47 protein-coding genes and 1 pseudogene (2 of these 48 cut by a window edge) are annotated in these 57,671 nt (G+C 72.6%); 34 read left to right on the plus strand and 14 right to left on the minus strand.

The features are described 5' to 3' along the window. From AMK11_RS32925 to AMK11_RS32940, 4 genes are all read left to right on the plus strand, one after another. Positions 1 to 2,143, plus strand: partial view of a bifunctional acetate--CoA ligase family protein/GNAT family N-acetyltransferase gene (locus tag AMK11_RS32925; RefSeq protein WP_073731781.1) — the 3' portion only. 1,040 nt of this gene lie to the left of the window's left edge; only the last 2,143 of its 3,183 coding nucleotides appear in the window; its start codon lies beyond the left edge, outside the window; its stop codon occupies positions 2,141 to 2,143. A gap of 62 nt (positions 2,144 to 2,205) precedes the next feature. Continuing rightward, positions 2,206 to 2,799, plus strand: coding sequence for a DUF5998 family protein (locus AMK11_RS32930; RefSeq protein ID WP_019325839.1), 594 nt, complete (start codon positions 2,206 to 2,208; stop codon positions 2,797 to 2,799). Then, positions 2,799 to 3,992, plus strand: coding sequence for an alkaline phosphatase family protein (locus AMK11_RS32935; RefSeq protein WP_073731782.1), 1,194 nt, complete (start codon positions 2,799 to 2,801; stop codon positions 3,990 to 3,992). Before AMK11_RS32930 ends, AMK11_RS32935 begins: the two co-directional genes overlap by 1 nt. Positions 3,993 to 4,050: 58 nt before the next feature. After that, the gene (locus tag AMK11_RS32940; protein ID WP_073731783.1) at positions 4,051 to 4,701 is read left to right on the plus strand and encodes a thymidine kinase; all 651 of its coding nucleotides are present in this window, start codon (positions 4,051 to 4,053) and stop codon (positions 4,699 to 4,701) included. Between the two features lie 42 nt (positions 4,702 to 4,743). Here the strand turns inward: AMK11_RS32940 and AMK11_RS32945 are convergent, their stop codons facing one another. Then, the gene (locus AMK11_RS32945) at positions 4,744 to 5,619 is read right to left on the minus strand and encodes a PhzF family phenazine biosynthesis protein (RefSeq protein ID WP_073731784.1); all 876 of its coding nucleotides are present in this window, start codon (positions 5,617 to 5,619) and stop codon (positions 4,744 to 4,746) included. 28 nt (positions 5,620 to 5,647) lie between these two features. After that, complete coding sequence (locus tag AMK11_RS32950) at positions 5,648 to 6,484, minus strand: VOC family protein (RefSeq protein WP_073731867.1); 837 nt, start codon at positions 6,482 to 6,484, stop codon at positions 5,648 to 5,650. Positions 6,485 to 6,724: 240 nt separating this feature from the next. Here AMK11_RS32950 and AMK11_RS32955 point away from each other — a divergent pair, with 240 nt between their 5' ends. Further along, positions 6,725 to 7,576 (plus strand): sulfurtransferase, encoded by an 852-nt coding sequence (locus tag AMK11_RS32955; protein WP_073731785.1) that lies wholly within the window; start codon positions 6,725 to 6,727, stop codon positions 7,574 to 7,576. A 305-nt stretch (positions 7,577 to 7,881) separates the two neighbouring features. Here the strand turns inward: AMK11_RS32955 and sepH are convergent, their stop codons facing one another. Further along, positions 7,882 to 8,943 carry a septation protein SepH gene (gene sepH / locus AMK11_RS32960; protein WP_073731786.1) on the minus strand — a complete coding sequence of 354 codons (1,062 nt, stop codon included), beginning with the start codon at positions 8,941 to 8,943 and terminating at the stop codon, positions 7,882 to 7,884. A 471-nt stretch (positions 8,944 to 9,414) separates the two neighbouring features. Between sepH and AMK11_RS32965 the strand changes: the two genes are divergently transcribed. Then, positions 9,415 to 10,263 carry a hypothetical protein gene (locus AMK11_RS32965; protein WP_073731787.1) on the plus strand — a complete coding sequence of 283 codons (849 nt, stop codon included), beginning with the start codon at positions 9,415 to 9,417 and terminating at the stop codon, positions 10,261 to 10,263. Here AMK11_RS32965 and AMK11_RS32970 read toward each other — a convergent pair. Both AMK11_RS32970 and AMK11_RS32975 read right to left on the minus strand, forming a co-directional pair. After that, positions 10,187 to 11,524, minus strand: a complete 1,338-nt coding sequence (locus tag AMK11_RS32970) for a D-arabinono-1,4-lactone oxidase (RefSeq protein WP_073731788.1) — start codon at positions 11,522 to 11,524, stop codon at positions 10,187 to 10,189. The genes AMK11_RS32965 and AMK11_RS32970 overlap by 77 nt on opposite strands. Further along, positions 11,466 to 12,722: an MFS transporter gene (locus AMK11_RS32975; RefSeq protein WP_073731789.1), complete on the minus strand. Its 1,257-nt coding sequence runs from the start codon at positions 12,720 to 12,722 to the stop codon at positions 11,466 to 11,468. Before AMK11_RS32975 ends, AMK11_RS32970 begins: the two co-directional genes overlap by 59 nt. A gap of 207 nt (positions 12,723 to 12,929) precedes the next feature. Between AMK11_RS32975 and AMK11_RS32980 the strand changes: the two genes are divergently transcribed. Together AMK11_RS32980 and AMK11_RS32985 are read left to right on the plus strand one after the other, a co-directional pair. Then, a complete protein-coding gene (locus AMK11_RS32980; RefSeq protein ID WP_073731790.1) occupies positions 12,930 to 14,051 on the plus strand; it encodes a ferrochelatase in 1,122 nt (373 codons plus the stop codon). A 274-nt stretch (positions 14,052 to 14,325) separates the two neighbouring features. Beyond that, a complete protein-coding gene (locus tag AMK11_RS32985; RefSeq protein ID WP_073731791.1) occupies positions 14,326 to 15,144 on the plus strand; it encodes an inositol monophosphatase family protein in 819 nt (272 codons plus the stop codon). Between the two features lie 84 nt (positions 15,145 to 15,228). Here AMK11_RS32985 and AMK11_RS38260 read toward each other — a convergent pair whose 3' ends face one another. Further along, complete coding sequence (locus AMK11_RS38260; RefSeq protein ID WP_019325850.1) at positions 15,229 to 15,402, minus strand: hypothetical protein; 174 nt, start codon at positions 15,400 to 15,402, stop codon at positions 15,229 to 15,231. A gap of 415 nt (positions 15,403 to 15,817) precedes the next feature. Here AMK11_RS38260 and AMK11_RS32990 point away from each other — a divergent pair, with 415 nt between their 5' ends. The 4 genes from AMK11_RS32990 (at position 15,818) to AMK11_RS33005 (ending at position 19,407) form a co-directional block, all read left to right on the plus strand. Then, positions 15,818 to 16,471, plus strand: coding sequence for a response regulator transcription factor (locus AMK11_RS32990; RefSeq protein ID WP_003993508.1), 654 nt, complete (start codon positions 15,818 to 15,820; stop codon positions 16,469 to 16,471). Positions 16,472 to 16,477: 6 nt separating this feature from the next. Then, positions 16,478 to 17,722, plus strand: a complete 1,245-nt coding sequence (locus AMK11_RS32995; protein WP_073731792.1) for a sensor histidine kinase — start codon at positions 16,478 to 16,480, stop codon at positions 17,720 to 17,722. Between the two features lie 406 nt (positions 17,723 to 18,128). Continuing rightward, complete coding sequence (locus tag AMK11_RS33000; RefSeq protein ID WP_003993510.1) at positions 18,129 to 18,425, plus strand: DUF4193 domain-containing protein; 297 nt, start codon at positions 18,129 to 18,131, stop codon at positions 18,423 to 18,425. A 13-nt stretch (positions 18,426 to 18,438) separates the two neighbouring features. After that, a complete protein-coding gene (locus AMK11_RS33005; RefSeq protein WP_073731793.1) occupies positions 18,439 to 19,407 on the plus strand; it encodes a hypothetical protein in 969 nt (322 codons plus the stop codon). 22 nt (positions 19,408 to 19,429) lie between these two features. On the opposite strand, the gene AMK11_RS33010 is transcribed toward AMK11_RS33005, so the two are convergent. Next, entirely contained in the window at positions 19,430 to 19,891 is a 462-nt protein-coding gene (locus tag AMK11_RS33010; protein WP_073731794.1) for a DUF3093 domain-containing protein, read from the minus strand. A gap of 57 nt (positions 19,892 to 19,948) precedes the next feature. Between AMK11_RS33010 and AMK11_RS33015 the strand changes: the two genes are divergently transcribed. From AMK11_RS33015 to AMK11_RS33050, 8 genes are all read left to right on the plus strand, one after another. Then, a complete protein-coding gene (locus tag AMK11_RS33015) occupies positions 19,949 to 20,533 on the plus strand; it encodes a PaaI family thioesterase (RefSeq protein ID WP_073731795.1) in 585 nt (194 codons plus the stop codon). Further along, positions 20,530 to 21,108: a dUTP diphosphatase gene (gene dut / locus AMK11_RS33020; RefSeq protein WP_073731796.1), complete on the plus strand. Its 579-nt coding sequence runs from the start codon at positions 20,530 to 20,532 to the stop codon at positions 21,106 to 21,108. Before AMK11_RS33015 ends, dut begins: the two co-directional genes overlap by 4 nt. A gap of 1 nt (position 21,109) precedes the next feature. Then, positions 21,110 to 21,862, plus strand: a complete 753-nt coding sequence (locus AMK11_RS33025) for a DUF3710 domain-containing protein (protein WP_073731797.1) — start codon at positions 21,110 to 21,112, stop codon at positions 21,860 to 21,862. Between the two features lie 151 nt (positions 21,863 to 22,013). Continuing rightward, positions 22,014 to 22,712: an ABC transporter ATP-binding protein gene (locus AMK11_RS33030; protein WP_073731798.1), complete on the plus strand. Its 699-nt coding sequence runs from the start codon at positions 22,014 to 22,016 to the stop codon at positions 22,710 to 22,712. A gap of 123 nt (positions 22,713 to 22,835) precedes the next feature. Further along, positions 22,836 to 25,382, plus strand: coding sequence for a sensor histidine kinase (locus tag AMK11_RS33035; protein ID WP_073731799.1), 2,547 nt, complete (start codon positions 22,836 to 22,838; stop codon positions 25,380 to 25,382). Next, entirely contained in the window at positions 25,379 to 26,062 is a 684-nt protein-coding gene (locus tag AMK11_RS33040; protein WP_073731800.1) for a response regulator, read from the plus strand. Before AMK11_RS33035 ends, AMK11_RS33040 begins: the two co-directional genes overlap by 4 nt. 62 nt (positions 26,063 to 26,124) lie before the next feature. After that, entirely contained in the window at positions 26,125 to 26,523 is a 399-nt protein-coding gene (locus AMK11_RS33045; protein ID WP_073731801.1) for an OB-fold nucleic acid binding domain-containing protein, read from the plus strand. A gap of 3 nt (positions 26,524 to 26,526) precedes the next feature. After that, the gene (locus AMK11_RS33050; protein WP_073731802.1) at positions 26,527 to 27,315 is read left to right on the plus strand and encodes a DUF3159 domain-containing protein; all 789 of its coding nucleotides are present in this window, start codon (positions 26,527 to 26,529) and stop codon (positions 27,313 to 27,315) included. Positions 27,316 to 27,413: 98 nt separating this feature from the next. Here AMK11_RS33050 and AMK11_RS33055 read toward each other — a convergent pair whose 3' ends face one another. From AMK11_RS33055 to AMK11_RS39040, 3 genes are all read right to left on the minus strand, one after another. Beyond that, positions 27,414 to 28,091 (minus strand): potassium channel family protein, encoded by a 678-nt coding sequence (locus AMK11_RS33055; protein ID WP_073731803.1) that lies wholly within the window; start codon positions 28,089 to 28,091, stop codon positions 27,414 to 27,416. Then, on the minus strand, positions 28,091 to 28,762 hold the full coding sequence (locus tag AMK11_RS33060; RefSeq protein WP_073731804.1) for a potassium channel family protein: 672 nt from the start codon (positions 28,760 to 28,762) through the stop codon (positions 28,091 to 28,093). Before AMK11_RS33060 ends, AMK11_RS33055 begins: the two co-directional genes overlap by 1 nt. Positions 28,763 to 29,006: 244 nt before the next feature. Next, entirely contained in the window at positions 29,007 to 29,129 is a 123-nt protein-coding gene (locus AMK11_RS39040) for a hypothetical protein (RefSeq protein WP_274535687.1), read from the minus strand. 208 nt (positions 29,130 to 29,337) lie between these two features. On the opposite strand from AMK11_RS39040, the gene AMK11_RS33065 reads away from it, so the two are divergent. The 4 genes from AMK11_RS33065 to AMK11_RS33080 all read left to right on the plus strand — a co-directional run bounded on the left by AMK11_RS33065 (position 29,338) and on the right by AMK11_RS33080 (position 33,542). Continuing rightward, the gene (locus tag AMK11_RS33065; RefSeq protein ID WP_073731805.1) at positions 29,338 to 31,401 is read left to right on the plus strand and encodes an APC family permease; all 2,064 of its coding nucleotides are present in this window, start codon (positions 29,338 to 29,340) and stop codon (positions 31,399 to 31,401) included. A gap of 78 nt (positions 31,402 to 31,479) precedes the next feature. Next, positions 31,480 to 32,808, plus strand: a complete 1,329-nt coding sequence (locus AMK11_RS33070; RefSeq protein WP_073731806.1) for a class I SAM-dependent RNA methyltransferase — start codon at positions 31,480 to 31,482, stop codon at positions 32,806 to 32,808. 150 nt (positions 32,809 to 32,958) lie between these two features. Continuing rightward, a complete protein-coding gene (locus AMK11_RS33075; protein WP_073731807.1) occupies positions 32,959 to 33,153 on the plus strand; it encodes a ribbon-helix-helix protein, CopG family in 195 nt (64 codons plus the stop codon). Next, the gene (locus AMK11_RS33080) at positions 33,150 to 33,542 is read left to right on the plus strand and encodes a type II toxin-antitoxin system death-on-curing family toxin (protein WP_073731808.1); all 393 of its coding nucleotides are present in this window, start codon (positions 33,150 to 33,152) and stop codon (positions 33,540 to 33,542) included. Before AMK11_RS33075 ends, AMK11_RS33080 begins: the two co-directional genes overlap by 4 nt. A gap of 343 nt (positions 33,543 to 33,885) precedes the next feature. Here the strand turns inward: AMK11_RS33080 and AMK11_RS39165 are convergent, their stop codons facing one another. Further along, a complete protein-coding gene (locus tag AMK11_RS39165; RefSeq protein WP_338012667.1) occupies positions 33,886 to 34,053 on the minus strand; it encodes a hypothetical protein in 168 nt (55 codons plus the stop codon). 18 nt (positions 34,054 to 34,071) lie between these two features. Beyond that, positions 34,072 to 34,254, minus strand: coding sequence for a hypothetical protein (locus AMK11_RS39170; protein WP_338012668.1), 183 nt, complete (start codon positions 34,252 to 34,254; stop codon positions 34,072 to 34,074). On the opposite strand from AMK11_RS39170, the pseudogene AMK11_RS37155 reads away from it, so the two are divergent. Further along, positions 34,231 to 34,726, plus strand: a pseudogene (locus AMK11_RS37155) (hypothetical protein); the annotation flags it as partial. The gene AMK11_RS39170 and the pseudogene AMK11_RS37155 sit on opposite strands and share 24 nt — an antisense overlap. Before the next feature lie 335 nt (positions 34,727 to 35,061). Here the strand turns inward: AMK11_RS37155 and AMK11_RS33095 are convergent. After that, positions 35,062 to 35,490, minus strand: coding sequence for a Fur family transcriptional regulator (locus tag AMK11_RS33095; RefSeq protein WP_073731810.1), 429 nt, complete (start codon positions 35,488 to 35,490; stop codon positions 35,062 to 35,064). Positions 35,491 to 35,698: 208 nt separating this feature from the next. Between AMK11_RS33095 and AMK11_RS33100 the strand changes: the two genes are divergently transcribed. From AMK11_RS33100 to AMK11_RS33120, 5 genes are all read left to right on the plus strand, one after another. Then, entirely contained in the window at positions 35,699 to 35,920 is a 222-nt protein-coding gene (locus AMK11_RS33100) for a ferredoxin (protein WP_030378516.1), read from the plus strand. Between the two features lie 124 nt (positions 35,921 to 36,044). Next, the gene (locus tag AMK11_RS33105) at positions 36,045 to 37,631 is read left to right on the plus strand and encodes an ABC transporter substrate-binding protein (RefSeq protein ID WP_073731811.1); all 1,587 of its coding nucleotides are present in this window, start codon (positions 36,045 to 36,047) and stop codon (positions 37,629 to 37,631) included. Next, positions 37,628 to 38,575: an ABC transporter permease gene (locus AMK11_RS33110; protein WP_073731812.1), complete on the plus strand. Its 948-nt coding sequence runs from the start codon at positions 37,628 to 37,630 to the stop codon at positions 38,573 to 38,575. The genes AMK11_RS33105 and AMK11_RS33110 overlap by 4 nt, the downstream gene beginning before the upstream one ends. After that, a complete protein-coding gene (locus tag AMK11_RS33115) occupies positions 38,575 to 39,435 on the plus strand; it encodes an ABC transporter permease (RefSeq protein ID WP_073731813.1) in 861 nt (286 codons plus the stop codon). Before AMK11_RS33110 ends, AMK11_RS33115 begins: the two co-directional genes overlap by 1 nt. After that, positions 39,432 to 41,009 (plus strand): ABC transporter ATP-binding protein, encoded by a 1,578-nt coding sequence (locus tag AMK11_RS33120; protein ID WP_073731814.1) that lies wholly within the window; start codon positions 39,432 to 39,434, stop codon positions 41,007 to 41,009. Before AMK11_RS33115 ends, AMK11_RS33120 begins: the two co-directional genes overlap by 4 nt. A 75-nt stretch (positions 41,010 to 41,084) precedes the next feature. Here AMK11_RS33120 and AMK11_RS33125 read toward each other — a convergent pair whose 3' ends face one another. Further along, on the minus strand, positions 41,085 to 42,749 hold the full coding sequence (locus AMK11_RS33125; protein WP_073731815.1) for a (2,3-dihydroxybenzoyl)adenylate synthase: 1,665 nt from the start codon (positions 42,747 to 42,749) through the stop codon (positions 41,085 to 41,087). Between the two features lie 178 nt (positions 42,750 to 42,927). On the opposite strand from AMK11_RS33125, the gene AMK11_RS33130 reads away from it, so the two are divergent. The 4 genes in view from AMK11_RS33130 to AMK11_RS33145 are tightly spaced (each overlapping or abutting the next) and all read left to right on the plus strand, a layout consistent with a single transcriptional unit that may run on beyond the window. Further along, a complete protein-coding gene (locus AMK11_RS33130; protein WP_241847125.1) occupies positions 42,928 to 49,665 on the plus strand; it encodes a non-ribosomal peptide synthetase in 6,738 nt (2,245 codons plus the stop codon). After that, complete coding sequence (locus tag AMK11_RS33135; protein ID WP_073731817.1) at positions 49,662 to 55,214, plus strand: non-ribosomal peptide synthetase; 5,553 nt, start codon at positions 49,662 to 49,664, stop codon at positions 55,212 to 55,214. The genes AMK11_RS33130 and AMK11_RS33135 overlap by 4 nt, the downstream gene beginning before the upstream one ends. Then, entirely contained in the window at positions 55,211 to 56,365 is a 1,155-nt protein-coding gene (locus AMK11_RS33140; protein WP_073731818.1) for a saccharopine dehydrogenase NADP-binding domain-containing protein, read from the plus strand. The genes AMK11_RS33135 and AMK11_RS33140 overlap by 4 nt, the downstream gene beginning before the upstream one ends. Beyond that, on the plus strand, positions 56,362 to 57,671 hold the 5' portion of the coding sequence (locus tag AMK11_RS33145; RefSeq protein ID WP_073731819.1) for a Gfo/Idh/MocA family oxidoreductase. The gene runs 739 nt beyond the window's last position; 1,310 of the gene's 2,049 nt are visible here — the first part of the coding sequence; the start codon lies at positions 56,362 to 56,364; its stop codon lies beyond the right edge, outside the window. Before AMK11_RS33140 ends, AMK11_RS33145 begins: the two co-directional genes overlap by 4 nt.

Consider the following 57,671-nt stretch of genomic DNA (forward strand, 5'->3'; position numbering starts at 1 on the left):
CGTGCGGCTGAACGCCTCGCTCGCCCCCGAGACGCCCCGCCCCGGCCGGATCGGCCTGTTCGCCCAGTCCGGCGCCATCGGCATCGCCCTGCTCTCCCGGCTGCACCGGCGCGGCGGCGGAGTCACCGGCGTCACCGGCGTGTCGACCTTCGTCTCCTCCGGCAACCGGGCCGACGTCTCCGGCAACGACGTCCTCCAGTACTGGTACGACGACCCGGAGACCGACGTCGCGCTGATGTACCTGGAGTCCATCGGGAACCCCCGCAAGTTCACCCGCCTCGCCCGGCGCACGGCGGCCGTCAAGCCCCTGGTCGTCGTGCAGGGGGCCAGGCACGGGGGCGTGGCACCGCAGGGACACGCCGTACGGGCGACGCGACTCCCGCACGCGACGGTCTCCGCGCTGCTCAGGCAGGCCGGCGTGATCCGCGTCGACACGATCACCGACCTCGTCGACGCGGGGCTGCTGCTCGCCCGCCAGCCGCTGCCCCCGGGGCCGAGGGTGGCCATCCTGGGGAACTCCGAGTCCCTTGGCCTGCTGACGTACGACGCGTGTCTCTCCGAAGGGCTGCGCCCGCACCCCCCGCTGGACCTGACGACGGCCGCCTCGGCGGACGACTTCCACGCGGCCCTGTCCCGGGCCCTGGCCGACGACACGTGCGACGCCGTGGTGGTGACCGCGATCCCGACGGTGGGGGAGGGATCGGCCGGGGACGCCGCGCTGGCGGCGGCCCTGCGGTCGGCGGCCGCCGCGGTGCCGGCCAAGCCGGTCCTCGTGGTCCACGTGGAACTGGGCGGCCTGGCGGAAGCCCTCTCGGCAGCGGCCAGCACCGCACCGCAGGCACTCCAGCCGACGCAACCGCAGCCGGCGCCCGCGGAGCCCGGGAGCGGCGATCCCACGGGCCCCCGGAGCGGGGGGCCCTATGAGCCCCGGGCCACCGACTCCTCGGACCCGGGCACCGCGGGGCCGGGTGAGCCTGGGGCCACCGCGCCCGGGGACCCGCAGGCCGCTGGGCCTGCGGCCACGCAGACTGCGGGACCGGGGGAGCCGAGGGCCTCCGCGCCCACGGCTCCCGGGGCGACTGGGCGCAGGGACCTGCAGCCCACCGGGCCCGCCGAGCCTCGGACCACCGCGTCCACGGACCCTCGCCCTCGCCCCCCGGCACCCACCGCCGAACCACCCCGGACCGCCGCTCCCGGCGCCCCCGCCCCGACCGGCAGGTCGCAGCCGCCCACCCCGCCCACGCCCGGCACTGTTCCGGAGGACGCCGCTCCCCGCGGCACCCGCCTCATCCCCGCCTACCCCGCCGCCGAACGTGCCGTCCGGGCCCTCGCTCATGCCGTCGCCTACGGTCAGTGGCGGCGTGACGCCGCCGACCCCGGCAAGGTGCCGGAGTACGAGGACATCGACGAGAAGGGCGCCGCCGGGCTGATCGCCGGGCACCTCGCGCGCGGGCAGGGACTTACCCTCGGCGACGCGGAGACCTGCGAGCTGCTCGCCAGGTACGGCGTCCACGTGCACCGCGCCCTGCCCGCCCCCACCCCCGAAGACGCGGTCGCCGCCGCACGCACCATCGGCTACCCCGTCGCCCTCAAGGCCACCGCCCCGCACCTGCGCCACCGCGCCGACCTGGGCGGCGTACGTCTCGACCTTGCGGACGAGGAGCAACTGCGCCGGGCGTACGCCGAGTTGACCGAGCTGTTCGGGACACCCGCGGAGCTGCGCCCGGTGGTGCAGGGCATGGCCCCGCGCGGTGTCGACACCGTCGTGCGGGCGGTCATCGACCCGGCGGCCGGCGCCGCGCTCTCCTTCGGGCTCGCCGGGGCGGCCACCCAGCTGCTCGGCGACATGGCGCACCGGCTGATCCCGGTCACCGACCGCGAGGCGAACTCGCTCATCCGCTCGATCCGCACGGCACCCCTCCTCTTCGGCTGGCGCGGCTCGGCCCCGGTGGACTCCGCCGCCCTGGAGGAGCTGCTGCTGCGGGTCTCCCGGCTGGTCGACGACCACCCGGAGGTCGTCGCGGTCACCCTGGAACCGGTCGTCGTGGCCCCGCGCGGCCTGAGCGTCCTCAGCGCCTCCGTCCGCCTCGCGCCACCTCCCGCCAGGGACGACCTCGGCCCGCGCACCCTGCCCGCCTACTGACCGCGCACCGTCCGGGACGGGTGCCGCACAGGCGTCCCGCGCAGTCAGTGGGCCCCCGTAGGATGGACGGCATGGCCAAGACCAGTACGACGACCCAGGGGCTGCGAGCGGCGATCGAGCGCAGCGGCTACTACCCGGCCCTCGTGGCCGAGGCGGTGGAGGCCGCCGTGGGCGGCGAGCCCGTGCGGTCGTACCTGGTCCACCAGGAGACGACGTTCGACCAGAACGAGGTGCGCCGGCACGTGACCGTGCTCGTGCTCACCGGCAACCGCTTCATCGTCAGCCACACCGACGAGCAGGCCGCCGACGACACCTCCCCGACGCCGTACGCCACGACGTCCACCGAGTCCGTCAAGCTCGGCCGGATCTCGTCCATCGTCGTCAGCCGCGTGGTCGCCAACCCGGAGCAGTACAAGCCGGGCACCCTGCCCCGCGAGATCGTGCTCACCATCGGCTGGGGCGCCGTCTCCCGCCTCGACCTGGAGCCCGCCGCCTGCGGCGACCCCAACTGCGAGGCCGACCACGGCTACACCGGCAGCTCGACCGCCGACGACCTGAGCCTGCGCGTCAGCGAGGCCGGGGACGGCCCGGAGACGGTGCGCCAGGCGCTCGCCTTCGCGCAGGCCCTCTCCGAGGCGACGGCGGACACCCGCTGATGGTCCAGCCCGCCGCCTGGGACACCGACCCGGAACCGCTCCCCGTCGACTCCGCCCCCGTACCCGAGTACGGCAGCGGGTCCCTCGCCGACCTGCTGCCCACCCTGGCCGCCGGTCTCGGCGTCCCCGGCACGACCGCGGGCATCGCCGAGCTGACCCCCGCCGACCGCAACTGCGTGTTCCTCATCGACGGCCTCGGCTGGGAGCAGCTGCGCGCCCACCCCGAGGACGCCCCCTTCATGAGCTCGCTCCTCGGCAGCTCACGCGGCGGCACCGGACGTCCGATCACCGCTGGCTACCCGGCGACCACCGCGACCTCCCTCGCCTCCGTCGGCACCGGCCTGCCGCCGGGCGCCCACGGCCTGCCCGGATACACGGTGCGTAATCCGGACACCGGCGAGCTGATGAACCAGCTGCGCTGGCAGCCGTGGACGGCGCCGGGCGCCTGGCAGCCGTACCCCACCGTGTTCGAACTCGCCCACCGCGCGGGAGTGCACGCCGCCCAGGTCTCCTCCCCGACCTTCGCGAACACCCCGCTGACCAAGGTCGCGCTCAGTGGCGGCGCGTTCCACGGCCGGCTGTCCGGCGAGGACCGCATGGACCTCGCCGCCGAGCAACTGGCCGGCGCCGACCGCGCCCTCGTCTACACGTACTACGCCGAGGTCGACGGCGCCGGACACCGCTTCGGCATCGACTCCGACACCTGGCGCGGCCAGCTCGCCCACGTCGACCGGCTCGTCCAGCGCCTCGCCGAGCAGCTGCCGCCGCGCAGCGCCCTGTACGTCACCGCCGACCACGGCATGATCGACGTGCCCTTCGACGAGGACCACCGCATCGACTTCGACGAGGACTGGGAGCTGAAGGCGGGCGTCGCCCTCCTCGGCGGCGAGGGCCGCGCCCGGCACGTGTACGCGGTCCCGGGTGCGCAGAGCGACGTGCTGACCTGCTGGCGCGAGGTGCTCGGCGAGCAGTTCTGGGTGGCGTCGAGGGACGAGGCGATCGAGGCGGGCTGGTTCGGTCCCCGCATCGACGACCGGGTGTACGCCCGCATCGGCGACGTGATCGCCGCCGCGCGGGACGATGTCCTGCTCATCGCCTCGGAGCGGGAGCCGAAGGAATCCTCGATGGTCGGCAATCACGGGTCGATGACCCCCGCCGAGCAACTCGTCCCGCTGCTCGAAGTACGCTCCTGACCCCCTCCCTTCCCCTTCCGCTTCACCGATCCCGATGCCGAAAGGTGCTCAACCCCTCATGCCCGAGCTGGTGTTCTTCTCCGGAACGATGGACTGCGGGAAGTCGACACTGGCTCTCCAGATCGAGCACAACCGCTCCGCGCGAGGCCTGGCCGGCATGATCTTCACCCGGGACGACCGCGCGGGCGAGGGCAAGCTCTCCTCGCGCCTCGGTCTGGTCACCGACGCGGTGGAGGTCGAGGACGGGCAGGACCTGTACGCCTATCTCGTCGACCACCTCTCCCAGGGCGGACGCGCAGACTATGTGATCGCGGACGAGGCGCAGTTCCTCGCGCCGGAGCAGATCGACCAGCTCGCGCGCGTGGTCGACGACCTCGGCGTCGACGTGTACGCCTTCGGCATCACCACCGATTTCCGCTCCAAGCTGTTCCCCGGCTCCCAGCGCCTGGTCGAACTCGCCGACCGCGTCGAGGTGCTCCAGGTCGAGGCCCTGTGCTGGTGCGGCGCCCGCGCCACGCACAACGCCCGGACGGTCGGCGGTGTCATGGTCGTCGAGGGCGCCCAGGTGGTCGTCGGCGACGTCGCCCACTCCGCCGACGAGGTCGGCTACGAGGTGCTGTGCCGCCGCCACCACCGGCGCCGGATGACGGCGGCGACGTCCCGCGCGGCGGCGCTGTCACCTGACGTGCTGCCGGTGTCCTCCGCCTGACCGCCTGACCGCCTGACCGCCTGACCGCCTGAGCGTCGGGCCTCAGCCGATCCGGGTTCCCGCGCCGCTCACCCGTACCCGCCGGTCACCCGCGCGCAGCGTGACCGTGAGCTCGCCGGGCCGGCCCAGGTCCTCGCCCTGGTGCAGGGTGAGGACGGTGTCCCCGGGTACGAGACCCAGCTCCCGGGTGTACGCGCCGAACGCGGCGGCCGCGGCGCCGGTCGCCGGGTCCTCGACGACGCCGCCGACGGGGAACGGGTCACGGACGTGGAAGACGGTGGCCGACTCACGCCACACCAGCTGGACCGTGGTCAGGTCCAGGCGGTGCATCAGGGCCTCCAGACGCGCGAAGTCGTACGCCAGATCCGCGAGGCGGGCGCGCGTCGCCGCCGCGAGCACGAGATGGCGCGCGCCGGCGAACGCGATCCGGGGCGGGAACGCCGGGTCGAGATCGGCGGCCGGCCAGCCGAGCGCCGCGAGCGCCTCCGCGAGGTCGGCGTCGGTGATCTGCTCGACATGCGGTTCGACGCTGGTGAGCGTGGCCCGGAGCGCCCCACCCTCCTCGGCGACCTCCACCGGCACGGTGCCGGCCCGCGTCGCGAACAACAGCTCCCCGGGCCCCATCCGCTCGGCCAGTGCGACGGCGGCCGCGACGGTGGCGTGCCCGCAGAACGGCACCTCCGCCTTGGGGCTGAAGTAGCGGATCCCGTACGCCCGTCCCTCCTGGCCGCCGAGCCCTTCCGGGGGCGCGGTCAGGAACGCGCTCTCCGAGTACCCGAGTTCGGCGGCGACGGCCAGCATGTCGCCGTCGTCGAGGCCGGCGGCGTCCAGGACGACACCCGCAGGGTTCCCGCCGTCGGGAGTGCCGGAGAAGGCGGTGTAGCGAAGCACCTCGGGCCGCGTCACATTCGTCGTCATGCTCGCGGCAACAGCGGGCGGACCAGGCCTATTCCGGCCGCGACCGGGCGTCCGTGCCCCGAGCCCGCCCGCCCTGCAGCACCGCGAACCGAGCTCCCTCCGGATCCGCCACCATCGCCACCCGGCCGTGGGTGGTGTCCCCGGCCGGTTCGAGGACGTGGCCGCCCAGCGCCGTGAGGTTCTCCAGAGCCTCCTCCGCGTCGGCCACCTGGAAGTACGTCACCCAGTGCGGCCCCCGGTCGCGCGGCAGGGCGCCTCCGACGCCGTGGATGCCGGCGACTGGCCGGCCGTCGAGCCGCAGGGTCACGTAGTCGCGGTCGGCGGAGTCCTCCGGGACCAGTTCGAAGCCGAACACGGTCTCGTAGAACTTGGCGACGCTCGCCGACTCGTACGTCACCAGCTCGTTCCACGCCGGTGTGCCGGGCACTCCCGTGACCGCCGTGCCGAGGTGGGCCGCCGCCTGCCAGACGCCGAAGACGGCGCCGGAGGGGTCGGAGCCGATGGCCAGGCGGCCGGCCTCGCCCGCGTCCAGCGGGCCCACGCCGACGGTGCCACCGCACAGGCGTACCGTTTCGGCCGTCCGGTCGACGTCGTCGGAGGCGAAGTAGGGCGTCCAGGCGATGGGAAGGTGCCGGTCCGAGGGCAGCCGGCCGATGCCGGCCACCTCACGCCCGTCGAGCAGCGCTCGTGCGTAGGGGCCCAGTTGCTGGGGGCCGGGCCGGAACTCCCAGCCGAACAGAGCCCCGTAGAAGTCGTGGGTCGCGGCCGGCCCGTGCACCATCAGGCTCACCCAGCAGGGTGTGCCCGGTGCGCGCCGGGCGTTCGTCTCGCCGTTCCGGCCGGCCGACCCCCGTGCGTCGCTCATCGCCACTCTCTTCTCGGCCCTGCGAGGGCCGTGCGTCCGCTTCCGCTCCGACGGACCTTCGCGCCGATGCCGGCACCGCACCCGGTGCCCGGCGCTCTCGGGCGTGCCCGCCGGGGCAGGCCGGCCGTCCCGGGTGGTACAGCTTGTGCTCGAACCCGTACGCCTCGTGATCGGTGCTGTCCGGCGGGCAGAGTAGCCCGACAGCGGCGCGGCGGCCACTCGGTACGCCAGGATGGAGCCATGAACGCCATCATCTCCGCATCCGAACTCGCCGACGAACTGGCGGGCGGGGACCCGCCCGTCCTGCTCGACGTCCGCTGGCAGCTGAGCACGGCCAAGGCCGCCGGTGCCCCGCCGTTCGACGGCCGGGCCGAGTACGCCGCCGGGCACCTTCCCGGTGCGGTCTTCGTCAACCTGGACAAGGAGCTCGCCTCCGCTGCGGGCACCGGCGGCCGGCACCCGCTGCCGGACGTGGCGGAGTTCGGTGCGGCGATGCGCCGGGCGGGCGTGTCGGCAGGCCGGCCGGTCGTCGTGTACGACGGCGGACAGGGGTGGGCGGCGGCCCGGGCCTGGTGGCTGCTGCGCTGGACGGGTCACCCGAACGTGCGGGTCCTCGACGGCGGGTTGCCGTCCTGGGAGGCGCCGTTGTCGACGGACGCCCCCGTCCCCGCGGAGGGCGACTTCACGCCGGAACCGGGCGCGGTGGGTCTGCTGGACGCCGACGGGGCGGCCGCACTGGCCCGGTCCGGCGTGCTGTTCGACGCCCGCGCGGGGGAGCGGTACCGGGGCGAGGTCGAGCCGATCGACCCGGTCGGCGGTCACATCCCGGGCGCCGTGTCGGCTCCCACGACGGACAACGTGGCGGCTGACGGCCGCTTCCTGCCGGCTGGCGAACTCCGCGCACGCTTCGCCTCCCTCGGCGCCGAGGGGGACGGTGCGGTGGGCGTGTACTGCGGCTCGGGCGTGTCGGGGGCCCACGAGGTGCTGGCGCTGGCGGTGGCGGGCATCCCTGCGGCGCTGTACGTCGGTTCGTGGTCGGAGTGGTCGGCGGACCCGGAGCGGCCGGTCGCCGTGGGACCCGATCCCCAGTAGGCATGCCGATCCGGTAGGTGTGTCCGGTGCGTCCCCCAGTGGGTGTGTGCGCCGACTCCGGCGGACATCCGGCCCCGCACCGGCGGGCGCGCCGGCCTCGTTCCTGTAGGCACGTCGGCGCCGGCTCGCTCTGGCCGGGTCGTGATCCTGGTGGAGCAGCGCTCCCGTGAGGCAGGACCCGGCAGGCACCCGGGGTCCGGTGGGCCGGGCCGGACGCCTGGCGCAGACCGTCCGACGAGTCAGGGGCGCACCCCGCGCGGGGAGCGCCCCTGACCCATTGACCGTCGCAGAGCGAAAAGTTCCGCCTACTCCTGCTTCTTCCGCCGCGTCCCGAACACGATCTCGTCCCAGCTGGGAACCGCCGCCCGGCGGCCCGGCCGTACTCCGTCGGCCTCGGCCTGGCGGTCCGTGGAGCCGGTGAGGCGGTCGCGGTGGCTGCCCACGGAGCGGGGCATGAGCACGTCGGCGTAGGCGGAACCGGCCGACGCGGCGGGGGCCGGAGGCTCTTCCACCTCGGGCTCCTCGACGGGCTCCTCAGCCGGTTCGGGCGCGCGCTCGGGCACCACCAGGTCGCCCCGGAAGCTCGGCACCGCCTCCAGCAGGCTGGTGAGCGAGTCGCGTTCGCGTTCGGCCGAGGCCGTGGTCGCGGTCTCCTCGTCCGGCTCCGACGGCGGGGGCGGGGGCAGGCTCGGCCGCTCCCGCTGCTCCCGGTCGAGCGTGCGGTCCAGCGGCCGGTCGCGCGGCAGCCGGGCGATGCGCGGGACGAACGGGAAGCTGGGCTCGGGCGCGGCGAGGTCGTCGGTCTCGCCGATCAGCGTGCGCGCCTCCGCGTCGACGGCCTGGACAAGGCGCCTGGGCGGGTCGTAGGTCCAGCTCGCCGAGTGGGGTTCGCCCGCGACCAGGTAGACCAGCAGGACTTCCCAGGTGCCGTCGTCGCGGCGCCAGGAGTCCCACTGGACGGTGTCCTTGTCGGCGCCGCGCAGCAGCAGCCGCTCCTGCACGGCCTCGCCGAGGGGCGGCCCCGAGTTCTCGCCGGGACGGCGGACGGGGGTCTTGCGGGCCCGCTCCGCCATGAAGGCGCGCTCGGCGAGCACGGGGCCCTCGAAGCGCCGTACGCGGTCGACGGGGATGCCGGCCATCTGCGCGACCTCTTCCGCGGTCGCGCCGGCACGTATACGCGCCTGGATGTCGCGGGGGCGGAGATGGCTCTCCACCTCGATCTCGATCTGGCCGAGGCGGGGACGGTCGCCGCGCACGGCGGCCCGGAGCCGCTCGTCGATCGGAAGCGTGTACTCCGTGCTGTCCGCAGCCTTCAGCACCAGCCGTGTGCCGTCATTCGAGACGGCCACGACACGCAGTTCGGGCATGGGGACCTCCCGGGTGGTGCCTGCCGACGTCACGTGCGTCGCTGCTTCCGCTCTGTCGAGTGTGGCCTGCCCGGGTGCAGCCTGCCACAACCTTGCCGAGTTGCCCGGCGTGTCGGGCACGGGCCCTGGATCGCCGTTATGGCACGGTTACCTGTTCGCAACGCTGAGTGACGAAATTCGTCACCCTGTGCAACTAGCCCCCTCCCGGCGGTCCTTCGCGGTCCCGGACCCCCTGACGGGAGACCGGACCCAGGGCTCGCAACAGTACTCCATTCGGGCCACGTGCGTGGATTGGCACGCCGCCCAACTTCTGGCAAGAGGTGACGCTTGGCCGCTCCTGGCGCGTTTTCCGTGATCTTGGCGTGGCGTACTTCACGCAATCACCAGAAACGGAACTAATGGTTTCGACCGCTCGTCCCTTTCTCGTGCAGTTGATCGATCACGTACGGGAAAGACAGGCAAGGTCCGGGGATGCGTGAAAAGCCCGATGACGCAGGTGAGACGGATACGCGAACGGAGGTGCGGTCCAGGCGAATCGACCTGAGCGTGCCCCAGGTCGCGGGCAGTGCCCTGGCCGCGGTGGTGGCCGCCAAACTCGCCTCCTCCTTCGGCGTGTACGGCACCATCCTCGGCGCCGGACTGATCAGCGTCATCGCCACCTGTGGAGGCTCGGTCCTCCAGCACTTCTTCAAGCGCACCGGCGAGCAGTTGCGGGTCAAGCGCACCGACGGCGCCCTGCGGACCGTACCGGCCCCGGCGGCGGGCGCCGGGCCGGCCATGACTCCGGGAGGGTTCACCGAGGGCACCGTCTACCGTGCGCGCACCCGCGGCTGGAAACGCCCCCTGGTCGCGGCGGCCCTCGTCTTTGGCGTCACCATGGCCGGGATCACCGCGTACGAACTCGCCTCCGGCGAGACCCTGAGCGGCGGCCGCAGCACCACCGTCGGCAGCGCCTTCTCCGGCCACGACAAGGCCGGCTCCGGCGCGGGGGAGCAGGGCGATTCCGGCGGCGGCTCCCAAGACGGACAGGAGCACGGGGACTCCGGCGGCTCCGGTGGCCCGGGAGACTCCGGATCCGGCGGCGACACACCGGCGGCAACCCCGTCCGGGACCCCGAGCGGCACCGGCGGCGACACCTCGTCGGACGGTGCCTCCGAGGAGGACGGCGGTACGGCGCCCACCCCGGACGCCACCGGGGACGACGGCTCCGGCGACGCCACGAGCCCGGCCCCCGACGCCTCGGCTACGGCCCCAGAACCCGGCGCAAGTAGTCGTTCCGGAACAGCCGGTCCGGGTCAAGACGGTCCCGCAGCGCCGTGAACTCGCCGAAGCGCGGATACACCCGGGAGAAGTACTCGGCGTCCCGGGTGTGCAGCTTGCCCCAGTGCGGCCGGCCCTCGTGGGCCGTGAAGATGCGCTCGGCCGCGGTGAAGTACGCCTGGTAGGGCGTCCCCCGGAACATGTGGACGGCGATGTACGCGCTGTCGCGGCCCGACGCGGTGGACAGCGTGATGTCGTCCGCCGGGGCCGTGCGCACCTCGACCGGGAAGCTGACCCGGAGCCGCGAACGCTCCACCATGGCCTTCAGTTCACGCAGCGTCCCGGCGACGGCCTCGCGCGGCACGGCGTACTCCATCTCCAGGAACCGCACCCGGCGCGGGGATGTGAAGACCTTGTAGGAAGTGTCCGTGTATGTCCGCGCGGAGAGCGCCTTGCTGGAGATCCGGGCGATCGCCGGGACGGTGGCGGGCGCCGCGCGGCCGACCCAGTTGGCCGCCTGGAAGACGCCGTTGGACAGGAACTCGTCCTCGAACCAGCCCTTCAGCCGGCCCACCGGCTGCTCGGGACCGGCGCTGCGGTTGTTGCGCTTGGTGTTCGTGTTTCCGGTGTGCGGGAACCAGTAGAACTCGAAGTGCTCGTTCTCGGCCCACAGTTCGTCGAACTCGGCGAGGACCCGCTCGAAGGGCATCGGCTCCTCGCGGGCCGTGAGCAGGAAGACCGGCTCGACGGCGAAGGTGATCGCGGTGACGATGCCGAGCGCCCCCAGGCCGATCCGGGCGGCGGCGAAGACGTCGGGGTTCTCCCGCTCGGAACAGGTCAGCACCGAGCCGTCCGCGGTGACCATCTCCAGGCCCCGGATCTGGGCGGCGATGGAGGCGGAGTCGCGGCCGGTGCCGTGGGTGCCGGTGCTGGTGGCCCCGGACACCGTCTGCTCCATGATGTCGCCCATGTTCGTCAGCGACAGGCCCTCCCGCGCGAGGGCCAGGTTGAGCCGCTTGAGCGGGGTGCCGGCCTCGACCGTGACGGTCATCGCCTCGCGGTCGATGCGGCGGATCCCGGTCAGCAGGTGCGGGCGTATGAGCACGCCGTCCGTCGCCGCTATGGAGGTGAAGGAGTGGCCGGTGCCGACGGCCTTGACCCGCAGCCCCTCGTCGGCCGCCCCGCGGACGGCCGCGGCCAGTTCCTCGACGGAGGCCGGAGCGACCTCCCGCGCGGGGCGCGCGGAGACGTTGCCGCCCCAGTTACGCCATGTGCCGTTCTTCCCGCTCGCCGTCCCGCGTGCCGTGCGTGTGCTGCTCAACGGTCCCTCCCCGACGCTGAGCCGGCCGCTTGAGCCGGCGGTACCCGAGGAAACCGACCGCGACCGCGACGGCGCCGGCGACCGCCGGAACCCCGTACCCGGCACGCGCCCCGGAGGCGTCGATCACCCAGCCGCCCGCGGAGGAGCCGAGCGCGACGCCGACCGCGAGGCCGGTGCTCACCCAGGTCATGCCCTCGGTGAGCTGCGTGCGTGGTACGTGCTGGTCGATGAGGGACATCGTCGTGATCATCGTGGGAGCGATGGACAGACCCGCAACGAACAGCGCCGCGGCCAGAAACAGTAGGTTTCCGACCAGTAGGAGGGGGATCATACTCACGGCCATCGCACAGACGCCCAGGAGCCAGCGGCGCTCGGGCGGTCCGGCGAAGCGCAGCAGCCCGAAGACCATGGCCGCCGTGCACGATCCCGCCGCGTACAGGGCGAGCACGACACTGGCGAGGGCCTTGTGGCCCTCCTCCTCGGCGAAGGCCACGGTGACCACGTCGATGGACCCGAAGATCGTCCCAGTCGCCACGAAGGTGGCGACCAGGACCTGGAGCCCCCGGGAGCGCAGCGCGGTGCCGCCGCCCTTCTCCTCGCGCGGGTGCGGCTCCGGCTCGGTGGCGCGCTGCGAGGTGAGCCAGAAGACGCCCGTCGCCAGGAAGCAGGCGGCCAGCAGCGGCCCGGCCTCCGGGAACCAGGCCGTGGACAGGCCGATGGAGATGATCGGCCCGAAGATGAAGCACACCTCGTCCACCACGGACTCGAACGAGTACGCGGTGTGCAGCTGCGGGGTGCCCCGGTACAGCGCCGCCCAGCGGGCGCGGACCATCGCGCCGAGACTGGGTACGCAGCCGATGCCGACGCAGGCCACGAACAGCACCCAGTCCGGCCACCCGTAGTGCGCGGCCGGCAGCAGCACGGCCGCCGCGGTCAGCGACACCAGGGTCGCCGGGCGCAGCACCCGCCGCTGGCCGTAGCGGTCGACCAGGCGGGAGACCTGCGGTCCGGCCACGGCGGCGGCGAGCGCGATGGTGGCCGACAGGGCGCCGGCCAGCCCGTACCGCCCGGTGAGCTGCGAGATCATCGTCACCACGCCGATGCCCATCATCGACAGCGGCATCCGGCCGAGGAAGCCCGCGGTCGAGAATGCCTTGGTGCCGGGAGCGGCGAACAGGGCGCGGTAGGGACTGGGCAACGCGGTCTCCGGGAACGGCTCAGTGGGGCTCGGTAAGGTCCGAACGCAGTCGATACAGATTACTCGTGTCGACGTATGGGAAACACCCCCGCGCGACCCCTGGAAAGACGCCCCAGGACGTGCGGAGCCGCGCCCGCGGACCTGGTGAGACGCCCGGCGGGACCCCACCGTTGGTCGGTTGTCAGTGGCGGGTGGCAGGATCGAGACATGCCAGACGTGCTCGACGCAAGCCCCTACGACTCCCTGCTCCTGCTCTCGTTCGGCGGCCCCGAGGGTCCCGACGACGTGGTCCCGTTCCTGGAGAACGTGACGCGAGGGCGGGGCATCCCCAAGGAACGCCTCAAGGAAGTCGGCCAGCACTACTTCCTCTTCGGCGGGGTCAGCCCCATCAACGAGCAGAACCGCGCCCTGCTGGACGCCCTCCGCAAGGACTTCGCCGAGCACGGCCTGGACCTGCCGGTCTACTGGGGCAACCGCAACTGGGCGCCGTACCTGACGGACACCCTGCGCGAGATGGTCCGCGACGGACGCCGCCGCATCCTGGTCCTCGCCACCAGCGCCTACGCCTCGTACTCGGGCTGCCGCCAGTACCGCGAGAACCTCGCGGACGCGCTCGCCGCCCTGGAGGCCGAGGGCCTGGAGCTGCCGAAGATCGACAAGCTGCGGCACTACTTCAACCACCCGGGCTTCGTCGAGCCCATGGTCGACGGGGTCGTCCGTTCCCTCGCCGAGCTGCCCGAGGAGGTGCGGGACGGCGCGCACATCGCCTTCTGCACCCACTCGATCCCCAATTCCGCCGCGGACACCTCCGGACCGGTCGAGGACCACGGTGACGGCGGGGCGTACGTACGCCAGCACCTGGACGTCGCGCAGGTGATCGCCGACGCCGTCCGCGAGCGCACCGGCGTCGACCACCCGTGGCAGCTCGTGTACCAGTCGCGGTCCGGCGCCCCGCACATCCCGTGGCTGGAGCCCGACATCTGCGACCACCTGGAGGAGCGCCAGGCGGCCGGTGTCCCCGCCGTGGTGATGGCACCCATCGGCTTCGTCTCCGACCACATGGAGGTCCTGTACGACCTCGACACGGAGGCCACGGCCAGGGCGGAAGAGCTGGGGCTGCCGGTGCGCCGCTCGGCCACCGTGGGCGACGACCCGCGGTTCGCCGCCGCGGTCCGCGACCTCGTACTGGAGCGGGCCGCCGACGAGCGAGGCCAGGAAGTCGCACCGTGCGCCCTCGGCGCGCTCGGCGCGAGCCACAACCTGTGCCCGGTCGGCTGCTGCCCCGCCCGCGCCCCCCGCCCCGCCGCCGCGGGCGCCGACAGCCCTTAGGGGCTGTCGTTCGGATCATGCCGCAGACGCGGGGTCCGGCACGCACATCCGCCGCGTTGTCGTCGGTTGCCAGGGCTCCGCCCTGGCGCCCTCCTCCGCCTTGCATCTGCACGCTCCCCCATGCTCGGCTTCTCCCCCACTCTCGACTCCGCTCGAGCGGGGGGACCCCCATGCGCGGGAGGGGCCCCCATCGCCCCCGCTCACCGGCACCGACCAGCACCGTCTCTTCCCTGCGACCTGACCCGGACGACAGTCCCTACGCGTGAGGAACCCCGTGACCGACGTGACGCCCGACCCCCTCCACGCCGAGCTGCTGAAGATCGCCCAGGAGGCCGCCCACCGCGCGGGCGAGCTCCTGCGCGACGGCCGCCCGGCCGACCTGGCGGTCGCGGCCACCAAGTCCAGCCCGATCGACGTGGTCACCGAGATGGACATCGCGGCGGAGAAGCTGATCACCGGCCTGATCGCCGACCGCCGTCCCGACGACGGCTTCCTCGGCGAGGAGGGCTCCGTCACCGAGGGCACCAGCGGCGTCCGCTGGGTCGTCGACCCGCTCGACGGCACCGTCAACTACCTCTACGGGCTGCCCACCTGGGCCGTCTCCATCGCCGCCGAGCAGAACGGCGAGCGGGTGGCCGGCGTGGTCGTCGCCCCGATGCGGGGCGAGTCGTACCACGCGGTGCTCGGCGGCGGCGCCTGGGCGACGGGAGCGTGGGACGGCGAACGCCGGCTCGCCTGCCGCGCCCCGGCCCCGCTGGACCAGGCCCTGGTCTCCACCGGTTTCAACTACGTCGCCGACGTCCGCGCCGAGCAGGCCGAGATCGCGCGGCGGCTGATCCCGCTGGTGCGCGACATCCGGCGCGGCGGTTCCGCCGCGATCGACCTGTGCGACGTGGCCGCCGGCCGCCTCGACGGCTACTACGAGCGCGGGCTGCACCCGTGGGACCTCGCGGCCGGGGACCTGATCGCCCGGGAGGCGGGCGCGGTGACCGGCGGCCGCCCCGGTGAGCGCCCGTCCGCCGACCTGACGATCGCGGCCACCCCCGAGGTCTTCGAGCCCCTCCAGCGGCTCCTGACGGACTTCGGAGCGTAGGTCTCCGTGCCCGGCAGGGCGGGTGTGACACACGACAGGGCCCCGGCGCTGGATCCCGCCGGGGCCCTGTCTTTCACGGGCTGGTCAGACGCTGGTCGTGCCGACCTCCACGCCGTGCTCGGCAGCGAGACGGCGCAGGTCGTCGAGCTCTCCCAGCTCCACCTCGACGAGGAACTCGTCCCCCTCGTCGCGGGCCCGGGACAGGTCGGACTCGGTCGTCTTTATGCGCTGCAGAAGTCCTGCGGTGAAAGCGTCCATGCTGCGCCCCCTCGTCCTGGGTCGTGGGTCGGTGGCACGGGGGTGTGCCGTTCGGAAGGGACGATCACGTCTCCGGTGGAGTGCCCAGCGCTGCCCTTCCGGGCGGCGACGGTGCCGGACACCCACGCCCGCTCTGCGGAAGCGGACCGCGGCATACCGCGCGGTGACGCGGTACAGGCAGAGCGTGATCGCGGGGTGTAAAGCCGTCCTCCCCCCACTCTCTTCCGCGGAAACCTCAACCACGCGAGAAAATCTCGCATTCCCGCTCCCGTACCGGTGTTCCTCCCGGACCTTCCCTCGTCTTACAGCCGACTTATGGCCGAAAAGGGCAGGATGGAGGCAACACACCCCGCCGGCCCCTGCCCTCGTGCGCCCCGGAGGCGCTACGCGGGTGGACACAGGAAGGACAAGCGACGTGCGCGTACTCGTCGTCGAGGACGAGCAACTGCTCGCCGATGCGGTGGCCACCGGACTGCGCCGGGAGGCCATGGCCGTCGACGTCGTGTACGACGGTGCGGCCGCCCTGGAGCGCATCGGCGTCAACGACTACGACGTGGTCGTCCTCGACCGCGACCTCCCGCTCGTGCACGGCGACGACGTGTGCCGCAAGATCGTCGAGCTGGGCATGCCCACACGCGTGCTGATGCTCACGGCCTCCGGCGACGTCAGCGACCGGGTCGAGGGCCTGGAGATCGGCGCAGACGACTACCTGCCCAAGCCCTTCGCCTTCAGCGAGCTCATCGCGCGCGTGCGTGCCCTGGGCCGCCGCACCAGCGTGCCCCTGCCGCCCGTCCTGGAACGCGCCGGCATCAAGCTCGACCCGAACCGCCGCGAGGTCTTCCGCGACGGCAAGGAGGTGCAGCTCGCGCCGAAGGAGTTCGCCGTCCTGGAGGTGCTCATGCGCAGCGAGGGCGCCGTGGTCTCCGCGGAGCAGCTGCTGGAGAAGGCCTGGGACGAGAACACCGACCCGTTCACCAACGTCGTACGAGTGACCGTCATGACCCTGCGCCGCAAGCTGGGCGAGCCGCCCGTCATCGTCACCGTGCCCGGCTCCGGCTACCGGATCTGATCGACCGTGGCGACGACACCCGCGCCCCCCGGGGCGCCTCCGAAGCCCACCTGGGACCCGCGCTCGGCCACCCCGATGCCCTGGCTGCGGCCCACCATCCGGATAAGGCTCACGCTGCTGTACGGCGGCATGTTCCTCATCGCCGGCATCCTGCTGCTGTCGATCATCTACCTGCTCGCCGCCCAGGCGGTACGCACCGGCAACCAGCCGCTCTACAAGATCGTCGACTTCCAGGACCTCCAGGTCGCCAGCAACGACTGCCCGGGCATCACGGACGGCAACCTGTCGCTGTCGCAGTTCAACGCCGCGATCAGCGACTGCATCGACCGCCAGCGCCAGGACGCCCTGGACCGGCTGCTGAGCCGGTCGCTGCTGGCCCTGCTGGGCCTCGCCGTGATCGCCTTCGCCTTCGGCTACGCGATGGCCGGACGCGTCCTGTCGCCGCTGGGCCGGATCACCCGCACCGCGCGCGCGGTGGCGGGCTCCGACCTCTCCCGCCGGATCGAGCTGGACGGTCCGGACGACGAGCTGAAGGAGCTCGCGGACACCTTCGACGACATGCTGGAGCGGCTGCAACGGGCCTTCACCGCCCAGCAGCGCTTCGTCGGCAACGCCTCCCACGAGCTGCGCACGCCCCTGGCGATCAACCGGACCCTGCTGGAAGTGCACCTGTCCGATCCGGGCGCCCCGGTGGAGCTCCAACAGCTCGGCAAGACCCTGCTGGCCACCAACGAACGCAGCGAGCAGCTCGTCGAGGGCCTGCTGCTGCTCGCCCGCAGCGACAACCAGATCGTCGAGCGCAAACCGGTGGACCTCGCCGAGGTGGCCGGCCAGGCCATCGACCAGGTGCACGCCGAGGCGGACACCAAGGGCGTGGAGATCCGCGGCACACGGGACCCGGCGGTGGTCCAGGGCAACGGCGTCCTGCTGGAGCGCATCGCCCTGAACCTCGTCCAGAACGCCGTGCGCTACAACGTGGCGGAACAGGGCTGGGTGGAGGTCACCACCTCGGTCGAGAACGGCCAGGCGGTGCTGGTGGTCACCAACACCGGCCCCGTGGTGCCGGCGTACGAGATCGACAACCTCTTCGAGCCGTTCCGCCGCCTGCGCACCGAGCGCACGGGGAGCGACAAGGGCGTCGGTCTCGGGCTGTCCATCGCGCGGTCGGTGGCGAGGGCGCACGGCGGGCACATCTACGCTCAGCCGCGCGAGGGCGGGGGGCTCGTGATGCGAGTGACGCTCCCCGTCTGAGATCATGACCCCGACATCTCACCGACACCCGAGGATGTTCGCTTTGAGCGGAATTTCCAGGCCGACGGCCCTGGAGTTGCCTGTGTGATCGATCACAGCACCGGCTTTCTCGCCATCTACTCTCCGTGATCATGCACCCTGTCGGAAGGCCGGGAAAGTCCTGGTTTTCAGGGACCCTGATCACGGGAAGTACACGGTGAGGCGCCTTTGAAGTGCGACATTCGGACCGTGTACGGTCCCCATCGCCATCCAAGCCGATCACTCATGAGGAGTCCGGTTGGGTGTCGATTGAGTAACAGACCTTGATGTGAGGCAAAATCTCCGCCTCGGGTCGGGCACAAGTCCGGCCTCTCACGCGTTACGTGCGCTGGAGACACCCGCAGACACCCAGAGGGGGAGAGCGACCATGGCAACCGATTACGACACTCCACGCAAGACCGACGACGACGTCGACTCGGACAGCCTCGAAGAGCTGAAGGCCAGGCGGAACGACAAGTCCGCCTCGGCCGTCGACGTCGACGAGTTCGAGGCCGCGGAAGGCCTCGAACTTCCCGGCGCCGACCTCTCGAACGAGGAACTGGCGGTCCGTGTACTGCCGAAGCAGCAGGATGAGTTCACCTGCATGAGCTGCTTCCTGGTGCACCACCGCAGCCAGCTGGCCCGGGAGAAGAACGGCCAGCCGATCTGCCGCGACTGCGACTGAGGCGGGGTCGGCCGTGACTGGCTCGACCCCTCCCTGGAAGCGCCGCTTCCACAGGCGGGAAGCGGACCAAGGGCCGTTCGACGGTTCCTACAGCGCGCGTGACGACGAGCGGGGCCCGACCGACACGGGGACGGCCCCGCTCGAATCAGTGGCCGACCGGGGTGACCTCCCGGCGACCACGCAGCCGCCGGCACCCGCTGCCCGGCGCAGGGCAGCGGCGTTCCGGCACAAGGCCGGCCAGGGCGTCCGCAACGGCGGCCAGCGCGCCAGAGCCGCCCTCGCGCACCTCGCCGACCGGATCATCGAACTGGCGCCGCGCGTGCCCGTACGGGACCTGGCGACGCTGCGCGGACAGTTCCCCGGCCTCGGCCCCGAGGAGATCGCCGACCGGCTGGTCGCGGGCGCGGCCAAGGGCACGGCGACCGTCGGCGCGGGGATCGGCGCGGCGGCGATGATGCCCGTGCCGCCCGCGATGCCGACCGAGCTGGCCGCCGAGGTGACCGGCGTGGCCGCGATCGAGCTCAAACTGATCGCCGAACTCTACGAGGTGTACGGCCTGCGCCCGCCCGGCACCCTCGCGCAGCGCAGCACCGCGTACCTGAACTCCTGGTCGGACGAGCGCGGAGTCGACGTGTCCAAACCGTCGACCCTCGGCTCGGCGATGAACAGCCACATGAAGCGCCAGCTGCGCCAGCAGATCATGAAGCGCATGGTGCGCAACCTGCCGAACCTCATGCCGTTCATGGTCGGCGCCGCGGTGGGGGCCGTCATGAACCGCCGCGACACCAGGAAGCTCGCCGACAGGATCCGGGCGGACCTGCGCAAGAGGCAGGTGCCGTGGAGCGCCCTCGACGAGCTGCCGGCCCTGGAGGGACCGCAGGACGCGCTGGACATGGGCGCCCTCACCAAGGAGCTCGGCCCCAAGGGCTTCGGCGGCCCCAAGGGCACCGGTCACGGCTCCGACGGGGACGGCGGGCACTGACAGCCGGCCGCCCGCGGCGGCGTCACGCCGCCGCCTTCGCCGCCTTCAGGGCCTCGACCAGCCGCTCCGGCTCGCGGGTCGACAGGTACAGGTACGGAGTCGGGTCCTCCGGGTCCGTGACCAGCACGCGCACGGCCCTCGGGATGTAGGCCCGCAGCAGCAGGAAGGCGCGAGTGTCCGCCTTGTGCGTCCGCCAGGCGCGGGCCTCCTCCGGGTCGAGGATCTCCGCCTCGCCCAGGGCGGAGAGCGGCACCCTCGCCTCGCCCGCGATCAGCGAGTCCCCCACGACGCGGATGCGGACCGCGCCGTACGAACTGGCCGCGACCGCCGCGACCGCCGTTCCGCCGGCCAGGCCGCCCAGCATCGGCAGCGTCCCGAAGGGCAGCAGGATCAGGGCGAACGAGAGCCCCACCAGGAAGGACCCCAGCCACCAGGAGCGGGGCGCGGTGAGGCGTTCTTCGTAAGGGGCGGTCGAGAGCTGCATGCACCAAGCTTGGCACGGTATCGGTGTTCGGCCGACGCGCGGGTAAGGTCTGCGCCTGTGAGTGGTACTTCCCCAGGTCTCCAGCCCCCCGCCGACGCCGTCGAACCCGTACGGCACCCCGACGCGCCCGCCCCCGGCGAGCTGCTCGGTGCCCACTACGGCCAGTGCTTCGGCTGCGGGGGCGACCAGCCCCACGGGCTGCACCTCCAGGCGCGGGCCGGTGAAGGCGTGTCGATCACCGCCGAGTTCACCGTGCAGGCCGCCCACCAGGGCGCCCCCGGCCTCGCCCACGGCGGCGTGCTGGCCAGCGCGCTGGACGAGACCCTCGGCTCGCTCAACTGGCTGCTGCGCACCATCGCGGTGACCGGGCGGCTGGAGACCGACTTCCTGCGGCCGGTGCCCGTCGACACCACGCTGCACCTGCAGGCCGAGGTGACCGCGGTGGCCGGCCGGAAGATCTACTCCACCGCCACCGGCCGGATCGGCGGCCCCGACGGGCCCGTGGCCGTGCGCGCCGACGCCCTCTTCATCGAGGTCAAGGTCGAGCACTTCGTGAACCACGGCCGCGAGGAGGAGATCCGCGCCGCCATGGACGACCCCGACCAGGTCCGCCGGGCCCGCGCCTTCGAGGTGAACCCGTGACCGCGCCGGTCCCCGGACACCGCGAGCCCCGCCCCGGCCTCGACGTCCTGATCCGCCGCGTCGACCCCGACGTACCGCTTCCGGAGTACGCGCAGCCCGGGGACGCGGGCGCCGACCTGCGCACCACCGTCGACTGCGAACTGAAGCCCGGTGAGCGCGCCGTACTTCCCACGGGCGTGTCTGTGGCGCTCCCGGAGGGGTACGCGGCCTTCGTGCACCCGCGTTCCGGGCTCGCAGCCCGCTTCGGTGTCGCCCTCGTGAATGCCCCGGGGACGATTGATGCCGGGTACCGTGGGGAGATCAAGGTGATCGTGGTGAATCTCGATCCGCGCGACAGCGTGCGGTTCGAGCGCTTCGACCGGATTGCCCAACTGGTCGTCCAGCAGGTCGAGAGGGTCCGCTTCCATCAGGTCGCGGAGCTTCCCGACTCGGCGCGGGCCGGAGGGGGCTTCGGGTCCACCGGCGGCCACGCCGGGTTGGACCGTGCAAGCGGCACAAGCGGTCAGGTCGCCGAGGGCGGCCCGACGGGTGGGAATCGATACGCTTCGGTCGTATCCGACCGGGAAGGACAGTGACGTGTTCGGACGTCGCAAGAAGAGGGATGCCGCCGAGGACGCGGCCGGCGAGGCCGAGCAGGTCGTCGACAGCGTCGACACCGAGGCGGACGAAGAGCGCGAGCGCGTGCGGCTCGAGCCCGAACCGCGGCCCGACGGGCCCTGGGACAGCACCGAGGTCCGCGACCCCGCCGAGGGCCGGGTGGACCTGGGCGGTCTGTTCGTACCCGGAGTCGAGGGCATGGAACTGCGGGTGGAGGTCGCGGGCGACGCGATCGTCGCCGCGACCGTCGTGCTGCGCGACAGCGCCATCCAGCTGCAGGGCTTCGCCGCGCCCAAGCGCGAGGGCATCTGGGGCGAGGTGCGCGAGGAGATCGGCTCCGGCATCACCCAGCAGGGCGGCATCATCGACGAGGTCGAGGGCCCGCTGGGCTGGGAGCTGCGGGCGCAGGTCCCGGTGCAGCTGCCGGACGGCACGGGCGGCTTCCAGGTCGTGCGCTTCGTCGGCGTGGACGGTCCCCGCTGGTTCCTGCGCGGCGTGATCTCCGGCCAGGGCGCGGTGCAGCCGCAGGCCGCCGGTCTGCTGGAGCAGATCTTCCGGGACACGGTCGTGGTCCGCGGCGAGGGTCCGATGGCCCCGCGCGACCCGATCGTCCTCAAGCTCCCCAACGACGCGCAGATGGTCCCCGAGGGCGTCCAGCAGGAGGAGGGCTCCCGCTTCTCCGGCGGCATGGGCCAGCTCCAGCGCGGCCCGGAGATCACCGAGGTCCGGTAGACGAGTACGAGCACTCGGTACGGAGGGCCGTGTCCTGGACGGGACACGGCCCTCCGGCCATGCCGGGGCCGTGGTGACGACCGGTGCCGGACCTTGAACGTTCCGGTGCCGTCCGGCGATACTGGCGCCCGGTTTCGGCGGGGGAGGGCACATGAGCCAGGGCCAGGTGGTCACCGACACGATGGTGCGCGTCGAGGGCGTGCGCAAGGCGTACGGTCACGGGGCCGCCGCCGTACACGCCCTGCGCGGCGTCTCCTTCGAGGTGCCGCGCGGTGAGCTGGTCGCCCTGAAGGGACGGTCGGGTTCCGGGAAGACCACGCTGCTCAACGTCGTCGGCGGGCTCGACGCGGCCGATGCCGGGCGGGTCGAGGTCGACGGCCGGGACCTCGCGGAACTGGACGAGGACGGCCTGCTCGCCCTGCGCCGGGACCGCGTCGGCTTCGTCTTCCAGTCCTTCGGGCTCATCCCGATCCTCACCGCCGCCGAGAACGTCGGCGTCCCGCTGCGGCTGCGCCGTACCGCACCGCGCGAACGCGAGGAGCGCGTCGAACTGCTCCTCTCCCTCGTCGGCCTCGCCGACCACGCCGCCCAGCGCCCCGGCGAGCTGTCCGGCGGGCAGCAGCAGCGGGTCGCCATCGCCCGTGCCCTCGCCAACAACCCGGCGCTGCTGATCGCCGACGAGCCCACCGGCCAACTGGACGCGGAGACCGGGCACGCCGTGATGGAGCTGCTGCGGGCCGTCGTACGCAGTGAGCGGGTCACCGCCCTCGTCGCCACCCACGACGCCACGCTGCTGGACCTGGCCGACCGGGTACTCGAACTCCGGGACGGCGAGATCGTCGCGGAGTGACACCGCGGGCGTCAGAGTTACGTCAAAGAGCACCGGCGCCCCGTATCCCGCCCTGATTTGTCGGGATTGCTGGCCGTAGGGTCGACGCTGCGCAACCAGCGCTGACCGGAAGACAATGAGGCCATGGGACGCGGCAAGCTTCGGATCTACCTCGGTGCGGCACCGGGCGTCGGCAAGACGTACGCGATGCTCTCCGAGGCGCACCGCCGCAGGGAGCGGGGCACGGACTGCGTGGTGGCCTTCGTGGAGCACCACGGCAGGTCGCGCACCGAGGTGCTGCTGCACGGCCTGGAGCAGGTGCCGCGCCGGGAGCTGGCGCACCGCGGCGCAGTCTTCACCGAACTGGACCTGGACGCGGTGCTGGAACGCGCCCCCCGGGTCGCCCTGGTGGACGAACTGGCGCACACCAACGTCCCCGGCGCCCGCAACGCCAAACGGTGGCAGGACGTGGAGGAGTTGCTGGCCGCCGGAACCGACGTGATCTCCACCGTCAACATCCAGCACCTGGAGTCCCTCGGCGACGTCGTCGAGTCGATCACGGGCGTACGGCAGCAGGAGACCGTGCCGGACGAGGTGGTGCGGCGGGCCGACCAGATAGAACTCGTGGACATGTCGCCGCAGGCGCTGCGCCGGCGCATGGCCCACGGCAACATCTACCAGCCGGACAAGGTCGACGCGGCGCTGTCCAACTACTTCCGCCCCGGCAACCTCACCGCCCTGCGCGAGCTGGCCCTCCTGTGGGTGGCGGACCGGGTCGACGAGTACCTCCAGCAGTACCGCAGCGAGCACCGCGTCTCGAGGATCTGGGGCTCGCGCGAGCGCATCGCGGTCGGCCTGACCGGCGGCCCCGAGGGCCGGACGCTGATACGCCGGGCCGCGCGCCTCGCGGAGAAGGGCGCCGGCGGCGAGGTGCTGGCCGTCTACATAGCCCGCAGCGACGGGCTCACCGCGGCCTCCCCCAAGGAACTGGCGATGCAGCGCACCCTGGTGGAGGACCTCGGCGGTACCTTCCACCACGTGCTCGGCGACGACATACCGGCCGCCCTGCTCGACTTCGCGCGGGGCAGCAACGCCACCCAGATCGTCCTCGGCTCCTCGCGCCGCAAGGCCTGGCAGTACGTCTTCGGCCCCGGCGTCGGCGCCACGGTGGCCCGTGAGTCCGGGCCCGACCTGGACGTCCACATCGTGACCCACGAGGAGGTCGCCAAGGGGCGCGGACTGCCCGTGGCCACGGGCGCGCGGCTGGGCCGCTCCCGGAGCGTCTGGGGCTGGCTCACCGGGCTCGGCGGACCGGTGCTGCTGACCCTGCTGCTGAACACCGTCCACCTCGGCCTCGCCAACGACGTGCTGCTGTACCTGGCGCTGACCGTGGCCGCCGCGCTGCTCGGCGGCCTGTATCCGGCGCTCGCCTCGGCCGCGGTCGGCTCCCTCCTGCTGAACTGGTTCTTCACGCCCCCGGTCAACCGGATCACCATCGCCGACCCCAGGAACATGCTTGCGCTCGCCATATTCGTGGGCGTCGCGCTCTCCGTGGCCTCGGTCGTCGACGTCGCGGCCCGCCGCACCCACCAGGCCGCCCGGCTGCGCGCCGAGTCGGAGATCCTCTCCTTCCTCGCCGGTGACGTCCTGCGCGGCGAGACCAGTCTGGAGACCCTGCTGGAGCGGGTCCGCGAGACCTTCGGCATGGAGTCGGCCGCCCTGCTGGAACGGGACGGCGACGTGGAGCCCTGGACCTGCGCAGGCCGGGCCGGGACGGGCCCGCCGGTCGAGCGCCCGGAGGACGCGGACGTGGACATGCCGGTCGGGGATCACATGGCCCTCGCGCTGACCGGCCGGGTGCTGCCCGCCGAGGACCGCCGGGTGCTGGCCGCCTTCGCCGCCCAGGCCGCCGTCGTACTGGACCGCCGGCGCCTGCGCGAGGAGGCCGACCGGGCCCGCGCGCTGGCCGAGGGCAACCGCATCCGCACGGCGCTGCTGGCCGCCGTCAGCCACGATCTGCGGACACCGCTCGCCGGGATCAAGGCCGCGGTCACCAGCCTGCGCTCCGACGACGTGGCGTGGTCCGAGGAGGACCGGGCTGAGCTGCTGGAGGGCATCGAGGAGGGCGCCGACCGCCTCGACCACCTGGTGGGCAACCTGCTCGACATGTCCCGCCTGCAGACCGGCACGGTCACGCCGCTGATCCGCGAGATAGACGTCGACGAGGTGGTGCCGATGGCGCTCGGCGGCGTCCCCGAGGGCAGCGTCGAGCTGGACGTCCCCGAGACGCTGCCCATGGTCGCCGTCGACGCGGGGCTGCTGGAGCGGGCGATGGCCAACCTGATCGAGAACGCCGTCAAGTACAGCCCCGCCGGCCGGACCGTCCTGGTCGCCGCCAGCGCCCTCGCGGACCGCGTCGAGGTGCGGGTCGTCGACCGGGGGCCGGGCGTGCCGGACGACGCCAAGGAGCGCATCTTCGAGCCCTTCCAGCGGTACGGCGACGCCCCGCGCGGAGCCGGAGTGGGCCTCGGCCTGGCCGTGGCCCGGGGCTTCGCCGAGGCGATGGCCGGCACGCTGAACGCCGAGGACACCCCCGGCGGCGGCCTCACCATGGTGCTCACCCTCCGTGCGGCCGGCGCACACGCCGGCGCTCTCCCTGTCACGACAGCAGAAAGGCAGGCCGCCCGATGACCCGGGTGCTCGTGATCGACGACGAACCGCAGATCGTGCGGGCCCTCGTGATCAACCTCAAGGCCCGGCACTACGAGGTCGACGCCGCCCACGACGGCGCCACCGCCCTCCAGCTCGCCGCCGCCCGCCACCCCGACGTGGTGGTGCTGGACCTGGGCCTGCCCGACATGGACGGCGTCGAGGTGATCCGCGGCCTGCGCGGCTGGACCCGGGTGCCGATCCTGGTGCTCTCCGCCCGGCACTCCTCCGACGAGAAGGTCGAGGCGCTCGACGCGGGCGCCGACGACTACGTCACCAAGCCCTTCGGCATGGACGAACTGCTGGCCCGCCTGCGCGCCGCCGTCCGCCGGGCCGAACCCGTCCCGGGCGGCGAGGACGACGTGATCGTCGACACCGCCGAGTTCACCGTCGACCTGGCCGCGAAGAAGGTGAACCGGGGCGGCAGGGACGTACGGCTGACGCCCACCGAGTGGCACCTGCTGGAGGTGCTGGTGCGCAACACCGGGCGCCTGGTCAGCCAGAAGCAGCTCCTTCAGGAGGTGTGGGGGCCGTCGTACGGGACGGAGACGAACTACCTGCGGGTCTACATGGCGCAGCTGCGCCGCAAGCTGGAGACGGACCCGGCGCACCCGCGCCACTTCATCACGGAGCCGGGCATGGGGTACCGCTTCGAAAAGTGAGCCTCGCGATACCGGCCCGGAGAGGGTGTCTGGCTGTCGGCGCGCCCCGGTACGCTTCAGACATGAGTGCTGCTCCGCGTTCCGACAAGCCGGTGGGCCGGTTCCGGCGCATGTTCGACCGGCTCTCCTCGTCGCAGGAGGACCTGGAGTCCGAGGAACTGCGCGAGGACGCCGACACCGCCGGCTGCACCCGCATCTGCGACTGCCAGGACCGTCAGATCGTCTCGGTTACTGGTACCTTGCGCACGGTCACCCTGCGACCGCGCGCGGGCGTCCCGGCCCTGGAGGCCGAGCTGTTCGACGGTTCCGCCGCCCTGGACGTGGTGTGGCTGGGCAGACGCTCCATCGTGGGCATAGAGCCGGGGCGCAAGCTCATCGCATCGGGCCGGATCTCCATGAGCCGGGGCCGCCGGGTGCTCTTCAACCCGAAATACGAACTGAGACCCCTCGGACGGGAGTAGCCGGTGACGTCGCTCGACAAGCCGACCGAAGACACCCAGGACACGGAAGCCGGCGACGCGCGGGCGGTGACGGAGGCCGCGCTGTTCGAGGCGTTCGGCGGCGTGCGGGGCATGGTCGAGACGGTGCTGCCGGGCCTGCTCTTCGTCACCATCTTCACGCTCAACAACGACCTGCACATGTCGGCGATCGCGGCGCTCGCCGTGTCGCTGGTGCTGGTCGTGGTCCGGCTGGCGATGAAGGACACCGTCAAGCACGCCTTCAGCGGCGTGTTCGGCGTCGCCTTCGGCGTGGTCTTCGCGATGATGACCGACAACGCCAAGAACTTCTACCTGCCGGGCATGCTCTACACCCTGGGCCTGGCCCTGGCGTACATCGTGACCGCGCTGGCCGGCGTGCCCCTGATCGGCCTGATCCTCGGCCCGGTCTTCAAGGAGAACCTCTCCTGGCGCACCCGGAACCCGGGACGCAAGAAGGCCTACACCAAGGCCAGCTACGCCTGGGGCTTCATCCTGCTCGCCAAGTCCGCGATCCTCTTCCCGCTGTACTGGTGGGCGGACACCGAGCAGCTCGGCTGGGTCCTGGTCACCCTGAAGATCCCGCCCTTCCTGCTCGCCGTCTGGCTGACCTGGGTCTTCCTGGCCAAGGCGCCGGCCCCCATCGACGTGTTCGCGGAGATGGAGGCGGCGGAGCAGGCCGAGAAGGAGCGTGAGGAGCGCGCGAAGGCCGAGCGCGAGGCCCGGGGCGAGGACGCCCTGGACCCCGCGCCCGGCGGCAGGCACCGCAAGGACTGACGCCCCCGTAAGGGTGACGGCATACGACGGTGGGGCGCCCGGAGATCTCCGGGCGCCCCACCGTCGTATGCGCGGGCCGTGTGCGGACCGTGCGCCGGTCAGCGCGCCGTACTGCCCTTGCGCGCCGACAGCAGGTCCTCCAGCTGCTCCTCGCGGGCCTGCGCCGCGACGAACAGCAGCTCGTCGCCGGCCTCCAGGGAGTCCTCCCTGGACGGCGTCAGCACCCGGGTGCCGCGGATGATCGTGACCAGCGAGGTGTCCTCGGGCCAGTCCACGTCCCCGACCTGCGTGCCGGCCAGGGCCGACTCCTCCGGCAGCGTCAGCTCCACCAGGTTGGCGTCGCCGTGGCTGAAGCGCAGCAGCCGGACCAGGTCGCCGACGCTCACCGCCTCCTCGACCAGGGCCGACATCAGCCGCGGCGTGGAGACGGCGACGTCCACGCCCCAGGACTCGTTGAACAGCCACTCGTTCTTCGGGTTGTTCACCCGGGCGACGACGCGCGGAACGCCGTACTCCGTCTTGGCCAGCAGGGAGACGACCAGGTTGACCTTGTCGTCGCCCGTCGCGGCGATGACGACGTTGCAGCGCTGGAGCGCGGCCTCGTCCAGGGACGTGATCTCGCACGCGTCCGCGAGCAGCCACTCCGCCATCGGCACCCGCTCGACCGAGATCGCGGTCGGCGCCTTGTCGATGAGCAGGACCTCGTGGCCGTTCTCCAGCAGCTCGCCCGCGATCGAACGGCCGACCGCACCGGCTCCGGCAATGGCGACCCTCATCAGTGACCGCCCTCCTCTTCGGGACCCTGGGCGAACGCCGCCTCGACCTTGTCGACCTCGTCGGTGCGCATCATCACGTGCACCAGGTCACCCTCCTGCAGCACCGTCTGCGAGGAGGGCAGGATCGCCTCCCCGAGCCGGGTGAGGAACGCCACCCGCACCCCGGTCTGCTCCTGGAGCCGGCTGATCTTGTGGCCGACCCAGGACGCAGAGGTGTGCACCTCGGCGAGCTGGACGCCGCCGGTGGGGTCGCGCCACAGCGGCTCGGCGCCCGAGGGGAGCAGGCGGCGCAGCATCTGGTCGGCCGTCCAGCGGACGGTGGCGACCGTGGGGATGCCCAGGCGCTGGTAGACCTCGGCGCGGCGGGGGTCGTAGATGCGGGCGGCGACGTTCTCCACGCCGAACATCTCGCGGGCCACCCGGGCGGCGATGATGTTCGAGTTGTCGCCGCTGGAGACGGCGGCGAAGGCCCCCGCCTCCTCGACGCCCGCCTCGCGCAGGGTGTCCTGGTCGAAGCCGATACCGGTGACCCTGCGGCCGCCGAACGTGGAACCGAGGCGGCGGAAGGCGGTGGGGTCCTGGTCGATCACGGCGACCGTGTGCCCCTGCTGCTCCAGAGTCTGCGCGAGGGCCGAGCCCACACGCCCGCAGCCCATGATCACGATGTGCATCGCCTCACACCCCGCTTCCTGCGGGCCCGCCGGCCTTAGTGGATGTCCTGCTCATGTCTCTCTTTCGGCTCGCCTGGCGACACGTCGCGGCCGTGTGCGGGCCGCAGGGGAACATCATGCCGGTGCGCACCGACCCTGACGCCGCTCGGGGCCCCGGGAAGTCCCGGACCCCGAACGGAAGCCGGGTTTCCCCGTCGTCCGCCCCCAACGTAGCGGCAAGCCTCCGGGGGCCGCAGGGGCCGTCTCACCCTCCGGCCGAGGACCCCCGCCGGCCGATGCTGCGAATGCTGGCGAGGGTCAGGATTCCGAGGCCGACGAGTGTGGCGGCGCCGCCGATCAGCTCTGCGCTCAGGTCGCTCAGGTGCATGGGACCTCCAGGGGCGGTGCGACGGCCGGGGGAGCGGTCGGCAATCGGGCAGTCTTCGTCATACAGTCGGACATTCAGGCACGCCGACCGCGCGACCTGCGGAATCCGCAGCCCTGCCGGCCGCCGAATTCACCCGTAGAGCAGAGGGCGGGGCGATCGGGGGTGGCGGGTGGGCGGGCGCCCGTTCGAAGGCTTACGATCCTCTGTTGTGTCCAAACTGACCGACGTGCCCAAACGGATTCTGATCGGGCGCGCACTGCGCAGTGACCGGCTGGGCGAAACGCTCCTGCCGAAGCGCATCGCTCTCCCCGTCTTCGCCTCCGACCCGCTGTCCTCCGTGGCGTACGCGCCCGGCGAGGTCTTGCTGGTCCTGTCCATCGCGGGCGTGTCGGCGTACCACTTCAGCCCCTGGATCGCGGTCGCGGTCGTCGTGCTGATGTTCACCGTGGTCGCCTCCTACCGGCAGAACGTGCACGCCTACCCGAGCGGCGGCGGCGACTACGAGGTGGCGAACACCAACCTCGGCCCGAAGGCCGGCCTGACGGTGGCGAGCGCCCTCCTGGTCGACTACGTACTGACCGTCGCGGTCTCCATCTCCTCCGGCATCGAGAACCTCGGCTCCGCGATCCCCTTCGTGGTCGAGCACAAGGTGCTCTGCGCCATCGCCGTCATCCTGCTGCTGACGCTGATGAACCTGCGCGGCGTCAAGGAGTCGGGCACGCTCTTCGCCATCCCGACGTACGTCTTCGTCGCGGGCGTCTTCATCATGATCGCGTGGGGCGCCTTCCGCGGCCTGGTCCTGGACGACACCATGCGCGCCCCCACCGCGGACTACGAGATCAAGCCGGAGCACGGCGGCCTCGCGGGCTTCGCCCTGGTCTTCCTCCTCCTGCGCGCCTTCTCCTCCGGCTGCGCCGCCCTCACCGGCGTGGAGGCGATCTCCAACGGCGTCCCGGCCTTCCGCAAGCCCAAGTCGAAGAACGCGGGCAACACGCTCGCGCTGATGGGCCTGCTCGCCGTCACCATGTTCTGCGGCATCATCGCCCTGGCCGCCGCCACCGACGTCCGCATGTCGGAGAACCCGGCCACCGACCTCTTCCACAATGGCGTCGCGCTCGGCTCGGACTACGTGCAGCACCCGGTGATCTCGCAGGTCGCCGAGGCGGTCTTCGGGGAGGGCAGCTTCCTCTTCATCATCCTGGCCGCCGCCACCGCACTCGTCCTCTTCCTCGCCGCGAACACCGCCTACAACGGCTTCCCGCTGCTCGGCTCGATCCTCGCCCAGGACCGCTACCTGCCTCGCCAGCTGCACACCCGAGGCGACCGCCTGGCCTTCTCCAACGGCATCGTGCTCCTGGCCGGCGCCGCGATGCTCCTGGTCTTCATCTACGGAGCCGACTCGACGCGCCTGATCCAGCTCTACATCGTCGGCGTCTTCGTCTCCTTCACGCTCAGCCAGATCGGCATGGTCCGCCACTGGAACCGCCACCTGGCCGCCGAGAAGGACCCGGCCGCCCGCCGCCGCATGATTCGCTCCCGCGCGATCAACGCCTTCGGCGCCTTCTTCACCGGCCTGGTCCTGGTCGTCGTACTGGCCACGAAGTTCACGCACGGCGCCTGGGTCGCCCTGCTCGGCATGTGCATCTTCTTCGCGACGATGACGGCGATCCGCAAGCACTACGACCGCGTCGCCGAGGAGATCGCCGCCCCCGAGGACCCCGACGAGGCGCAGCCCGACGACATGGTCCGCCCGTCCCGCGTCCACTCGGTCGTCCTCATCTCCAAGATCCACCGCCCCACCCTCCGCGCCCTCGCCTACGCCAAGCTCATGCGCTCCGACACCCTGGAGGCGCTCAGTGTCAACGTCGACCCGGCGGAGACCAAGGCCCTGCGCGGCGAATGGGAACGGCGCGGCATCGCCGTACCGCTGAAGGTCCTGGACTCGCCCTACCGCGAGATCACGCGGCCGGTCATCGAGTACGTCAAGAGCCTGCGCAAGGAGTCCCCGCGCGACGCGGTCTCGGTGATCATCCCCGAGTACGTGGTCGGTCACTGGTACGAGCACCTGCTGCACAACCAGAGCGCCCTGCGCCTCAAGGGCCGCCTGCTCTTCACCCCCGGCGTCATGGTCACCTCGGTTCCGTACCAGCTCCAGTCCTCCGAGGCCGCCAAGCGGCGCGCGCGCAAGCGCCAGGACTGGAACGCGCCCGGCGCGGTCCGGCGCGGCCCCGCGGGCCCCGACCGGGCGAAGGAGTCCTCGCCGTCGAAGTAGACTGGACGGCTGTTGTCCTTCGGCGCCCGCCTTCCGGCGGCCGTGCCTTGTCGTCCCGTTCTCTGGAGTCACCCCGCCATGCAGGCAGAACCGAAGAAATCGCTGGTGGGGGAGGAGTACGAGGTCGAGATCGGCCCCGTCGCCCACGGCGGCCACTGCATCGCCCGTACGTCTGAGGGGCAGGTGCTGTTCGTCCGGCACACGCTGCCCGGCGAGCGGGTCGTGGCCCGGGTGACCGAGGGTGAGGAGGGCGCCCGCTTCCTGCGCGCCGACGCGGTCGAGATCCTGGACGCCTCCAAGGACCGCATCGAGGCCCCCTGCCCCTTCGCCGGCCCCGGCCGCTGCGGCGGCTGCGACTGGCAGCACGCCAAGCCGGGCGCCCAGCGCCGTTTGAAGGGCGAGGTCGTCGCCGAGCAGCTGCAGCGCCTGGCGGGCCTTACCCCCGAGGAGGCCGGCTGGGACGGCACGGTGATGCCGGCCGAGGGCGACAAGGTGCCCGCCGGTCAGGTCCCCTCCTGGCGCACCCGCGTCCAGTACGCCGTCGACTCCGAGGGCCGCGCGGGCCTGCGCAAGCACCGCTCGCACGAGGTCCAGCCGATCGACCACTGCATGATCGCCGCGGAGGGCGTCAGCGAGCTGGGCATCGAGGCGCGGGACTGGCCGGGCATGGAGTCCGTCGAGGCGATCGCGGCCACCGGCTCCCAGGACCGGCAGGTCATCCTGACCCCCCGGCCGGGTGCGAGGCTCCCCATCGTCGAACTGGACCGCCCGGTCTCCGTCATGCGGGTCGGGGAGAAGGACGGCGGCGTCCACCGCGTCCACGGCCGCCCCTTCGTCCGCGAACGCGCCGACGACCGCACCTACCGCGTCGGCAGCGGCGGCTTCTGGCAGGTCCACCCCAAGGCGGCCGACACCCTGGTCAAGGCCGTCATGCAGGGCCTGCTCCCGCGCAAGGGCGACATGGCCCTCGACCTGTACTGCGGGGTCGGCCTCTTCGCCGGCGCCCTGGCCGACCGGGTCGGCGACAAGGGCGCCGTCCTCGGCATCGAGTCCGGCAAGCGCGCGGTCGAGGACGCCCGGCACAACCTCGCCGGCTTCGACCGGGTGCGGATCGAGCAGGGCAAGGTGGAGTCCGTCCTGCCGCGTACGGGCATCGACGAGGTCGACCTGATCGTCCTGGACCCGCCGCGCGCGGGGGCGGGACGGAAGACGGTGGAGCACCTCGCGTCCCTGGGGGCGCGTCGTGTCGCCTACGTGGCCTGCGACCCGGCGGCGCTGGCGCGGGATCTGGGGTACTTCCGGGACGGAGGGTACCGGGTGCGGATGTTGCGGGTGTTCGATCTGTTTCCGATGACTTCGCATGTGGAGTGCGTGGCGATCCTTGAGCCGGCGGCCAAGGGGTCCTGACCTGCGCTTTTGTTGTCCGGGTGGGTTGCTCGACCTGTTTCCCTCCGCGGAACGGTTCGAGCGACGGATCGATCTTTGCGGATCGCTGACCTGCGGGTTCGTGAGTGAGGTGCCTCGCGCCGCATGATACCGGTCAGGTATCATGCCCGTATGGCGATGACACTCCGACTCCCTGACGACCTTGACGCGAAGCTTACGGACCGGGCCCGGCGGGAGGGCCGCAGTAAGCAGGAACTTGCCATCGAGGCCATCCGTGATGCCCAGAACCGGGCCGAGCTGAAGGTCGATGACGTCCTGGCCGAGCTGATGGACAGCGATGCGGAGATCCTGGACTACCTGAAGTGACCGATGTGCGCTACATCCAGATCGACGAGATCCTGGCCATCGCCCGTGCGGTCAACGGTACCGAGCACAGTGTGCGTGACATGGGCCTTCTGGTGTCGGCGATCGAGAGGCCCCGGACGAACGTGTTCGGTGCCGAGCTGTACCCCACGCTCCACGAGAAGGCCGCGGCACTGCTGCACTCCGTAGCCCGTAATCACGCGTTGATCGACGGTAACAAGCGCACCGCCTGGCTCGCCATGCGTGTCTTCCTGCGGTTCAACGGCGCCGCAGCCGTGACTGTCCCGCCGCCTGTCTCCGTTGCCGGACCGTTCGTGGAGGAGGTCGCGCAGGACGACGTGGATGTACCGGTCATTGCCAAGCGCCTGCTGACCTGGTTCCCCGTCACTTGACGTCCGGCTCCCGGGGTTCGGACGACGGGAGAGGGCGGTCCGCGGCGCAGTTGACGAACCTGGGGCCGGCTCATGTCCTTGTTCGCGTGGCCAACCATCGGAACTCGTCGCTCTCGAACAGTCGGCCGCACTGTTCATCGCCGCCGACACCGGACACTGCTACGTCGACACCGTGTTCGCCAGATACGGGGAGGCGTCCCGGATCGAGGACCTTGGCCCACGACAGGTCCGCGGCACGGACGAACTGGCGCTCCCGTGGTCACGCATGGACTGGAACGGGTCGGCCGAGGCGGTCCTCGGGTAGGGCGTCCCGTCCCGCCCCGGCGGCTGGCGACGACGTGCCTCAACGCTCCTCGTAGGGGTCCGCCGGTTCGGCGATCGGCCGGGCGTCCGTGGCGTCCAGTACCGGGGGCCAGGCGGCCGCCGAGCCGGCCGCGCAGCACGCCTCCCGCAGCCGGATCACGTACCAGGTGCCGTCGTCGTCGCGGGTGACGAAGCCGGTGAGCCGCACCGTGCGGTCCCGCAGCGACTAGCCGCTGTCGTACGCGGCCCGGGAACCGAACTCGGCCAGGCCCAGCTCCACCGGGTCACCGGCGGGCGGTGCGGGGAACGTGCCGACGAACTCCTCGGCGCGCCCGTCCTCTTCGCGCGCCGCACTGTGGGAACCCAGCGCCGGAGGTGGGAACCCAAGCCGGGGCACGTCGTACGGCACGGCGGCAGGACGGTGCTGATCACTGACGGCACGGGCGAGGTGAACATTTTCGACCCCGCCGAGCTGGCCGGAGGCGAGCAGCCGAAGACGCGGAGTCACACTTCTGCCGAACAGGCGGGCAGCGACGTCTCCCCGATCCTCCTGGGCGATCACAAGACCGACCCGGAGGCGGAGCTGGAGCGGCCGACCCGCATCTCGCTGATCGACACCCGCACGGCGGAGATGAGGCTGGTCGACCTCGGCACCAGCTACTCCTTCCGCTCCCTCGCCCGCGGCCCGCACGGGGAGGCCCTCGTGCTCGGCACCAACGGCGTCCTGCACGTCATCGACCCGGAGACCGGAAAGGTCGAGAAGAAGATCGACGCGGTCGGCGACTGGACGGAACCACGACCTGGACTCGGGCGAGAAGGTGACGTCCGTGACGCTGCCGAAGGGCACCAACGAACTGTCCGGGACGGTGGCCGGTCACTGACGCGTCCCGCCCCGGGAGCTCCCAGAGTGGCCCGAGGGAAAGCGCCCGCCGGACCCGTGTTCCGGCGGGCGTTCCGTTCTGCCCACCTCCCCGCCCTCACCCGGCCACCGGTGAGGTCCGGCGTACCCTCCGGAGCCGAACGCGACAGCCACCCACCACCCGGCAGGCCAGGTACACGGCGAACGAGATCGTCGTAACGTACGGGCTGATGGGGATCGAGCCCCCGAGCGGAGGAGAGTGCCGCCCTCGACGGACACGACGGCGACAACCACGCTGAGCTGGTGTATGAGCACGGGGGACGCGGTGACTCCGGCTCGCCGGGGCGCGGGCACGGTTCAGGTGTGCTGCTCCGCGCGGGCCGGGGCGGTCCGGCCGGGGTGACACCCGTTGCAGACGCCGGTCAGTTCCACCGTGTGCTCGACTTCGGTGAAGCCCATGACCTCGCCGAGCTTCTCCGCCCAGCTCTCAACCGCACTCGCCTCGACCTCGGCGCTGAGGCCGCATTCGCGGCAGACGAGATAGTGGCGGTGACCGCCGTCGGGTCTGGGCCGGTACAGCCGCTCGCCGCTCTTCTCGCGCACGACGTCGACCTGCCCGGAGCGGTCGAGGGCGTGCAGCGTGCGGTACACCGTGGTCAGGCCGATGGTGATGCCGTCGACCTCCAGTGCCTCGTGCAAGTCCTGGGCGGAGGTGAATCCGGCTCGCTGTTGCAGGGCGCTCATGACCGCCGTCCGCTGCCGTGTCGTGCGCAGTGGCACCTGCATCCGGGTTGCTGATGTCTCGCTCAGTCCGCCCACCTCCCCTGGGTATCGGGCATGGTAATCATTTCCATCACGGATTCAAAGGATGTCGAGGGTCGGCGAGTGCGGTGCGAGGGCGGGGCTTCGGGAGTTATTGAATATGGAAGTCGTTACCGACTAATGTCGGACTGTCGCACAGGCGCCCCACGTGGGCGACAGGGGAGGGGCCCTCATGACCTTGGCACGACAGGCGTCCGGAGCCGGGAAGATCGGCGTGGAGCGCGACCGGTGTGTGGGTGCGGGGCAGTGCGTGCTCGCCGCGCCGACGGTGTTCGACCAGGACGAGGAGGAAGGACTCGTACTCGTCCTGGACGACGAGCCTTCCGCGTCCGTTGCCGACGCCGTGCGTGAAGCGGTGTGGGCCTGCCCGTCGGGTGCTCTCACCCTGCGGTGACCTGTGGGCCCGCGCCGCCGGGAGGGGCGGATGCGGTCGAAACCGCGGAACCCTCGCTGAGGGCGCCCCGGCTCCCGGATCACTCAGCGAACGTCATCAGCTCAGCAGAACGTCAAGGAGACGCATGTCCAGACAGATCGACCGTCGTGCCTTCCTCCGCCGAGGTGCGGCGGCAGCAGGGGCCCTGGCGGTGGGCCCCGGCCTGCTGGCGGCGTGCTCCACCGACGAGGCCGGCACCGACGCTAAGGCCGGGGACGGTTCCTCGTCCCGCTCGGGCGGCACACTCCGGGCCGCCTTCGTCGGAGGCGGTGCCGCCGAGTCGCTCGACTTCTTCAACGGCCCCTCCGCATTGGACCTGGTGCGTGCCCGCGCCTGGCACGGCACCCTCGGCAACCTGGACCCCAACGGTCCCGACGGGGTGCGCTACGGCGTGCTCAAGGGCATCGACATCTCCGACGACCTGTCGGCCTACACCCTGCACGTGCGGCCCGGCGTCCGCTTCACTGACGGCTCCACGCTGACCGCCGCCGACGTCCTGCACTCGCTCAGCGGTCTCGCGGCCCGGAGCAAACTGCCCGTGTACCGGCTCGCCGCCGCCAACTTCGACCTCGCGCACGCCAGGGCCGAGGGCGACCTGAAGGTCGTACTGCCCACGCTGAGGCCCATCGCCGACGGCCGCATGATCCTCTGTCAGGGCAACTTCCTCGTCGTCAAGGACGGCACCGAGACCTTCCGCAAGGACATGCCCAGCTGCGGGCCCTTCCGGCTGACCGAGTTCAGCGCCGGCCAGGGTTCGGCGTTCGAGCGCTACGACGACCACTACGGGCACGTGCCGCGCCTGGACGGCCTGGAGCTGCGGTCGATCGCGGACTCGACCGCCAGGGCCGGTGCGCTCACCAGCGGTGAGATCGACTTCGCCCACGACCTGTCCCCCGTCACGGCGCGCACGCTCGGCGACAACGAGAAGGTCGAACTCGCCCCGACCGAGAGCCCCTACGTCGTCGGCCTGTCGTTCCAGATGAACATGAGCGCCAAGCCCTTCGACGACCCCCGGGTGCGGGAGGCGTTCAAGCTCGCCGTCGACCGGCAGGCCATGGTGAAGACGGTCTTCTACGGCAACGCCCAGGTCGGCAACGACCTCCCCTCCATGGGCTTCCCCGACTACGCCGAGGGCCTGCCCCAGCGCGCCCACGACCCGGAGCGGGCACGCGCGCTGCTCAAGGAGGCCGGGGCCGACGGCATGAAGGTGACGCTGACGACCGGTCCGGAGACGCCGGGCATGGTGGAGCTGGCCACGCTCTTCGTCGAGGACCTCAAGAAGATCGGCGTGAGGGCGTCGGTCCGGGAGCTGCCCGCGGGACAGCTCTACGCGGACTTCCCGGCGTACGCGGCGCTGCCGCTGGCCGGGTCGTACCAGATGCCCATCCCCGCCCTGTCGACGTATCAGATGAGCACGGCGGGGGGATCCCCGTCGGCGTTCGGCTGGAAGGAGTCCGCCACCGACAGCCTCGTCGCCAAGGCTCGTGCGGAGAGCGACCGGGCCGAGGCGAGGAGGCTGGGCGCCCAGGCGCAGCGCACGCGCTGGGAGGACGGCAACCAGGTGCTGCCGGTCTTCAAACCGAACCTGAACGCCCAGGCCAAGGGTGTCACCGGGATCCGCGACGACCTCTTCGAGCAGTTCCCCGGCTTCTCCCGGGCGTCGCTCGCGTGAGCCTGGTCGCCTTCGCCGGCCGCCGTCTCGCGGGGGCGGCCGTGCTGCTCGTCCTGCTGTCGGCGGTGATCTTCGCGGCCACGGCGGTCCTCCCCGGGGACGCCGTGAGCGCGGTGGCGGGCGTGGACGCCTCCGAGGCGCAGCGCGCCGACGTCCGGGCCGAACTCGGCCTCGACCGCCCTGCCGCCGCGCGGTACGCGGACTGGGTGGCGGGCGCGGTCCGCGGGGACCTGGGCCGTGGTTTCGTGGGCGACCGTCCGGTCACCGATGTCCTGGCGACCCGTCTGCCGAACAGCCTGCTCCTCGCCGGACTCACCCTCGCGGTCACCGCGCCGCTCGCCACACTGCTGGGCCTGTGGACCGGCCTGCGGAGCGGCGCCGGGGACCGGATCGTCTCGACGGCCGCCCAGACCCTGGCGGCCGTACCGGAGTTCGTCGTGGCCGCCTTGCTTGTCGCCGTACTGGCCGTGTGGCTGGAGATCCTGCCGCGGGTCTCCGTCGTCCCGCTGGGCGGCACACCGCTCGACGTGCCGCACGCGCTGATCCTGCCCGTGCTGACGCTCAGCGCGGTCGGTCTCGCGGTGGCCACCAGGCTGCTGAGGGCCTCCGTCGCCGATGCCGCGGCCACCCCGTACTGCGAGGCCGCACGACTCAACGGAGTGCGTGGAGTGAGGCTCGCCGTCCGGCACATCCTGCCCAACGCCGCGGCGCCCGCCGTCCAGGCGCTCACCCTCACCACGGGAGCACTGGTGGGATCGGCGGTGGTGGTGGAGAACGTCTTCGACTATCCGGGCATCGGCCGGGAGCTGCAACTGGCCGTAGCGGCCCGCGACATACCCATGGTGCAGGGCATCGCCACCGCCCTCGCCGGGGTGATGCTCCTCGTGCTGCTGACGGGGGACATCTGTGCGCGGCTGCTCGGCGCACGGGAAGGACACCGATGATGACGACGGTCCTCACACCGTGGGCGAGACGGACACGTACCCGTGGGCCGGGCACGCCCCGGCGCCGCAGGCCGCCGCTGCTCACCGGCGCGGGCACACTGCTCGTCCTCCTGGTCGCGCTGGCCGGTCCGCTGCTCGCCCCGCACAGCCCCACTGCGCAGCTGGCCGCCCCCTTCCAGCAACCCGACGGACGGTTCCTGCTCGGCACCGACGTGCTGGGGCGGGACGTGGCGAGCCGGGTGCTCGCCGGGGGCCGCACGATCGTGCTCACCGCCCTGGCCGGCACGGTTGCCGCCGGAGCGGTCGGCATCACCGCCGGTGTCCTGGCGGCCCTGGCCTCGCGCCGGCTGGGCGACCTGCTGCTCCGCTGCGTGGACGCCTTGGCCGTTCTACCCGCCCTGCTGGTCGTCCTCGTCCTCGCCGCCGGTTTCCCCGGCAGTCACACCGCCCTGGTGGCCTCGGTCGCTCTGGCCACCGTCCCGTTCTCCACGCGTGTGCTGCGGGCCGCCGCCGACACGGTGCTTTCCAGCGGGTACGTCGAGGCCGCGCTGGCCCGCGGCGACACCCGGTGGGCCGTACTCCGCCACGACGTGCTGCCTAACATCGCCGGACCGGCTCTCACGGACACGGCGCTCCGTCTGGTCGCCTCCCTGCACCTCGCCGCCACCGCGGGATTCCTAGGACTCGGACCGGGCGGGGCTGCTCCCGACTGGGGGCGCATGGTGAGTGAGAACGTGCCGGGCGCGACGCTGGCCGCCGCGCCGTTCCTCGCTCCGGCGCTGATGCTGGTGCTGCTGTCGGTCTGTGCCGGCCTGCTGGCCGGGCGGCTGGCGGACACGGTGGGGCGGGGTGCCGGATGACCGGCCGCGCGACGCCCCGGCCGCGGGCCGCCGAGCCACTGGCCGAGATCAGCGGGCTGACCCTGGGCCCGGTGGCGGGAGGACCGCCCGTCCTGCGCGACGCCTGCCTCTCGCTGCCGGCCGGGCAGGTGCTCGGAGTCGTCGGCCGGTCGGGATCGGGCAAGAGCAGTCTGGCGTACGGCCTGCTCGGGCATGTGCGTACGGGCCTGGAGGTCCGCGCCGGGACGGTCCGGGTCGCCGGCCTCGATCCCTTCGACCGGTCGGACGCCCGTCGGCTGCGTGGCCGGGTGGTGTCCTTCCTCGGGCAGGACCCGGCCTCCGCGCTGAATCCCGCGTTACGCATCGGCGGCCAGATCGCCGAGGCGGTACGGCTGCGCTCGCCGGTGAAGGACAGGGACGCTGTCCGTGCGGGGGTCGGTGAACTTCTGCTGTCCGTCAGGCTGCCGGCCGACCGGGAGTTCCTCGGGCGGCTGCCCGGGCAGGTGTCGGGAGGGCAGGCGCAGCGGGTCGCCCTCGCACTGGCGCTGGCGGGCCGGCCCAGGCTGCTGGTCCTCGACGAGCCCACCAGTGGCCTCGACCCGGTTCTGGCCGACGGGATGCGCGCCCTGCTGGCCGAGGTCCTGTGCCAGGGGGACCGTGCCGCACTGCTCGTCAGCCACGATCCGGCGTGGATCGGGTCGGTGGCCGACGACGTGGTCCGCCTCGAAGCGGGGCGGATCACCGGGCGAGGAGCACCGGTGGCGCCGTCGCCTCCGCGGTCCCGGGCTGCCCAGGACGGTGGGGCCCACCGCGAGGCCGCCCGCGTCACCGCCGCCGAACCCACCGTCGCCGGTGCTCTCTCGGTGCGGCGACTGCACGCCGTCCACGGTCGGGTCCCCGTGCTGCACGACGTCTCCCTCACCGTCCCGGCGGGCTCCTGCACCGCGGTCGTCGGGGCGTCGGGATCGGGCAAGACCACCCTCGCCCGCTGTCTCGCGGGGCTGCACCCGAAGGCGTCGGGGACTGTCGAGTGGTCCGGCACGGGCGGGAGCGCGGGGCGTGGGGCTCCGGTGCAACTCGTCGCGCAGGACGCCCGCGGTGCCCTCAACCCGCGCGAGTCCGTGGGCGCCGCGCTCACCCGTCCGCTCAGGGGAGTCGGGGGACTGCCGACGCGGGCCGCGTCCGACGAGGCGGTGCGGTTGCTCGGCCTGGTCGGGCTGGACACGGACGTACTGGGCCGTCGCCCGGGGGAGTTGTCCGGGGGACAGCGGCAACGCGTCGCGCTCGCCCGGACGCTGGCCGCCGAACCAAGTGTCCTCCTCTGCGACGAGATCACCTCGGCTCTCGACCCGGAGACCGCCGGCCAGGTTCTCGACCTGCTGGACTCCTTGCGGCTGACGTCCGGTCTGACCGTCGTCATGGTGACGCACGACCTCGAGGCAGCCGCTGCCCGCGCGGACCAGGTCGTCGTGCTGAACGCGGGCCGGGTGGTGGAAGCCGGGCGGGCCGGCCGCGTACTGGTGGACCCGGAGCATCCCGCCACCCGGAACCTGCTCGCCGCTGAGGACGGTCCGGTCCTCACCGCACCCGAGTAGGCGCGGGTGCGGTGCCTCTTACGGTGGGCAGGCGGGGCACCCGTCCTGGCGACGGGTGCCCCTGCACGCCCAGCGTCACCTCCGCGACAACTCCTGCGTGAGAATGGCCTTGTCGACCTTTCCGACGGCGGTGAGCGGGAGGTCGATGACCTGGACCACCTCGTCCGGCGTCTTGTACTCGGCGAGCCCGCGTTCCCCCAGATGGGCGGCCACCTCCCGAGTGCCCGGGGCCTCACCCGCGCAGACCACGAAGGCCACGGTCCGCTCACCCCGGCGCTCGTCCGGCACACCCACCAGCGCCGCCGCCGTGATCGCCGGATGGGTGAGCAACTGCTCCTCCACCTCGGCCGCGGCGATCTTTTCGCCGCCGCGGTTGATCTGGTCCTTGATTCGGCCCACCACCACGAGGTGCCCGGTCGGCAGCCGCCGTACGACGTCGCCGGTCCGGTAGTAGCCGTCCGGGGTGAACGCCGTGCGGTTGTGGTCCTCGGCGCGGTAGTAGCCACGCAGCGTGTACGGGCCGCGGGTGAGCAGTTCCCCCGGCGAACCTTCCGGCACGGGCCTGCCGTCGGCGTCCACCACCAGGATCTCGTCGTCCGGCGAGGCGGGTCGGCCCTGGGTGGCGCAGACGAGGTCCTCGGAGTCGTCGAGACGCGTGAGGTTGATCAGCCCCTCCGCCATGCCGAAGACCTGCTGCACGGTCACCCCGAGCGCCGGCCCGAGTTTGCGGGCGTGCTCCTCCGGCAGCCGCGCCCCGCCGACCTGCACCACGGTGAGGCTGCCCAGGTCCCAGGCGCCGGAGGCCGCCTCGTCGATCCAGTGGGTGACGAGCGGTGGAGTGAGGGAGGTGAGGGTCACGCCCTCCCGTTCGACGAGCGCGAACGCCGTCTGCGGGCTGGGGTCCGGGGCGACGACGACCGTTCCGCCGGCCATGAGGGTGCCGAGCACGCCTGGGCAGGCAAAGGTGAAGTTGAACCCGATCGGCAGCACCGCGAGGTAGACGGTGCGCTCGTCGAGGGCGCAGACCTCGGCGCAGGCGCGGGCGTTGTACGCGTAGTCGTCGTGGGTGCGCGGGATGAGCTTGGGAAGGCCGGTGGTGCCGCCCGAGAGCAGCAGGAGGGCGACGTCGGCCGGGTCCGTTCCGCCGTCATCGGTACGCGGTCCCTGGACGGTGTCCGGAGAGGAGCCGGCGGGTGTCGCGGAAGATGCCGTCCGCAGCGACTCGAAGGAGACGAAGCCGCTCTCCGGCCCGGGGTCGCCGACCACGACGACGATCCGCGGCGAACGGCCCAGCCCTTGCTCCGACCGCACCGAGCGCATCAGCTCCCGGTGGTCGAACCTGGCGTGCCGGTCGGGCACCACACAGGCCACCGCACCCGACACGCGTACCAGGTGACCGATCTCGCGCCGCCGGTGGCCGGGCATGGCGTGCACCGGGACGGCGCCGAGTCGCTGCAGGCCGAACCAGACGAGGACGAACTCGGCCCGGTTGGGGAGCTGGACCACGACGCGGTCGCCCCGCCCGACACCGTGACTCCGCAGTCCGTGGGCCACGCGGTCGGCCTCGGCGTCCAGGTCCGCGTAGGTCCACCGGCGGTCCCCGTCCACCAGGGCGACGCGCTCGCCGTGGGCGGCTGCCGACTGGCGCAGCCGGGCGCCGAACGTCACTCCCTGCCAGTGGCCGGCGGCCCGGTAGCGCGCCGATTCCGCCTCGGACCAGGTCTGTTCGGTCTCCGTCATGGGGTTCTGCCTCTCGTTTTCGGGCCTCGGGATCTGGCGTCGAGGTCCCTTGTGTGACTACGATGTGAAGTATAGAAATGATAATCATTTCTATCTAGAGTGTTTGCGGCCCTCTCCCCGAAGCCCGGCCTCGGCACAGTCACCCCGCCTGCCCCCCTCCGACCGGAAGGTCCCCGCAGTGAGCCATGAAGCAGTCGTCCAGGCACGAACAGCGGCAGGCGAGGGGGCCCTTCACGCGTCCGGCGCGGTGCGGGAAGCGGTGGCGCGCGCGTTGGAACTGGCGCCACACGAGCTGGACGACGACCGGGACCTCTTCGAACTCGGTCTCGACTCACTGGCGTTGATGTCCCTGGTCGGCACCTGGCGTCGCGCGGGCAGCACGGTCACCTTCCAGGACCTCACCCGTACGCCGACCCTCGGTGCCTGGACGGCCCTGCTCGCGCAGGAGAGCGCCGCAGGGACCGGCACCGCACCTCCCGCCACGGCCGGCCCGCCCGCCTCCAGCCAGGCGTCCGGCGTCGAGACGGAGCCCTTCCCGCTGGCGACGATGCAGCACGCCTACTGGGTCGGGCGCCAGGACGGCCAGCCGCTCGGTGGTGTCGCCGCCCACTTCTACGTCGAGCTCGACGGCCACGACGTCGACCCCGACCGGCTCGGCACCGCCCTGCGTGCCCTGGTGCGCCGCCACGGCATGCTGCGGGCCGTCTTCGACGAGGACGGGCGGCAGCACTACGGCCCACCGGGGGACCCCCTCACCGTGTACGACCTGCGCCACCGCGACCCGGGCGGCGCCGAGACCGAACTGGAGCTGCTGCGCGAGCGCAACACCCACGCACGCCCCGACATCACCTCCGGCGACGTCTTCCGCGCGGCCCTGTGCCTGCTCCCCGAGGGGCGCACCCGGCTGCAGATCGACCTCGACATGATGGCCGGCGACGCGCTGAGCCTCAGGGTCCTCCTGTCCGACCTGCGCCGCCTCTACGACTGTCCCGATGACCAGCCCCGCGAACTCGCCCTCGACTACCGGCGGTACCTCGCGGAACGCGACGCCCGGCGCAAGGCGGAACGCGAGCAGCACGCGGCCTGGTGGCGCGAACGCCTGCCCCAGCTGCCCCGCGCCCCGCGCCTGCCGACGACCGTCGACCCGCTGACCCCGGTCAGCGCCGACGACACCACGCTCGCCCACTCACGCCGCCTGCACCACTGGCTGGGACCCGCCGACAAGGCCGCCGTGATCAGCGCGGCACGACGGCACGGCATCACCCCCGCCGCCGCCCTCGCCACCGCGTTCGCCGAAGTCGTCGCCGCCTGGAGCGACAGCCGGCGCTTCCTGCTCAACCTCCCGCTCTTCGACCGGGAGATGATCACCGAGGACGTCGCCGGCCTGGTCGGCGACTTCAGCAGCTCGGTCCTGCTGGACGCGGACCTCGGCGCGTCCCTGCCGTTTTCCCGCCAGGCCCGCGGGCTTCAGGAACGCCTCCAGGAAGGCATCTCGCACGGCGCCTACGGCGGGGTGGAGGTGCTGCGCGACCTCGCACGCGCCGACGGAGCCCCCGTGCTGGCCCCGGTCGTCTACACCAGCGCCATCGGACTGGGCGAGATTTTCGAGCAGGACGTCCAGAAGTCCTTCGGCCGCCCCTCCTGGATCATCTCCCAGGGCCCCCAGGTCTACCTGGACGCGCAGGTCACCGAGCTGGACGGCGGCCTGCTTCTCAACTGGGACGTCCGCGACGGCGTGCTGGAGGCCGGGGTTCCGGACGCGGCGTTCGATGCGTATCGCCGCCTCATCACCCGCCTGACCACCGACCCCGACACCTGGTCCCGGCCGGTGGACGGCCTCCTCGCGCCCGACGTCCTGCCGCGACGTGCGGTGGCCGCCCTGCCGCCCACGCCACTGCCGGACCGCGCCCTGCACACCCGGTTCTTCCGGCTCGCCGAGACCGAGCCGGGTCGCGTCGCCGTCGTCCGCACCAGCGGCGACACCCTCACCTACGGCGAACTCGCCGACACCGCCCGCAGAATCACCGCGCTGCTGCGCGAGCACGGCGTGCAGGAGGGCGACACCGTCGCGCTGACCCTGCCCAAGGGCGCCGACCAAATCGCCGCCGTCCTCGGCATCCTGGCCGCGGGCGCCGCGTACGCCCCCGTGGGCGTCGAGCAGCCCACCGTGCGCCGCGAACGCATCCACTCCGTGGCCGGTGCCGTCGCCGTGCTCACCGACCGGGAGCACGCGCCGCTCTGCGAGGGGATCGCCACGGCCCCGGTACTTCTCCTGGAGGACGCCGGGACGCGGGAGCCCGCCCACGTGGTCCAGCCGGATCCCGCCCTGCCCGCCTACGTGCTGTTCACCTCCGGCTCCACGGGGTTGCCCAAGGGTGTCGAGGTGTCGCACCGCGCGGTCGTCAACACGGTCGAGGCGATGGAGGAGCAGCTCGGCCTCGGCCCCGCCGACCGCACCCTGGCGATCTCCGCGCTCGACTTCGACCTCGCCACCTGGGACATCTTCACCCCGTTGTCGCTCGGCGGACAGGTCGTCTCGATCGGTCAGGACCAACGCCGCGACGCCCACCACTGGGCCCGCCTGGTGCGCGAGCACGGTGTGACGCTGGTGCAGTGCGTGCCCGCCCTGCTGGACCTGCTGATGGCCGCCGGGGAGAACGACGGTCTCGGCGACTCCCTGCGCATGGTTCTGCTGGGCGGGGACTGGGTCGGCCTCGACCAGCCCCGCAGGCTGCGCGCTCTCGTGCCCGGCTGCCGATTCGTGGCGCTCGGCGGCATGACGGAGGCGGCCGTGCACTCCACGGTGTTCGAGGTCGAGGAGACCGACCCCGCCTGGAAGTCCGTGCCCTACGGTGTTCCGCTGCGCAACATGCGGGCCCGGGTCGTGGACGGACGGGGACGCGACTGCCCCGACCTCGTCCCCGGCGAGCTGTGGATCGGTGGACCCGGCGTGGCCAACGGGTACCGGGCCGACCCCGAGCGCACCGCCGAGCGCTTCGTCGAGCACGACGGCGAACGCTGGTACCGCAGCGGCGACCTCGCCCGCTACCGGCCCGACGGCGTACTGGAGTTCCTGGGCCGCGCTGACCACCAGGTGAAGATCGGCGGCCACCGCATCGAACTCGGCGAGGTCGAGTCCGCCCTGGAGGACGACCCCGCCGTGCTGCACGCGGTCGCCTGCGTCCTGGACACCCCCGCACGGCACCTCGCCGCAGCCGTTTCCGCGGCCGTCTCCGCGCCCGGCGGCGCACCGGAGCCGGACCAGGTGCGGCTTCGGGCGGGACAGCGGCTTCCGGCCTACATGGTCCCCGAGCGCCTCGTCGTCCTGCGTGACCTTCCGCTGAACGCCAACGGCAAATTGGACCGGGCCGGCGTCCGCCGGATACTGACCGAGGCGGCCGGCGACGACGGCCCCCGGACCTCCGCACCGGCCGGACGGGTGGAGACCGCGGTGGCGGCCATGTGGGCCGACCTGCTCGACGTGGCCGCAGTGGGCCGGGAGAGCAGCTTCTTCCTGCTCGGCGGCGACTCCCTCGTCGCGACCCGGATGATCGGCCGACTGCGTTCCGCCGGATTCCCCGGCGCCCGCGTCGCTGACCTCTTCGCCCACCCCGTGCTCCAGCACTTCTGCCAGACGCTGCGCCCCGAGGAGGGGAAGCTCGCCGGGACGGAACCCGCCTCCGTCCTGGCCACCGACCCCGACCACTCCCACGAGCCCTTCCCGCTCACGGACGTCCAGGCCGCCTACCACACGGGCCGCGACCCCCGCTTCACCCTCGGCGGCGTCGGCACCTGGCACTACACGGAGTTCGACGGCACGGACGTCGACCTCGACCGGCTGGAACGCGCCTGGAACACCCTCGTCCGACGGCACGGCATGCTCCGCGCGGTCGTGGCGGACGGACACCAGCGCGTCCTGCCCGACGTACCGCCCCTGCGCATACCGGTGGCGGACGTCCCGGCCCACGACGACGCCGTCGCGGCGCTGGCCGGCCTGCGCACCCGCCTGTCCCAGCAGGTACGCGACCCCGCCCGGTGGCCCCTCTTCGCCATCGAGGCGGTGCGCTACCAGGACGGCGGCACTCTGCGTACCCGAATCGGCGTAGGACTGGACTACCTGGTCCTGGACGCCCTCTCCATCACCACGCTCTACGCCGAACTCAACGCGCTCTACGCCGACCCCGAGCACGAACTCCCGCCCGTCGACGTCTCCTTCCGTGACTACCTGACCGGTCTGCCCGCCGATCCGGACTCGGCCGAGCGGGCCCGCGCCCACTGGCGGACGCGGCTGTCCGAACTGCCGCCCCCGCCCCCGCTGCCCCTCGACCGGGACCCCGCGGCCCTCGACGCGCCCGTTTTCACCCGGCGCCGGCTGAGCCTGCCCGCAGACGACTGGCAGACCGTCAAGCGGGACGCGGCCCGGAACGGACTCACGCCGTCCACCGTCCTGCTGGCCCTGTACGCGGAGGTCCTGGCCGCCTGGAGCGGCGCCGACGCGCTGACCGTCACGCTCACCCTCTTCAACCGCCGGGACGTCCACCCCCACATCCACCGTGTACTGGGCGACTTCACCTCGCTCTCCCTGGCCGGGCACCGACGCGACGGTACGACCTGGCTGGCGGCGGCCGGAGCACTGCAACGCCGCCAGGCGGAGGACCTGGACCACCTGAACGTCCCGATCGACTGGCTGCTGCGCGAGTTCGGCCGACGTACGGGCACCGTGGACGCTGCCGCGCCCGTGGTGTTCACCAGCGCCATCGGTGTCGGCGACGCGACCCTGGTCGGCACGGGCACCGGCTTTCCCGCCAAGGTCTGGGGCATCTCGCAGTCCCCCCAGGTGTGTCTGGACAACCAGGTCACCGAGGAGTCCGGGAACCTGGTCGTCACCTGGGACGCCGTCGAGGAACTCTTCCCCGCAGGCGTGCTGGACGCGATGTTCGACGCCTACGGAAGGCTGCTGCGGTACGCCGCCGCCGGTGACTGGGACGCGCCGCTGCCCGACCTGCTGCCCGCGTCCCACTACGAACGGCGTGCCGTCGCCGCGAGGGAGGCCGCCCTGGAACCGGTGGTCCCGCGCCCGCTGCACGAGGCGTTCTTCGCTCACGCCGAGGCCACTCCCGACCGCACCGCCCTCGTCACGACGGCCGGGGAGGAGGTGACCTACGGAACCCTCGCCGACCAGGCGCTGCGCACGGCCGCCGCACTCGGTGACGCGGGCGTCGTCCCGGGCGAACTCGTCGCGGTCACCGTGCCCAAAGGGCCGGAGCAGATCGCCGCGGTCCTCGGCGTCCTCGCGGCCGGTGCCGCCTACGTACCGCTGAGTCTCGAACAGCCCGCCGCACGGCTGGAACGGGTACACGCCACCGCCGGGTTCCGCGTCGTGGTGGGCGACTGGCCCGCCCAGGGAAGGACGGCTCCCCGCGCCCTGTCCGTCACGGGCACGCGGAACCACGAGCCGCTGCCGGCCCCCTGGAAGGTACTTCCCGACGCACTCGCCTACGTCATCTTCACGAGCGGGTCCACCGGTGAGCCCAAGGGCGTCCAGATCACCCACGCGGCCGCCTGGAACACGATCGCGGACGTCAACACCCGGCACGGCATCGGCGCGGACGACCGCGTGTTCGCCCTGTCCGCGCTGGACTTCGACCTCTCCGTGTACGACGTCTTCGGGCTGCTCGCCGCCGGCGGATCCCTCCTGCTGCCCACCGACGAGCAGCGCCGTGAACCGGCCCGCTGGCCGAGTCTGCTCGACCGGTTCGGCGTGACTGTCTGGAACACCGTGCCGGCCCTGCTCGACCTTCTCCTCGACGCCGACGAGCAGGAGACACCGGAGGTGTCGGAGTGCGCCCGCCTCGCGGGGCTGCGGACGGCACTGGTCTCCGGTGACTGGATCGGGCTCGACCTGCCCGGCCGGCTACGCGAACGCACTGCACGGAGCTGCGCCTTCGTCGCCATGGGCGGCGCGACCGAGGCTGCCATCTGGTCCAACACGCTCACCGTCGAGGAACCGGACCCCCGGTGGGTCTCCATCCCCTACGGCCGCCCGCTGACCGGGCAGCACTATCGCGTGGTCGACCGGCACGGGCGGGACTGCCCCGACTGGACGCCCGGCGAACTGTGGATCGGCGGCGGGGGACTGGCCGTCGGATACCTCGCCGACCCGGCCCGCACCGCCGAGAAGTTCGTCGAACAGGACGGGCGGCGCTGGTACCGGACCGGTGACCTGGGCCGCTTCCGGGGAGACGGGCTGATCGAGTTCCTCGGCCGCCTCGACAGCCAGCTGAAGATCGCCGGCCACCGCATCGAGGCCGGCGAGATCGAGGCCGCGCTGGAGTCCCACCCCGGCGTCGCCCGGGCCGCCGTCGTGGCCGTGGGGGAGCGCACCGCCAAGCGTCTGGCCGCCTTCGCCGTGCCGAACGAGCCGACGTCGCACGCTGAGCCCGGCGGGCCCGTGGAGGCGGAGACGACCGTGCGGGACGCGGACCTCACGGAAAGCCTCTTCGCCCAGCTGGCAGAGCGAGTACCCGTCTACGCGATCCCCTCCCGTATTCAGCTGCTGCCCGCCCTGCCGCTCACCGCGAACGGCAAGGTCGACCGGAGCGCCCTCGCGGCCATGGCGGAACCCGACACCGCGCCGGCCGAGACCGAACCGCCGCGCGGAGAGACCGAGACGGCCGTCGCCGGCCTCTGGAGCGAGTACCTGCCGCACTGGGCACCGGACCGCACCGCCAACTTCTTCGCCGCGGGCGGCGACAGCCTCACCGCCCTGCGCCTGCTCACCGCGATCGAGCGCCGCCTCGGGGCCGCCGTGCCCGTCCGGCGCTTCTTCGCCGCACCCACCGTCGCCGCGCTGGCCGCGGACATCACTCGAACGCTCGCGGCCCACGCGACCGCCTACGAGACCGGAGAGCTGTGAACATCGCTGAACTGCTGGCCCGTTACGCCGACGACGGCGTGGTGCTGTGGGCCCAGGACGGACAACTGCGCTTCCGCGCCCCCCAGGGCCGGCTCACCGACACCCACCGGACCGAACTGCGCACCCACAAGGAAGCCATCCTGCGCCACCTGGAGGCGCGGGAACCCGCGCTGCGCGCCGACCCGGAACGCCGCCACGAGCCCTTCCCGCTGACGGACATCCAGGCCGCCTACCTCATCGGCCGCACCGACGCCTACGCCTACGGCGGTGTCGGCTGCCACGCCTACGTCGAACTGGAATACCCCGACCTCGACGTGGACCACGTCACCGGCGTGTGGCGGGAACTGGTCCAGCGGCACGACATGCTCCGCGCCGTCATCCACCACGACGGCTACCAGCAGGTCCTGGCCGACGTACCCGACCTCAGCATCGACGCCGACGACCTGACCGGCCTCCCGCCGACCGAAGCCGAGGCGGAGGTGGAGCACACCCGGGCGAGACTGTCCGCCCGCGAGACGCCCACCGACCAGTGGCCGCTCTTCGAGGTCCACGTGAGCCGGACCGCCGAGCGGGCAGTGCTCCACCTCGCCTTCGACATGCTGGTCGTCGACCACGCCAGCCTGCGCATCCTGCTCGCCGAGTTCCAGCGCCGCCACGGCGGTGAGCCCCTCACCGAGGCACCGCGGATCACCTTTCGCGACTACGTCCTGGCCCGCCGCGCCCTCACCGAGACCGACGCGTACACCCACGACCGCGCCTACTGGACCGAGCGGCTCGACACCCTGCCGCCCGCGCCCGAACTCCCCCTCGCCGAAGCCTGGGAGGCGGGCGTCAGCGACCCGCGGGAGACGGCTCACCCCTCCGCTCCGGCCGAGTCGGGGACCTTCCGCCGGCTGGAGGTTCTGCTGCCCGCGGCAGAACGGGACCGCCTCACCGAGCGGGCCGCACGACGAGGACTCACCCTCTCCACGGCGCTGCTCACCGCGTACGCCGAGACGGTCGGCCGCTGGTCGCGCGCCGGCCGGTTCACGCTCAACGTACCGACGGTGGACCGGCCCGACCTGCACGAGGACATCGGCCGCCTCGTGGGCGACTTCACCTCGCTCGAACTGCTCGCCGTGGACCTGGACGCCCCGGCCGCCTTCGCCGAACGGACGCGGCTCCTCGGGGAGCAGCTCCTGAATGACCTCGCGCACCCCCTGTTCACGGGCTCGGAGGTGCTCGCCGAGCTGTCCCGCCGGGCCGGGGGACCGGTGCTGATGCCGGTGGTCTTCACCAGCGCCCTGGGATCGGGCGCCACCTCAGAGGGTGTGCCCCCCGAGGTGACGTACGCCGTGACCCGGACACCGCAGGTCTGGCTCGACTGCCAGGTCATGCACCGCGGCGACACGCTGAGCCTGTCCTGGGACATCCGCGAGGGCGCCCTCGCCCACGGTGTCGCCGACGCGATGTTCGAGGCGTACACGGGCCTCGTGCGGACCCTGTCGGCCGAGGGCGCGGCAGGCGACGCCGCCTGGGACGCCCCGGCCGGCATCACGCTGCCCGAGGACCAGGCCGAGCGACGGAACGCCGTCAACGCGACCGCGGGACCGCTGCCGGACTCCCTGCTCCACGAACCGGTCCTCGCCCAGGCCCGGATCACACCGGACGCGATCGCGGTCCGCACTCCGGAACTGACCCTCACCTACCAGCAGCTCGTCGCCCGTGCCACCGCCGTGGCCGAAGCACTGACGGCGGCAGGACTGCGGGCCGGTGAGCCCGTGGCCATCTGGGCGGACAAGGGATGGGAGCAGGTCGTCGCGGTCTTCGGCACGCTGATGGCGGGCGGCGCCTACCTCCCCGTGGACACGGCCCAGCCGCCGGCCCGCCGGGACACGATCATCGCGGACGCGGGTGTCCGCACGGTCCTCACCCAGTCCTGGCTCGCCGAGATCGACGACCTCCCGGAAGGCGTCACGCCGGTCGCCATCGACCTCCTGCCCCAGGACGCGCAGGCAGCGCCCGCCGCGAGCGCAATCCCGCGCGGCCCGGACGATCTCGCGTACATCATCTACACCTCGGGCTCCACCGGTACGCCCAAGGGCGTGATGATCAGTCATCGGGCGGCCCTCAACACCGTCGAGGACGTCAACCGCCGCTTCGGTGTCACCGAACGCGACCGTGTCCTCGGCATCGCGGGACTCGGCTTCGACCTGTCCGTGTACGACTTGTTCGGGCCGCTCGCCGTGGGCGCCTGTCTCGTCCTGCCCGCCGCCGACCGGCGCGGCGACCCCTCCCACTGGGCCGAACTCGTCCGGGACTTCGGAGTCACCGTGTGGAACTCGGTCCCCGGCCAGCTCCACATGCTGTGCGACTGGCTGCGCTCCGAGCCCCCGGCCGACGACGCCTCACTCCGACTCGCGCTGATATCCGGCGACTGGATACCCGTCGCCCTGCCGGACCAGGCCCGTGAGCTGCTCCCCGGCCTTGAGGTCATCTCCCTCGGCGGTGCCACCGAGGGCTCCATCTGGTCCATCGCCCACGCCGTCGACGCCGTGGACACGGCCCGGCCGAGCATCCCGTACGGCAGGCCCCTGACCAACCAGACCTTCGCCGTACTCGACCGGCACCTGCGGGCACGGCCCGAATGGGTGCCGGGGGAGCTGTTCATCGGCGGCGCCGGTGTCGCACTGGGCTACTTCGGCGACGAGAGCCGCACGGCGGAGCGGTTCCTCACCGACCCGGCGACCGGACAGCGGCTCTACCGCACCGGTGACCTGGGGCGGTACCTTCCCGACGGCACCATCGAGTTCCTGGGCCGCGAGGACGCCCAGATCAAGATCCGCGGCTACCGGGTCGAACTCGCCGAGGTGGAAGCCGCCGTACAGGCCCACCCGGAGGTCGCGGCGGGCGCCGTCATCGTGGACGACTCGGCGGCCGGCGGCCGGCGCCTGGCCGCGTTCGTGGAGACGGCCCGCAAGGACGGCCCGCCCGACGCGGACGCCGGCAGCGCCGGTACGCCGACGCCCCGGACTCAGGCGCGCGCCGCTGCCGCCGACGCCGTACGGGAAGCCTCCGCGGCCGTCGACGCCGCGCGGCTGACCGCATTCCTGGCCGCCCTCGACGAGGTGGCCCTCGTGGAGATGACCCGCGTCCTGGACGCCTCCGGGGTGTTCGCCGACGGCGCGTCGCGCACCGAGGAGGAGGTGGGCACGGCGCTCCGTGCCACCCCCCGCCACCGCCACATCGTGCGGCGCTGGCTGCGCGCGCTGGCGGCACGCGACCGGCTCACCCACCGGGAGTCCGACGACACCTACGCCAGGCTCGTCCCCGTCGCCGCGCCCGACGCCGAGCACTGCTGGCAGCGGACCGCGGAGCTGGAGCACGAGATCGGCTGGAGCACCGAACTGCTCACCGTCATGCGCACCTGCGCCGAGCGGCTGCCCGAGCTGGTCTCCGGGGAAACGGGCATCCGGGAACTGCTCTTCCCCGGCGCGGCCACCGAGGCCGCCGACGCCGCCTACCGCGACAACCTCGCCATCCGTCACCTCAACCGCGCGGTGGTCGCCGCGCTGCGCGAGATCGCGGCGGGCCACACCGGCGAGGAGAGGCTGCGTGTCCTGGAGGTGGGCGGCGGTGTCGGCGGTACCACCGGCGAACTGGTGCCCGTCCTCGCCGAGTACGGCGTCGACTACCTGTTCACGGACCCCTCCGCGTTCTTCCTGAACGAGGCCCGCGAGCGCTTCGCCGACCACGCATGGGTCCGCTACCAGCGCTTCGACGTCGACGAGGACCCGCGCGCCCAGCAGTTGCTGCCCAACACCTTCGACGTGGTCATCTGCGCCAACACCCTGCACGCCGCGGCCGACGCGGACGCGGCCGTGGGCCGGCTGCGGGAATTGCTCGTGCCCGGCGGACAGCTCGTGTTCGTGGAGAACACCCGGGACGAGAACCTGCCGCTGCTGATCTCCATGGAGTTCCTGGAGGTCGCGGGCCGGACCTGGACCGACGTGCGCGAGCACACCGGCCAGTCCTTCCTCACCCACTCCCAGTGGCGCGAACTCCTCCACGTGCACGCCGCGTCCGAGGTCACCTCGCTGCCTGACACCCGGGACGCGCTGGCCGCGACCGGCCAGGAGCTCTTCCTCGCCACCCTCAAGGACGACCGGCACCACGTCCCGGCGGGTGAACTGGCCCGCACGGCGGCGACCCGGCTCCCGGAGTACATGCTCCCCTCCGTGTGGCAGGTCGTCGACGCCCTGCCCCGCACGGCCAACGGCAAGACCGACCGCGCCCGCCTGCGGACCTGGCTGCCCCGCGAGAGCGCCCCGGTCGTCGTGGACGAGAAGCCCAAGGACGACCTGGAGCACAGCCTCGCCGACCTCTGGTCCGAACTCCTCGCCGTCGACGGTGTCACCCGCAACGACGACTTCTTCGACCTCGGTGGCGACTCGCTCCTCGTCGCCCGCATGGTGGGCCGGCTCCGCGAACGCGTGCCGGAGGCCGCCGACCTGGAGTGGGAGGTCGTGCTGCGCCACATGCTGCGCCGCCCGACGGTGGCCGGTCTCGCCGCGTTCCTGCGTTCCCTGGCCGGCCCCGAGGACGCGCCCGCCGCCGCGGTCCGCACGGATTCCGTGATCCATCTGCACGGCGCCCGGTCCGACGACGAACCCACGACCGTGCTCGTGCACGCCGGCACCGCGACGATCATGCCCTACCGGGCGCTGATCACCGAGATCCGGCGGCGCTCGCCCGGCCTCGCCGAAGTCGTGGGCGTGGAGGTCCCCGACCTGAACGGCTTCCTCGCCGCACCGCCGCAGGGACTCATCGAGCAGATGGCGGCCGACTACGCCCGCGCCCTCACGGCCGACGGCCGCAGCCGCTTCCACGTCGTCGGCTACTGCCTGGGCGGCCTGATCGCCACCGAGGTGGCCCGCAACCTCGCCGAGTCCGGCGCGGAGGTGGAGAGCCTCACCGTCATCAGCAGCCACAGCCCCCGCTTCCGGCTGGACGACGAGCTGCTCGCCGAGTACTCCTTCGCCGTCATGATGGGCATCGACCCGGCCGACCTCGGCTTCCCGGACGACCAGTACCGGGTGGCCGCCGCGGCCGACGCGGTCCTGGCCGCCAGCCCCGGCGTCCTGCCGGACGGCGGACTCGCCGCGCTGCCCGAGGAGTTCGCGGACGTCGCCGGACGCTTCCGCGAACTGGCCGACATCCCCCGCGCCACCCGCATCGCCCGGATGTGCGAGGCGGTGCCCGCCTCGGCCGGCACCTACGAACCCGAGCACATGACACGGCTCTTCCTCGCCTTCCGCCAGAGCGTCTTCGCCATCACCCGCTACGACGCCGAGCCCTACGCCGGTGACATCACCTTCCTGCGCCACGACGGCGCCTACCCCTTCCCGGGCAGCAAGGACGCCGTCACCACCTACTGGGAGGAACTCACCCTGGGAGACCTGGACATCGTCGACATCGGCGGCGACCACTACAGCTGCCTCTCCGTCGAGCACGCGCCCGGCATCCTCAAGACCCTCGCCGAGCTGACCCAGGGGGCGATCACCCGATGAACAAGCCCGTGATCGGAGTGCTGGGCGCCTCCGGCGCGGTCGGCCGGGCCGCCGTACGCGAACTGCGCTCCCTCGGCCACACCGGCCTCCGCCTGGGCGGCCGGACCGCGTCCGCCCTCTGCGCGGTCGCCGAGGAGGACCCCGCAGGCCACGACGAAACCGTCTGGGCCGACGCCACCGCACCGGACGGCCTGCGCGCCTTCACCGAGGGCTGCGACATCGTCCTCAACTGCGTCGGACCCACCTACCGGCTGCGGGCCACCGTGGCCTTCGCGGCACTCGACGCCGGCGCGCACTGCGTCGACGTGGCAGGGGACGACCCCGCCGCCGAGGACCTCGACAAGGGCAGCGACCCGGTCCGCGACGGCCGCGCCGTCGTCCTGTCCGCGGGCGCCCTGCCCGGCCTGTCCAGCCTCCTGCCCCGCTGGCTCGCGACGCGCGGCGGCCTGGACGCGGCCACGGCGCTGACCGCCTACTGCGGCGGCCTGGAGACCTGTTCGCCGACGGTCGCCCACGACCTGATGCTGTCCCTCAGCTCGGGAGGTGCGGACGGGGCGGCCTACGGGGAAGCCCTCGCCGCCGTCCGCGGCGGCCGGCGCGTCTCGCGCGCCCTGCGCACCGACGAGGACACCGCGCACGCAGCGTTCCCCCACCGGGTCGCCGTACAGCCCTATCTCAGCGGCGAGAGCGAACGCCTCGCCACCGTCCTCGGCCTCGACCGGCTCGACTGGTACAACGTCCACCCCGGCCCCGCCGTACGCGCGCTGCTCAACCTCCTGCCGGGCCGTCTTGCGGCCGGGGACGACCTCGACGCGCTGGCCGAGCGGCTGATGCTCGCAGCCGACCTCGACCTGGCCGGGCGCAGTCCGTACTACGTCATGGACTTCGAGCTGTCGGGCACCGCGTCGGGAGCGCCCGCCACCGCTGGGCTGACCCTGCGCGCGACCAGCAGCTACCGGCTCACCGCCGCCGTGGGCGCGCTCGCGGCGGACGCGGTGCTGCGCGGCCGGGTGGGTGCGGGCGTGCACTTCGCATGCGACGTGCTGGACCCGGACACCGTGGTGGGGCACCTGCGCTCCCACGGCGTCGCCGACCTCCGGCTCACCGGAACGGCCGCCGAGACCGAGCAGATCGAGGAGGGTGTCCTGTGAGCACGTCGGCACCCCTGCGCGTCCTGGTCTGCGGCACCAACTTCGGCCGCTTCTACGCCGAGGCGGTACGCCGACGCCCCGGTTACACCCTCGCGGGCATCCTGAGCAGGGGGTCATCGGCCTCCCGGGGCTACGCCGAGAGCCTGGGCGTCCCCTTCTACACCGACGCCGACGACCTGCCCGCCGGCATCGGCGCCGCCTGCGTGGCGGTGAGTTCGTCCATCTCGGGCGGCCAGGGCACCGACCTGGCGCGGGCGCTGATGGACCGGGGCATTCACGTCCTCCAGGAACACCCCGTCCACCTCACCGAGTTGACCGGCAACCTCAAGCACGCCCGCAGCCGCGGCGTCCAGTACCGGCTCAACACCCACTACCCGCACGTGGCCCCGGTCCGCTCCTTCGTCGAGGCGGCCCGGCGGCTCGTCGCCCGCCAGCGCCCCCTGTTCCTGGACGCCGCCACCCCGGTCCACCTGATGCACCCCCTGGTGGACATCCTCGGGCAGGCCATGGGCACCCTGCGTCCCTGGCGTTTCGCGGACCCGGCGCCGCTGCCCGCCGAGATCGGGCCGCAGCCCTTCCGCTCCCTGCACGGAGTCTTCGCCGGCGCCCCCCTCACCCTGCGGGTGCACCACCAGCTCGACCCGTCCGACCGTGACAACCACGCCCTGCACTGGCACCGGATCTCCCTGGGCACCGAGGGCGGAGTGCTCACGCTCGCCGACACCCACGGTCCCGTCCTGTGGAGCCCCCGCCTGCACATCGGGCGGGACGCCGACCGCCGCTTCGTCCTGGACGGTCCGGGCACCGGCCGCCTGGGGCTCGGAAGCACTGCGGTGGTCGGCAGCACCGGGTCCTTCCGTACCGTCTTCTCCGACCTGTGGCCGGGAGCGATCGGCAGCGCGCTCGACGGGCTGCGCGACGCGATCGCGCAGGGCGGCGACGCCCTGCGCGCGGGACAGTACGACCTGGCCGTGTGCCGAATCTGGAGCGACCTCGCGGCGCGGCTCGGGCCCCCCGAGATCGTCCGGCCGGCCACGCCCCGGCCCCTCGCGGTGAGCGACGTCTTCCCCGCGCCGGAACGGTTCCCGTACGACACCAGTGCCTCCCGCCCCGAACCCACCCGGCCGTCCGGTCCCGTGGAAACCGGCCCGGCCATCGGGGCGGACACCGCCGCGTACTCCCCGTCCGCCGAGTTCTTCGACCTGGTCGCCGCCGAGCACACCGCGACCGCGAGCGCCCCGGCCGTCGCCGCACTCCTCGCCGACGCCGACCTCGGCACCGGCCCCGTGGTGGACATCGGCGCCGG

It is taken from the genome of Streptomyces sp. CB02414 (genome assembly GCF_001905385.1).
Lineage (GTDB): Bacteria > Actinomycetota > Actinomycetes > Streptomycetales > Streptomycetaceae > Streptomyces.

Excerpts from the sequence above, each read along its gene's own strand:
- AMK11_RS33045 (WP_073731801.1), top strand. The coding sequence starts at position 26,125 with ATGAGTGCTGCTCCGCGTTCCGACAAGCCGGTGGGCCGGTTCCGGCGC.
- AMK11_RS33030 (WP_073731798.1), top strand. The coding sequence starts at position 22,014 with ATGAGCCAGGGCCAGGTGGTCACCGACACGATGGTGCGCGTCGAGGGC.
- AMK11_RS39040 (WP_274535687.1), bottom strand. The coding sequence starts at position 29,129 with ATGCACCTGAGCGACCTGAGCGCAGAGCTGATCGGCGGCGCCGCCACA.
- AMK11_RS33105 (WP_073731811.1), top strand. The coding sequence starts at position 36,045 with ATGTCCAGACAGATCGACCGTCGTGCCTTCCTCCGCCGAGGTGCGGCG.
- AMK11_RS32955 (WP_073731785.1), top strand. The coding sequence starts at position 6,725 with ATGAACGCCATCATCTCCGCATCCGAACTCGCCGACGAACTGGCGGGC.
- AMK11_RS33010 (WP_073731794.1), bottom strand. The coding sequence starts at position 19,891 with ATGCAGCTCTCGACCGCCCCTTACGAAGAACGCCTCACCGCGCCCCGC.
- AMK11_RS33000 (WP_003993510.1), top strand. The coding sequence starts at position 18,129 with ATGGCAACCGATTACGACACTCCACGCAAGACCGACGACGACGTCGAC.
- AMK11_RS32935 (WP_073731782.1), top strand. The coding sequence starts at position 2,799 with ATGGTCCAGCCCGCCGCCTGGGACACCGACCCGGAACCGCTCCCCGTC.
- AMK11_RS33125 (WP_073731815.1), bottom strand. The coding sequence starts at position 42,749 with ATGACGGAGACCGAACAGACCTGGTCCGAGGCGGAATCGGCGCGCTAC.
- AMK11_RS32965 (WP_073731787.1), top strand. The coding sequence starts at position 9,415 with ATGCGTGAAAAGCCCGATGACGCAGGTGAGACGGATACGCGAACGGAG.
- AMK11_RS38260 (WP_019325850.1), bottom strand. The coding sequence starts at position 15,402 with ATGGACGCTTTCACCGCAGGACTTCTGCAGCGCATAAAGACGACCGAG.
- AMK11_RS32940 (WP_073731783.1), top strand. The coding sequence starts at position 4,051 with ATGCCCGAGCTGGTGTTCTTCTCCGGAACGATGGACTGCGGGAAGTCG.
- AMK11_RS33100 (WP_030378516.1), top strand. The coding sequence starts at position 35,699 with ATGACCTTGGCACGACAGGCGTCCGGAGCCGGGAAGATCGGCGTGGAG.
- AMK11_RS33035 (WP_073731799.1), top strand. The coding sequence starts at position 22,836 with ATGGGACGCGGCAAGCTTCGGATCTACCTCGGTGCGGCACCGGGCGTC.
- AMK11_RS33095 (WP_073731810.1), bottom strand. The coding sequence starts at position 35,490 with ATGCAGGTGCCACTGCGCACGACACGGCAGCGGACGGCGGTCATGAGC.
- AMK11_RS33060 (WP_073731804.1), bottom strand. The coding sequence starts at position 28,762 with ATGCACATCGTGATCATGGGCTGCGGGCGTGTGGGCTCGGCCCTCGCG.
- AMK11_RS33040 (WP_073731800.1), top strand. The coding sequence starts at position 25,379 with ATGACCCGGGTGCTCGTGATCGACGACGAACCGCAGATCGTGCGGGCC.
- AMK11_RS33070 (WP_073731806.1), top strand. The coding sequence starts at position 31,480 with ATGCAGGCAGAACCGAAGAAATCGCTGGTGGGGGAGGAGTACGAGGTC.
- AMK11_RS33115 (WP_073731813.1), top strand. The coding sequence starts at position 38,575 with ATGACGACGGTCCTCACACCGTGGGCGAGACGGACACGTACCCGTGGG.
- AMK11_RS32980 (WP_073731790.1), top strand. The coding sequence starts at position 12,930 with ATGCCAGACGTGCTCGACGCAAGCCCCTACGACTCCCTGCTCCTGCTC.
- AMK11_RS33140 (WP_073731818.1), top strand. The coding sequence starts at position 55,211 with ATGAACAAGCCCGTGATCGGAGTGCTGGGCGCCTCCGGCGCGGTCGGC.
- AMK11_RS33075 (WP_073731807.1), top strand. The coding sequence starts at position 32,959 with ATGGCGATGACACTCCGACTCCCTGACGACCTTGACGCGAAGCTTACG.
- sepH (WP_073731786.1), bottom strand. The coding sequence starts at position 8,943 with ATGCCCGAACTGCGTGTCGTGGCCGTCTCGAATGACGGCACACGGCTG.
- AMK11_RS32945 (WP_073731784.1), bottom strand. The coding sequence starts at position 5,619 with ATGACGACGAATGTGACGCGGCCCGAGGTGCTTCGCTACACCGCCTTC.
- AMK11_RS33120 (WP_073731814.1), top strand. The coding sequence starts at position 39,432 with ATGACCGGCCGCGCGACGCCCCGGCCGCGGGCCGCCGAGCCACTGGCC.
- AMK11_RS32950 (WP_073731867.1), bottom strand. The coding sequence starts at position 6,484 with ATGAGCGACGCACGGGGGTCGGCCGGCCGGAACGGCGAGACGAACGCC.
- AMK11_RS33055 (WP_073731803.1), bottom strand. The coding sequence starts at position 28,091 with ATGAGGGTCGCCATTGCCGGAGCCGGTGCGGTCGGCCGTTCGATCGCG.
- AMK11_RS32930 (WP_019325839.1), top strand. The coding sequence starts at position 2,206 with ATGGACGGCATGGCCAAGACCAGTACGACGACCCAGGGGCTGCGAGCG.